52 protein-coding genes (2 of these 52 running past the window's edge) are annotated in these 55,651 nt (G+C 72.5%); 26 read left to right on the top strand and 26 right to left on the bottom strand.

What is annotated here, in order from left to right; genetic code table 11:
• Positions 1-72, top strand: the 3' end of a protein-coding gene (locus tag GTY47_RS15445; protein ID WP_010033689.1) for a GNAT family N-acetyltransferase. 1,158 nt of this gene lie to the left of the window's left edge; the window shows 72 of its 1,230 coding nt (coding positions 1,159-1,230); its start codon lies beyond the left edge, outside the window; the stop codon is at positions 70-72.
• A gap of 94 nt (positions 73-166) precedes the next feature.
• A complete protein-coding gene (locus tag GTY47_RS15440) occupies positions 167-904 on the top strand; it encodes a transporter substrate-binding domain-containing protein (RefSeq protein ID WP_010033687.1) in 738 nt (245 codons plus the stop codon).
• Between the two features lie 84 nt (positions 905-988).
• On the opposite strand, the gene GTY47_RS41625 is transcribed toward GTY47_RS15440, so the two are convergent.
• Together GTY47_RS41625 and GTY47_RS15435 are read right to left on the bottom strand one after the other, a co-directional pair.
• Positions 989-1,117, bottom strand: a complete 129-nt coding sequence (locus GTY47_RS41625) for an SCO3870 family protein (RefSeq protein WP_267880828.1) — start codon at positions 1,115-1,117, stop codon at positions 989-991.
• Between the two features lie 67 nt (positions 1,118-1,184).
• Positions 1,185-1,748, bottom strand: coding sequence for a snapalysin family zinc-dependent metalloprotease (locus GTY47_RS15435; protein ID WP_010033681.1), 564 nt, complete (start codon positions 1,746-1,748; stop codon positions 1,185-1,187).
• A gap of 287 nt (positions 1,749-2,035) precedes the next feature.
• Here GTY47_RS15435 and GTY47_RS15430 point away from each other — a divergent pair, with 287 nt between their 5' ends.
• Complete coding sequence (locus GTY47_RS15430) at positions 2,036-2,914, top strand: hypothetical protein (protein WP_010033678.1); 879 nt, start codon at positions 2,036-2,038, stop codon at positions 2,912-2,914.
• A 27-nt stretch (positions 2,915-2,941) separates the two neighbouring features.
• On the top strand, positions 2,942-3,532 hold the full coding sequence (locus GTY47_RS15425) for a PadR family transcriptional regulator (RefSeq protein ID WP_010033677.1): 591 nt from the start codon (positions 2,942-2,944) through the stop codon (positions 3,530-3,532).
• A gap of 77 nt (positions 3,533-3,609) precedes the next feature.
• On the opposite strand, the gene GTY47_RS15420 is transcribed toward GTY47_RS15425, so the two are convergent.
• The 3 genes from GTY47_RS15420 to GTY47_RS15410 form a co-directional block, all read right to left on the bottom strand.
• On the bottom strand, positions 3,610-4,281 hold the full coding sequence (locus tag GTY47_RS15420) for a hypothetical protein (RefSeq protein ID WP_010033675.1): 672 nt from the start codon (positions 4,279-4,281) through the stop codon (positions 3,610-3,612).
• A 624-nt stretch (positions 4,282-4,905) separates the two neighbouring features.
• Positions 4,906-5,496 (bottom strand): HEAT repeat domain-containing protein, encoded by a 591-nt coding sequence (locus GTY47_RS15415; RefSeq protein WP_010033670.1) that lies wholly within the window; start codon positions 5,494-5,496, stop codon positions 4,906-4,908.
• A gap of 167 nt (positions 5,497-5,663) precedes the next feature.
• Positions 5,664-7,148 carry a cytochrome P450 gene (locus GTY47_RS15410; protein WP_010033667.1) on the bottom strand — a complete coding sequence of 495 codons (1,485 nt, stop codon included), beginning with the start codon at positions 7,146-7,148 and terminating at the stop codon, positions 5,664-5,666.
• 151 nt (positions 7,149-7,299) lie between these two features.
• On the opposite strand from GTY47_RS15410, the gene GTY47_RS15405 reads away from it, so the two are divergent.
• Positions 7,300-8,163: an LLM class flavin-dependent oxidoreductase gene (locus tag GTY47_RS15405; RefSeq protein ID WP_010033664.1), complete on the top strand. Its 864-nt coding sequence runs from the start codon at positions 7,300-7,302 to the stop codon at positions 8,161-8,163.
• Between the two features lie 115 nt (positions 8,164-8,278).
• Here the strand turns inward: GTY47_RS15405 and GTY47_RS15400 are convergent, their stop codons facing one another.
• The 3 genes from GTY47_RS15400 to GTY47_RS15390 all read right to left on the bottom strand — a co-directional run bounded on the left by GTY47_RS15400 (position 8,279) and on the right by GTY47_RS15390 (position 10,830).
• Positions 8,279-9,196: a peptidase gene (locus GTY47_RS15400; protein ID WP_102514955.1), complete on the bottom strand. Its 918-nt coding sequence runs from the start codon at positions 9,194-9,196 to the stop codon at positions 8,279-8,281.
• 376 nt (positions 9,197-9,572) lie between these two features.
• Positions 9,573-10,055 (bottom strand): SRPBCC family protein, encoded by a 483-nt coding sequence (locus GTY47_RS15395; protein ID WP_010033658.1) that lies wholly within the window; start codon positions 10,053-10,055, stop codon positions 9,573-9,575.
• Between the two features lie 145 nt (positions 10,056-10,200).
• Entirely contained in the window at positions 10,201-10,830 is a 630-nt protein-coding gene (locus GTY47_RS15390; RefSeq protein ID WP_029180744.1) for a flavin reductase family protein, read from the bottom strand.
• A gap of 66 nt (positions 10,831-10,896) precedes the next feature.
• Between GTY47_RS15390 and GTY47_RS15385 the strand changes: the two genes are divergently transcribed.
• Positions 10,897-11,616: a winged helix-turn-helix domain-containing protein gene (locus GTY47_RS15385; protein WP_029180743.1), complete on the top strand. Its 720-nt coding sequence runs from the start codon at positions 10,897-10,899 to the stop codon at positions 11,614-11,616.
• A gap of 33 nt (positions 11,617-11,649) precedes the next feature.
• Here the strand turns inward: GTY47_RS15385 and GTY47_RS15380 are convergent, their stop codons facing one another.
• The 3 genes from GTY47_RS15380 to GTY47_RS15370 all read right to left on the bottom strand — a co-directional run bounded on the left by GTY47_RS15380 (position 11,650) and on the right by GTY47_RS15370 (position 14,290).
• Entirely contained in the window at positions 11,650-11,937 is a 288-nt protein-coding gene (locus tag GTY47_RS15380) for a zinc-ribbon domain-containing protein (protein WP_010033654.1), read from the bottom strand.
• Positions 11,938-11,981: 44 nt separating this feature from the next.
• Positions 11,982-13,622: a phosphoglucomutase (alpha-D-glucose-1,6-bisphosphate-dependent) gene (gene pgm, locus GTY47_RS15375; protein WP_010033642.1), complete on the bottom strand. Its 1,641-nt coding sequence runs from the start codon at positions 13,620-13,622 to the stop codon at positions 11,982-11,984.
• 239 nt (positions 13,623-13,861) lie between these two features.
• Positions 13,862-14,290 carry a hypothetical protein gene (locus tag GTY47_RS15370; protein WP_010033637.1) on the bottom strand — a complete coding sequence of 143 codons (429 nt, stop codon included), beginning with the start codon at positions 14,288-14,290 and terminating at the stop codon, positions 13,862-13,864.
• A 138-nt stretch (positions 14,291-14,428) separates the two neighbouring features.
• Between GTY47_RS15370 and GTY47_RS40240 the strand changes: the two genes are divergently transcribed.
• Positions 14,429-14,575 (top strand): hypothetical protein, encoded by a 147-nt coding sequence (locus tag GTY47_RS40240; protein ID WP_010033636.1) that lies wholly within the window; start codon positions 14,429-14,431, stop codon positions 14,573-14,575.
• Positions 14,576-14,769: 194 nt separating this feature from the next.
• Here the strand turns inward: GTY47_RS40240 and GTY47_RS15365 are convergent, their stop codons facing one another.
• Positions 14,770-16,992, bottom strand: a complete 2,223-nt coding sequence (locus GTY47_RS15365) for a glycoside hydrolase family 95 protein (RefSeq protein WP_010033634.1) — start codon at positions 16,990-16,992, stop codon at positions 14,770-14,772.
• Between the two features lie 319 nt (positions 16,993-17,311).
• Here GTY47_RS15365 and GTY47_RS15360 point away from each other — a divergent pair, with 319 nt between their 5' ends.
• A complete protein-coding gene (locus GTY47_RS15360) occupies positions 17,312-18,166 on the top strand; it encodes a hypothetical protein (RefSeq protein WP_010033632.1) in 855 nt (284 codons plus the stop codon).
• A 7-nt stretch (positions 18,167-18,173) separates the two neighbouring features.
• On the opposite strand, the gene GTY47_RS15355 is transcribed toward GTY47_RS15360, so the two are convergent.
• On the bottom strand, positions 18,174-19,124 hold the full coding sequence (locus GTY47_RS15355) for a DUF1731 domain-containing protein (protein WP_010033629.1): 951 nt from the start codon (positions 19,122-19,124) through the stop codon (positions 18,174-18,176).
• A gap of 113 nt (positions 19,125-19,237) precedes the next feature.
• On the opposite strand from GTY47_RS15355, the gene GTY47_RS15350 reads away from it, so the two are divergent.
• Positions 19,238-19,567, top strand: coding sequence for an antibiotic biosynthesis monooxygenase (locus GTY47_RS15350; RefSeq protein ID WP_010033626.1), 330 nt, complete (start codon positions 19,238-19,240; stop codon positions 19,565-19,567).
• Positions 19,568-19,583: 16 nt separating this feature from the next.
• On the opposite strand, the gene GTY47_RS15345 is transcribed toward GTY47_RS15350, so the two are convergent.
• Both GTY47_RS15345 and GTY47_RS15340 read right to left on the bottom strand, forming a co-directional pair.
• Entirely contained in the window at positions 19,584-20,258 is a 675-nt protein-coding gene (locus GTY47_RS15345; protein WP_197709803.1) for a response regulator transcription factor, read from the bottom strand.
• Entirely contained in the window at positions 20,255-21,628 is a 1,374-nt protein-coding gene (locus tag GTY47_RS15340; protein WP_078602726.1) for a histidine kinase, read from the bottom strand. The genes GTY47_RS15345 and GTY47_RS15340 overlap by 4 nt, the downstream gene beginning before the upstream one ends.
• 213 nt (positions 21,629-21,841) lie before the next feature.
• Here GTY47_RS15340 and GTY47_RS15335 point away from each other — a divergent pair, with 213 nt between their 5' ends.
• Positions 21,842-23,068, top strand: coding sequence for a serine hydrolase domain-containing protein (locus tag GTY47_RS15335; RefSeq protein WP_010033617.1), 1,227 nt, complete (start codon positions 21,842-21,844; stop codon positions 23,066-23,068).
• Positions 23,069-23,125: 57 nt separating this feature from the next.
• Here GTY47_RS15335 and GTY47_RS15330 read toward each other — a convergent pair whose 3' ends face one another.
• Positions 23,126-24,478: a diacylglycerol kinase family protein gene (locus GTY47_RS15330; protein ID WP_010033616.1), complete on the bottom strand. Its 1,353-nt coding sequence runs from the start codon at positions 24,476-24,478 to the stop codon at positions 23,126-23,128.
• Between the two features lie 321 nt (positions 24,479-24,799).
• Between GTY47_RS15330 and GTY47_RS15325 the strand changes: the two genes are divergently transcribed.
• From GTY47_RS15325 to GTY47_RS15310, 4 genes are all read left to right on the top strand, one after another.
• Positions 24,800-25,306, top strand: coding sequence for an SRPBCC family protein (locus GTY47_RS15325; RefSeq protein WP_010033614.1), 507 nt, complete (start codon positions 24,800-24,802; stop codon positions 25,304-25,306).
• Complete coding sequence (locus tag GTY47_RS15320) at positions 25,306-26,364, top strand: LLM class flavin-dependent oxidoreductase (RefSeq protein ID WP_029180740.1); 1,059 nt, start codon at positions 25,306-25,308, stop codon at positions 26,362-26,364. Before GTY47_RS15325 ends, GTY47_RS15320 begins: the two co-directional genes overlap by 1 nt.
• A 70-nt stretch (positions 26,365-26,434) precedes the next feature.
• Positions 26,435-27,124, top strand: coding sequence for a hypothetical protein (locus GTY47_RS15315; RefSeq protein ID WP_010033610.1), 690 nt, complete (start codon positions 26,435-26,437; stop codon positions 27,122-27,124).
• A 721-nt stretch (positions 27,125-27,845) separates the two neighbouring features.
• Positions 27,846-28,949, top strand: a complete 1,104-nt coding sequence (locus tag GTY47_RS15310; RefSeq protein WP_010033605.1) for a GNAT family N-acetyltransferase — start codon at positions 27,846-27,848, stop codon at positions 28,947-28,949.
• 49 nt (positions 28,950-28,998) lie between these two features.
• On the opposite strand, the gene GTY47_RS15305 is transcribed toward GTY47_RS15310, so the two are convergent.
• Entirely contained in the window at positions 28,999-29,586 is a 588-nt protein-coding gene (locus GTY47_RS15305) for a hypothetical protein (RefSeq protein ID WP_040902456.1), read from the bottom strand.
• Between the two features lie 148 nt (positions 29,587-29,734).
• On the opposite strand from GTY47_RS15305, the gene GTY47_RS15300 reads away from it, so the two are divergent.
• Positions 29,735-32,302 carry a SpoIIE family protein phosphatase gene (locus GTY47_RS15300; protein ID WP_010033598.1) on the top strand — a complete coding sequence of 856 codons (2,568 nt, stop codon included), beginning with the start codon at positions 29,735-29,737 and terminating at the stop codon, positions 32,300-32,302.
• A 125-nt stretch (positions 32,303-32,427) separates the two neighbouring features.
• Complete coding sequence (locus GTY47_RS15295; protein WP_040902492.1) at positions 32,428-33,120, top strand: GAF and ANTAR domain-containing protein; 693 nt, start codon at positions 32,428-32,430, stop codon at positions 33,118-33,120.
• Between the two features lie 19 nt (positions 33,121-33,139).
• Here GTY47_RS15295 and GTY47_RS15290 read toward each other — a convergent pair whose 3' ends face one another.
• Positions 33,140-35,275 carry a SpoIIE family protein phosphatase gene (locus tag GTY47_RS15290; RefSeq protein ID WP_010033596.1) on the bottom strand — a complete coding sequence of 712 codons (2,136 nt, stop codon included), beginning with the start codon at positions 35,273-35,275 and terminating at the stop codon, positions 33,140-33,142.
• Between the two features lie 158 nt (positions 35,276-35,433).
• Here GTY47_RS15290 and GTY47_RS15285 point away from each other — a divergent pair, with 158 nt between their 5' ends.
• Positions 35,434-36,162 carry an ankyrin repeat domain-containing protein gene (locus GTY47_RS15285; RefSeq protein ID WP_040902454.1) on the top strand — a complete coding sequence of 243 codons (729 nt, stop codon included), beginning with the start codon at positions 35,434-35,436 and terminating at the stop codon, positions 36,160-36,162.
• A gap of 68 nt (positions 36,163-36,230) precedes the next feature.
• Here GTY47_RS15285 and GTY47_RS15280 read toward each other — a convergent pair whose 3' ends face one another.
• Positions 36,231-36,413 carry a hypothetical protein gene (locus tag GTY47_RS15280; protein ID WP_010033593.1) on the bottom strand — a complete coding sequence of 61 codons (183 nt, stop codon included), beginning with the start codon at positions 36,411-36,413 and terminating at the stop codon, positions 36,231-36,233.
• A gap of 218 nt (positions 36,414-36,631) precedes the next feature.
• On the opposite strand from GTY47_RS15280, the gene GTY47_RS15275 reads away from it, so the two are divergent.
• The 3 genes from GTY47_RS15275 to GTY47_RS15265 all read left to right on the top strand — a co-directional run bounded on the left by GTY47_RS15275 (position 36,632) and on the right by GTY47_RS15265 (position 40,827).
• Entirely contained in the window at positions 36,632-37,453 is an 822-nt protein-coding gene (locus GTY47_RS15275) for a chitosanase (protein WP_010033592.1), read from the top strand.
• 88 nt (positions 37,454-37,541) lie between these two features.
• Positions 37,542-38,531, top strand: coding sequence for a DMT family transporter (locus tag GTY47_RS15270; protein ID WP_010033590.1), 990 nt, complete (start codon positions 37,542-37,544; stop codon positions 38,529-38,531).
• Positions 38,532-38,589: 58 nt separating this feature from the next.
• Positions 38,590-40,827, top strand: coding sequence for an MMPL family transporter (locus tag GTY47_RS15265; protein WP_010033589.1), 2,238 nt, complete (start codon positions 38,590-38,592; stop codon positions 40,825-40,827).
• Positions 40,828-40,837: 10 nt separating this feature from the next.
• Here GTY47_RS15265 and GTY47_RS15260 read toward each other — a convergent pair whose 3' ends face one another.
• From GTY47_RS15260 to GTY47_RS15250, 3 genes are all read right to left on the bottom strand, one after another.
• Positions 40,838-41,602 (bottom strand): sulfite exporter TauE/SafE family protein, encoded by a 765-nt coding sequence (locus tag GTY47_RS15260; RefSeq protein WP_010033588.1) that lies wholly within the window; start codon positions 41,600-41,602, stop codon positions 40,838-40,840.
• A 167-nt stretch (positions 41,603-41,769) separates the two neighbouring features.
• Positions 41,770-43,782, bottom strand: a complete 2,013-nt coding sequence (locus tag GTY47_RS15255; protein WP_010033587.1) for a DUF1996 domain-containing protein — start codon at positions 43,780-43,782, stop codon at positions 41,770-41,772.
• Between the two features lie 304 nt (positions 43,783-44,086).
• Entirely contained in the window at positions 44,087-44,719 is a 633-nt protein-coding gene (locus GTY47_RS15250) for a GNAT family N-acetyltransferase (RefSeq protein WP_010033586.1), read from the bottom strand.
• Between the two features lie 97 nt (positions 44,720-44,816).
• Between GTY47_RS15250 and GTY47_RS15245 the strand changes: the two genes are divergently transcribed.
• A complete protein-coding gene (locus GTY47_RS15245) occupies positions 44,817-45,923 on the top strand; it encodes a YihY/virulence factor BrkB family protein (RefSeq protein ID WP_078602725.1) in 1,107 nt (368 codons plus the stop codon).
• Between the two features lie 5 nt (positions 45,924-45,928).
• Here GTY47_RS15245 and GTY47_RS15240 read toward each other — a convergent pair whose 3' ends face one another.
• Positions 45,929-46,381 carry a flavodoxin family protein gene (locus tag GTY47_RS15240; protein WP_010033583.1) on the bottom strand — a complete coding sequence of 151 codons (453 nt, stop codon included), beginning with the start codon at positions 46,379-46,381 and terminating at the stop codon, positions 45,929-45,931.
• A gap of 95 nt (positions 46,382-46,476) precedes the next feature.
• On the opposite strand from GTY47_RS15240, the gene GTY47_RS15235 reads away from it, so the two are divergent.
• On the top strand, positions 46,477-46,926 hold the full coding sequence (locus GTY47_RS15235; protein WP_010033581.1) for an SRPBCC family protein: 450 nt from the start codon (positions 46,477-46,479) through the stop codon (positions 46,924-46,926).
• A gap of 74 nt (positions 46,927-47,000) precedes the next feature.
• Here the strand turns inward: GTY47_RS15235 and GTY47_RS15230 are convergent, their stop codons facing one another.
• The 3 genes from GTY47_RS15230 to GTY47_RS15220 form a co-directional block, all read right to left on the bottom strand.
• Positions 47,001-51,335 (bottom strand): cation-translocating P-type ATPase, encoded by a 4,335-nt coding sequence (locus GTY47_RS15230; protein WP_010033578.1) that lies wholly within the window; start codon positions 51,333-51,335, stop codon positions 47,001-47,003.
• A gap of 16 nt (positions 51,336-51,351) precedes the next feature.
• Positions 51,352-51,924: a hypothetical protein gene (locus GTY47_RS15225; protein WP_040902491.1), complete on the bottom strand. Its 573-nt coding sequence runs from the start codon at positions 51,922-51,924 to the stop codon at positions 51,352-51,354.
• Between the two features lie 107 nt (positions 51,925-52,031).
• On the bottom strand, positions 52,032-52,253 hold the full coding sequence (locus tag GTY47_RS15220; RefSeq protein ID WP_010033573.1) for a hypothetical protein: 222 nt from the start codon (positions 52,251-52,253) through the stop codon (positions 52,032-52,034).
• A gap of 298 nt (positions 52,254-52,551) precedes the next feature.
• Between GTY47_RS15220 and GTY47_RS15215 the strand changes: the two genes are divergently transcribed.
• The 4 genes from GTY47_RS15215 to GTY47_RS15200 all read left to right on the top strand — a co-directional run.
• Positions 52,552-53,229, top strand: coding sequence for a nucleotidyltransferase family protein (locus GTY47_RS15215; protein ID WP_010033570.1), 678 nt, complete (start codon positions 52,552-52,554; stop codon positions 53,227-53,229).
• Between the two features lie 26 nt (positions 53,230-53,255).
• Positions 53,256-53,543, top strand: coding sequence for a BON domain-containing protein (locus tag GTY47_RS15210; RefSeq protein ID WP_010033568.1), 288 nt, complete (start codon positions 53,256-53,258; stop codon positions 53,541-53,543).
• On the top strand, positions 53,540-54,307 hold the full coding sequence (locus GTY47_RS15205; RefSeq protein WP_010033563.1) for a metallophosphoesterase: 768 nt from the start codon (positions 53,540-53,542) through the stop codon (positions 54,305-54,307). Before GTY47_RS15210 ends, GTY47_RS15205 begins: the two co-directional genes overlap by 4 nt.
• Before the next feature lie 159 nt (positions 54,308-54,466).
• Positions 54,467-55,651 carry the 5' portion of an alkaline phosphatase D family protein gene (locus GTY47_RS15200; RefSeq protein ID WP_010033560.1) on the top strand. Its footprint extends 480 nt past the window's final position, so the window shows 1,185 of its 1,665 coding nt (coding positions 1-1,185); it begins with the start codon at positions 54,467-54,469; its stop codon lies beyond the right edge, outside the window.

The raw sequence follows: 55,651 nt of genomic DNA, 5'->3' as shown, positions 1-55,651 counted from the left end.
CCGGGCGCGGCCACTCTCGCTGACGCCCTCTTCCGCGCCGACCGCTCCCCGCACTGCCTGCACTGGTTCTGACCGCGCTCGCAGACCCGAGCCCGGGGTTTCGGCTCGGGCAGGATCTGCGTCTGAACCCGGTCTGGATGCCGGTCCAGGAACCTACACTCGCGGCATGATCCTTCCGTCTCTCGCCGCCGATCTCGCGCCCACCGGTGTCCTGCGCGCCTCCATCAACCTCGGCAATCCCGTCCTTGCCCAAGGCACGCCGCAAGCACCCAGCGGCATCACCGTCGATCTCGCGCGGGAGATCGCGGCCCGGCTCGGTGTGCCCGTGGAGTTCCTCTGCTTCGACGCCGCGCGCGCCTCGTTCGAGGCGATGGCCGGTGGGCGGGCCGACGTCTGCTTCCTCGCGATCGAGCCCGCCCGCGAGACGGAGGTCGCCTTCACCGCCCCGTACGTTCTCATCGAGGGCGTGTACGCCGTGCCCCAGGACTCCGACCTGAACACGCCCGAGGACGTCGACGCGCCGGGCATCCGCATCGGCGTGAAAGCCGGATCGGCCTACGACCTGTACCTCACCCGAACCCTGCGCCACGCCACCCTGGTTCGCGGCAACGACGGTATCGGCGCCTTCACCGAGCAACACCTGGAGGCGGGCGCGGGCATCCGGCAGCCGATGACCGCCTACGCCGCAGCGCACCCCGAAGTGCGGCTGATCGAGAAGGAGTTCATGGAGATCCGCCAAGCCGTCGGCACAACCACCACCCGGCGGCCCGAGACCATACGGTTCCTGCGGGAGCTGGTCGAGGAGCTCAAGGCGGACGGCTTCGTCGCGGCGTCACTGCGCCGCGCGGGCCAGTCCGAAACCCTCGCGGCACCGACCCGGCCGGAACATCATTCAGCCGGATGAGCACCCCCATGCAGGACCTCCGGGGGCGGCGGCGGCTCGGGCGCCAGGGCATCGGCCCGGCGCCCGCGTTCGTCCGCGAGAACGTCAGTGCGAGTTCGAGTGCGGACGACCGTCCCGGACCCATGTCACCACGACCAGAGCCGCGGTGACATACATCAGGGCGCTGAAAGCGGCCACGGACTCCACGTACTGCGCGTAACCGTCCGCGCGCAACTGCAAGACCAGACGACCGATCAGGACCGACCCTGCAAGCGTCGCGACGCCCGAGGCCGGGTGCCGGTCAGTCCATGATCACCTCGGTACGCGCCGCCGGGGCCCGCCCCACGAGGCCGCCGCCGAAGTTCTCCTCGACCTCTGTCTTCTCCGCCGCGTTCGGATACGGGTTCGTGCACGCGGTGCCCGCGCTGGAGCCGGACATCAGGCTCGAGCACGGTCCGGGCTTGCGGTCGGGCAGGCCCAGGATGTGCCCGAGTTCGTGGGCGGAGATTCGGATGGTGTCGTAGCCCTGGTCGACGGCCTGGCGCCCGATGTAGACGGTTCCGTTGCCCAGGGTGGTGGGCAGCGCGCGCGGCCAGCCGTTGTCCGCGAGGACCCGTATGTTCGCGCGTTGCCCGGCTGCGGCCGGCCGCAGCTCGACGGCGTCGACGCTCTCGTTCCAGATCGCCGCGCCCCGGTCGACCGCGCTCCTGAACTCCGCGGAGCCACCGGCGTCGTAGATGAGGACACGAGGGGCCAGGGTCGCATCCTTCGCGCCGGGGGGAGCGGCCACGGCCTGGCCACCGGTCAGGGACAAGGACACCACCAGGGCGGCGGCCAGGCCGCCGGCCAGCGTACGGACGTACATGATCGACCTCCTTGTGGGGGAAGGGCAGTCGTGCTCATGACATTCTCTGGCTCACTGCCCGGCGGGAGTGGAGGTGAATCCGTCAACCCGAGGTGTTCCCGGCTCGATGCGCCGCACCTGGCGTCGACCGCGGTGCCCAAGAGCAGCCGGTCCGCAGGTAGCCCCTAGGGGTTACCCCGCCTCATCCCGGAGTTGCCTGCGTGTGTCTCGTGGTCGGTCACGTGCGTCGTTATGGTCGATGACGACTAGTCGATATCGACTATCCACCTTGATCGGAGGACCCGCCCATGTCGGCCAACTCCCCGGCTCCCATACCGACCAGCGCCCGCAATCTCCTGTGCGTCCACGCCGCGTTCGCCCTGCTCATGACGCAGGTGCCGCCGCTCTTTCCGCCCGTCCTGCCTGAGTGGCGCACTCCCCTCTGGTACGCCATCGCCCTCGTCACCGGCATCCTCACCGTGCTGGTCACCGTGCGCCCCCGTACCCCGCGGGCCGTCCTGCTCGGGATCGGCTGGCTGCAGGTGCTGCTGGCGCTCGTCAACGGCTTCCTTGTCGGCGACATCGCCGCGCTCCTCCTCGCCTCCTGGCTCGCCGTCTCCGCACTCTCCCTGCTCGCCGGGCAGTTGCCCAAGAGGCCGCGCAAGGCGCTCGTCGCCGCGCACGTCGTGAGCTCGGCCGCCTGGGTGGGGATCGGCGTCGTCTTCGTCGCGCTCTCCGTCGTCGCCCTCACCACGACGGATCTCCACACGGCGCACGTCACGTACGAGCTCATGGAGGAGTTCGACCAGACTCTGCTGCCGTGGGCCAACGTCGCCACCACACTCACCGGCATCGCGCTCGGCCTCACCACCAAGTGGGGCCTGATCAGGTACCGCTGGGTGGCCGTCAAGCTGGGGATCTCCGTCGGCATCCTCGTCATGGCGTTCGGCTTCCTGCACGACGCCGTGGTGACCGCCGTCGAGCAGTCGGAGCGGCTCCTGCGTACCGGCGGCACCGTCGCGCAGGTCGGCGCGAACGCGGACGTCGTGCTGTGGGGCTTCGCCACCGCTCTCTTCAGCTTGATCGCCGCGCTGCTGCTCTCCCTCTACAAGCCCGGCGGCAAGACGCGACGCGGCCGCCGGCAGGCCGCTCGCCCCACGCGGCGAGCGACCGCGGTCCGGGCGTAGGCTGAGGGCGGTTCGAGGAGGCAACGCATGGGCAGGCACGTCAGTAACCCGCTGGCCCTCGCCGTGCTCGCATACCTCGTGGAACGTCCCATGCACCCCTACGAGCTGGGCAAGGTCCTCAAGCAGCGCAAGGTGCAGGAGAGCATCAAGTACCGGCACGCCTCGCTCTACATGGTCGTCGACCAGCTCAGCCGCGACGGGTACATCGAGGCGCATCAGACGGCGCGCGAGGGGCAGCGCCCCGAGCGCACCGTCTACCGCCTCACTGATGCGGGCGCCACGGAACTCCGCGACCGCATGCGGGAGTTGGTGGCCGTCCCCGCCAAGGAGTACCCCCGCTTCGAGGCGGCGCTCGCCCTCATCGCGGTGCTGCCGCCGGACGAGGTCACCGACCTGCTCGACCAACGCCGAGGGGCCCTGGAGGAACAGGTCGCGGAGCTGCGAGGCCGTCTCGCGAAGTCGGACATCGACCCGCTGTGGCTCATCGAGCACGAGTACCGCCTCGGCCAGACCGAGGCGGAGCTGCGGTTCCTTCGGCGTTTCCGGCACCTGGTCACAGAGGGTGGTCCCGAGTTCGGTGCGTTCTGGCGAAGGTTGCACGCCGACCGATCAGAGTGACGGGCGGCCGGGTTCCCGATCGGCGATCTCGTAGCGGAGGAAGCCGCGGTTCTCCCGCCCGGGCGAGCTGGGCCGGATCAGCTGCTGCGGGTGAAGAGCTTGTCCTGGGTGGATCCGGTGGAGCACAGCTTCTTTTCCTCGGGCGTCATCTTGCGGGACTTGACCACGACCGCGCTGTGCTTGCCGTCCGTGCCGTTCGGGGCCGGGCCGGTGACCACGTCGGGGACGAACCAGTAGTAGTGGCCCCACTTGGGGTCGTCGTAGTGGGTCTGCCACGTGCCGGATATCTGCTGCATCACCTGGGCGCGGGAAATCCAGCCGACCTCTCCGGGCCGCACGTTCACGGTGAAGGAGCTCGTCTCGGTGTGCGAGCTCTGCCACGTGTAGTTGTACGTCGCGGTCACGCTGGCCGTGATGATGCCTTCGATGCCTCCGCCCACGGTGACCGAGCCGCCCACCGAGTGGGAGGAGCCCACGGTGTCGGCCCAGGACATCGACTGGGAGGCGGCCGAGTCCGTGCAGTTGTAGAGGAGTTCGGAGACCTGGCGGGGCTCGCCGAGGTAAGCCCGGCCGATGTGCGGGGTGTTGAAGGTGCACTTGCCTTCCCCGGACGCGCAGTCGGCCATGATCTGCTGCGCGGTGGGCTGTTCCTCGGCCGCTGCGGGGACGGCCGTCGCGATCACTCCGAGCGCGGTCGCCGTCAACACCAGCGTGCGGCTGCCGTACCGCCGGGTGCGGTTCTTCGTCATTGTTGGTGCCTCTCGTCCTTGCATGGGGGGACGGCGACCGCACCCTCCTGTTACGAGGGTGTTCAGTCACCGCCTGGTGCCCATGAGGCTCACGTAAACCGCAGCCCATCTACACCAAGGAAAAGCAAAGTTGTAATTGATTTCACAAATGATGAGCAGTCATAGACAGGGTCAGCAAGGCAGTTGAAGGACGCAGTGGACCTCGTCTCGCCGGTGCAGGTGAAGGCGCGAACCGGTTGGTCGGCGGCAGTCCCCGTCGAGGGCGTTGCGTGCCCGCCAGGTGTGCTGTCCGCCGGCGGCGAGAACGGCGACCAGGGCCCGCCACAGGACGGCGTTCCCAGAAGCGGAGCCCGTTCCCGACGAGTTCTCCCAGACCGTCGATCACACCGGCGCGCACCTCGTCGTCGGGGTCGTCCAGCAGGGGCAGCAGCAGCCAGACGGCGTCCCATCCGCCGCCGGCCCCGACGGCCGTGGCCGCGGCGGCCCGGGGGCGGGGGTGGACGGTGCGGTCGGCCATGACCGTGCGCAGGTGGGCGGCGGCCGTGGCCGGGGCCGCTTCCGCCAAGGCGCGTGCGGCCGATGCCCCGGCTTCGGGGTCGCGCAGCCACCGCACCGCCGGTCCGGTCACCCGCTCGTCGCCCAGGGTTCCGAGGCGGCGCAGCAGGTATGCGGCCACCTCCGTCCCGTGAGCAGCGAGTCGAGGAGCTGCTCGGTGCAGCGGTCCGGCAGCAGGTCCAGGGCCCGCACGCGGGCGGTGCCCGGTCCCTGGCGGGCGGTGCTGATCACCTCCGCCCGCACAGCTGTGTCGTCCCTGAGCCGGTTCACGGGGCTCCGGGCGCGCCCCCACACGGTGGAGTCCGGGTCACCGAGCAGCGCGGCCAGGGCCGTGACGTCCCCGGGTACGCCCAGCGCGGCCAGGCCGTCCAGGGCGTTGATCCGCAGGTGGCGGTCCGGGTCGGACAGCGGCCGTGCGGAGGCCTCTGTGACAGCGGGGCCTTCGAGTCCCAGCCGCCTGGCGGCGACCGAGGCTCTGCGCCGTACGCGCGGGTCCGCGTCCTCCATCAGCGGGAGCAGCACCTCGGAGCCCGCCGCGGGGTTCCCGAGCCGGCCCAGGGCCAGGGCGGCGGCCGCGCGCACCCGGGGCGCGGGGTCGCCGGCCGCCTCGGTGAGGACGCGGACGTACCCGGCCCCGCCCGTCCTGCCCAGCCCCTTCACCGCCGCCGCGCGCCGCTCCAGTCCGGTGCCGCCGACTCGCGCAGGAAGAAAGCGATCTGACGGTCCGGTCCCATGGCCATCTCCGGGAGGGAGACCTTCGAGCCGGGGGAAGGTTGCCCGGTGACGGCGGGCGGATCCGGTGCGGGTCCTGCTGCCGCTCGGTGGTGTCAACTGCCGGACGGTGTGGGGGTGTCCGGGCCGGGGTCCGGAACGATCACCTCGTGGGACGGGCTGCCGCTCGTGGGCTGCGCGGTTGCCGCCTTCCGGCGGAACTCCATGGTCAGGCGGTCCGGTTTGACCGTGACCACGGCCTGGGGCCGGGGCGCCGGGGAGGTGAGTTCGAAGGACTGCCAGGTCCTCAGGACGGTCGCGAGGATGATCTGGAGTTCGGCCCAGGCGAAGTTCTCCCCGATGCACTTGCGGCGGCCGTCGCCGAAGGCGAGGAACGAGCCGCGCGTGGCCGACACGTTCTCGGGTGTCCAGCGGTCCGGGTCGAAGGCGTCGGGGCCGGCGAACACGTCGGGGTCGTGCTGGTGGAGGTAGGGGCTCCAGACCACGTCGGCGCCCTGGGGCACGAGGTGCCCGCCCAGGTCCATGTCGCGCGTGGCGGTCCGGGTCACCAGCCAGGCCGGCCCGTACTTGCGGATGGCTTCCTGCAACACCTGGCGGGCGTACGGGAGGTGTTCGAGGTCGCCGTAGCGCAGGGGGCGGTCACCACAGACGGTGGCGAGTTCCTCGCGCAGCCGCCGTTCGATCCGCGGATGACGGGAGATCTCGTACAGCGTCCAGGCCAGCGTGGTCCCGGTGGTCTCGATCGCTCCGGTCAGCAGGGTGATGGCCTCGTCCTGGAGCTGCTGGCGGGTCAGCGGGTCCTCGGCGGTCAGCAGAGTGTCGAAGAGGCCGGTCTGCTGCTCGCGGGCCGCCGCGTGCGGGCACCCTGCGGTGTCCGGGACCGTTTGGGCGCCGGAGTAGGTGCCGGTCCCCCGGCTCGCGCGGTGGTCGATGGCCTGGTCGATGAGGGCGCGCAGACGGGCCACGCGCTGCGCGTGCGCCCGGTTGGCGGGCAGCGGCAGCCTGGTGACCCAGGGCGGGAGGATGGTCTGCCGGATCGTTCCCTTCATGATCTCCGGCATCAGCGCGGTGAACTCGCCCTCCAGGTGCTCGGGCAGGTCCGCGCCGAACAGGGCGACGAGGAAGGCCGCGAGCGTGACTTCGTTCATGTCCTCGTACACATCGCGGGGCCGCGCCTCGGGCCATGCGCCGACCATGGCCGTCACCTGCTCGATCATGGCGTCGCCGCGGCCGGCGATGTGCGCCTTGTTGAACATGGGCTGCATCAGACGCCGGTTGCGCAGGTGGGCGTCGCCGTCCGCGATCGTGGCGAGCCCGTCGCCGAAGAAGACCCGCAGGGCGTCGATTATCTTGCCGCCCTTGGCGTAGTGCGCGGCGTCGGTCACCAGGACCTTGCGGGTCAGGGCGGGATCGGTGACGACGTAGGCCGGGGTGGGGCCTATCCGTATGCGCACCACGGGTCCGTGCGCGCGCAGGGAGCTGATGAACGGCAGGGGGCTGCGGGCGAGTTGAAGGCCGTGGCCGACGAGAGGGAGGGCTCCGGGGGCGGTGCGGGTGGGGGACGTCGCGGGAGCGTTCATGGCCGGTTTCACTCCTTGTGGGGGCGACAAACGATCGATGCATGCCCACCGCGCTATCGCGGAATTCCCTCTCTCGGTGATCAGTGCGTCACATCCGGTTCGCCCGGCACCGGGTGGGTAGGTGCTCCCCCTCTCAAGACCGGAGGTGGAGATGGACATCGGTATAGGCCTTCCCAACACGGTTCCCGGAACCGAGGGTTCGGTTCTCGTGGAGTGGGCCCGGCGGGCCGAGGAGGCGGGGTTCAGCACGCTCGGGACGATCGGACGGCTGGTCTACCCGGGGTACGAGGAGCTGGTCGCGCTGAGTGCGGCAGCGGCGGTCACCAGCCGGATCCGGCTGACGACGAGCGTGCTGCTGGGGCCGCTGTACACGAACAGCGCGCTGCTGGCGAAGCAGGCGGCCTCGGTCGACCGGCTCTCCGGTGGGCGGTTCGTGCTCGGTGTGGGTCTGGGCGGGCGTGACGACGACTTCGCGGCGAGCGGTCTGCCGACCGAGGGCAGGGGGCGCCGGCTTGAGGAACAGCTGGCGGAGATGAAACGCGTCTGGTCGGGCGAGGAGCGGGGGGTCGCCGGTGCGATCGGGCCGGAACCCGTGCGTGAGGGTGGTCCCGAGCTCGTCCTGGGCGGGTCGACCCAGGCGAGCTTCCGGCGGGTGGCCCGGCTGGCCGACGGCTGGATCATGGGCGGTGGCACGCCGGAGATGTTCGCCGAGGCGTCGGCCGGTGTCGATGCGGCGTGGAAGGAGGCGGGGCGTAGCGGCGCGCCGCGCAAGCTGGCGCTGGCGTACTTCGCGCTCGGCCCGGACGCCCGGGCCCATGCGGACGACTACCTCCAGCACTACTACGGCTTCCTCGGCGACGCCGCCGCCCAGATCGCGGCGAGTGCCGCGGTGAGTGCGGAGATGGTGACGTCGTACGCCGACTCGTTCGCCGCGGCCGGCTGTGACGAACTCATCTTCGTACCCGCGGCGTCGGGGCTGGAGCAGGTGGGACTGCTCGCCGAGGCGACCGGCTGAACCGCCGGCGCACCCTCACCCACCCCTGGGTGGCCGGTTCCGCCTGCGCGGCGACGCCCGGGAGCCGGGCCTCCCCACCGTCCGGAGGAGGACCCGGCTCCCGGCTGCCCCAGGCTCAGGACGACTGGGCGCTCTGGTACAGGTTCTGCGCGTCCGCGCCGAAGTACGGGCCGTACATGGCGTTGGGCAGGAAGTTGTACTTGAAGCTGTTCACCGAGGACTGCAAGCCGGTCCCGGTGGCCTCGTCGAACTGGGTGAACCACGGGCCGCCGCTGGAGCCGCCGGTCATGTCGCAGGTCAGACCGTGGTCGCTGGACAGCAGGAAGTCCCGGTAGGTCGTGCCGCTGCAGTAGATGAACTTCTCGCCGTCGTAGGGAGCGGCGGCCGGGAAGCCGAAGGCGTACATGGCCTTGTTGTAGCCGGTGTTGAAGGCCAGGCCCTGGCCGCCGACGACGTCGGTCAGCTTCTTTCCGTCCAGAGGGGCGACCACGGCCGCGCCGATGTCGTAGTTGATGTCCTCACTGGCCGTCCACTGCGGTGTGGAGAGGGTCTTGGCCGCCGTCCATTTCCCGTACGGGGTCTGCCCGTCGTGGTAGCCGGGCGCGAACACCCAGTTGGTGTGCCAGGCCCCCTCCAGCTTCACGCAGTGGCCCGCGGTGATCACGGTGCTCTTGTTCGCGCTGGTGACGGCGTTGCCGGAGCAGGAGGCGGTGCGTCCCTGGTAGGTGAAGAACACCCGCCCCGCGGTCTTGGTCACCGCGCCGCCCCCTGTCCAGGGGCCGCCGCCGTTGGGTATCGCCAGGGGACCGGGGTCGGCGGCGGGCGTGCTGGGTGCCACGACGGTCGCCTTGCCCTTGCGGGGTGCCGAGGCCTGCACGTCGGAACGGTCGACGGACAGGACGTCGAGCGGGGTGGCCTCGCGCATCCGCTGCGGGGTCCAGAACGCGAGGGCGCGTTCCCGCGCCGAGGGCGCCACCGCTCCCGGGTCGGGCGCGGCGCTCGCCGGTGTGGCGGCGACGCCGGTCGCCAGCAGTGCGGCGACGCCGGCGAGTGCGCCGAGGGCGGTGCGACGAACACGGGTGCCGCTGCCGGAGGGGCGAAGGCTACGGAGTGTGCCTGTCACGCGGTCTCCTTCTGCTGTGGGGGCCGGGCGGTGGGGGCTCAGCCACCCGGTCAGGCAGGGGTGTCACTGCGAACCAGAGGGCAGCGTGCCACCGGGAGAACGATTTGGACAGGTGCATGCCATCGAGATGACCGAAAACGCCACACATTCCCCGCGTCGGGGACACGGGCGCATCGGGATGCGGGCATGTCGAGGCCCCGGTCGGCGTCGGACCCGGGCACAAAAGAACCCGGCCTCCACCGGGTCTGTGGTGGAGGCCGGGTCCGGGTGAGCGGGGCCCCGGGTGTCAGAGGGGGGTGGGGCCGGTGCCGCCGCCGGGCTGGATACGGCCGCGCCAGGCGCCGGACTCGGCTCCGCGCTCCTCGATGTACTGCTTGAAGCGCTTCATGTCGCCCTTGACCCGCCGGTCGATCGTTCCGAGCATGTCCCCGGCCTTCTCCACGGCTCCGCTGGGCTCGACGTCCAGCACGAGCTCCACGCGGGTGTGGGTGTCGTCGACGCGCTCGAAGCGGACCGAGCCCTTCTGGTTGGTGTCTCCGCTGGTCGTGCGCCATGTGACGCGCTCGTCGGGCAGCTGGTCGACGATCTCGGTGTCGAACTCGCGCCGTACTCCGCCGATCTTGGTGGTCCAGTGGTTGTGACGGTCGTCGAGCTGCCTTACCTCCTCGACGCCCTCCATGAAGTTCGGAAACTCCTCGAACTGGGTCCACTGGTTGTACGCGGTGTGGACGGGAACGTCGACTTCCACGGTTTCCTTGACGGTGCTCATCTGTATGCCTCCGTTTTCCTGATCGACTGCTGGAGGCCCATCGGCCCACACACAGGTCCGGGCCCGTGGCGGACGAGTACCCGGGATCTTCCGGTTGCCACACGGTCGCGTGCCGTCGGGGAAAGGAAGTCACGGCGTGGGAGGGTCAGACGGCGGGGGCGGTCGCCCTGGCCGTCTCCGAGCGGAAGCCGTGGCCGACTTCTGGGGCCAGGCCGTGGTAGTGGCGGAAGTTGTAGATGAGGGGGCTCCAGACGGCCGGGTCGATGTGGTGGGTGCCGGGTACGACGACGCGGTCGGCGGCGTGGACGCGCAACACCTCGCACTCGACGCTGAAGAAGAGACCCGCTCCGCCGGGCGTCAGCGCGGCAGCCCGGGCCTCCAGTTGGAGGGCGCACTCGGCGACGCGCGGCGGCTTCACGAGGTCGGCGGCGACCGGGGTGAGCCCGGCCGCCGCGAACTTGTCCGGCTCGTAGCGGTAGAGCGCCCGCTTGGCCTCCGGTACCGGGTCGGCGCCGGTGAGCGGGGCGAGTCGTTCCACGTGCTCCCACAGCTCGGGCGAAGCGATGTTGATCACGAGTTCCGGGCGCTGGGCGAGGTTGCGCACGGTCCGGCTCTCGCTGCCGATGCCCAGGACGATGTGCTGCCCCAGGGCCCAGGCTGAGGAGATCGGGGCGAGATTGCCGGTGCCGTCGTCGTTCTCGGTGGTCAGCAGCACGACGGGCGTGCCGAAGTAGAGGACGCTCGGCCGGATCACTCGGTGGGTGTGGGTCGTCATGGCCCAGGACGCTACGGGCGGGACGTTTCGATGCGCGTCGAAGTGTCGGCCGGGGACAATCGGTCGGTGACCAGCCTCGACGTCCATGCCGAAGAACCCGATCTCGCCTCGCTGGGCGCGCTCCTGGCCGATCGCACGCGCGCCGCGATCTGCCTCGCCCTGCTCGACGGCCGTGCCTGGACGGCCTCCGAGGTGGCCCGCCTCGCCGGTGTCGCGCCGTCCACGGCCACGAGCCATCTGAACCGGCTGGTGGCCGGTGGTCTGCTGGCCCAGGAGCGCCGGGGCCGGCACCGCCATGTGCGTCTGGCGGACCCCGGCGTCGCGGAGATGATCGAGGCGCTGGCGGCCAGGGCGCCCCGCCGGCTGGTCCCGGTCCGCTCGCTCACCGCTGCCCGCCGGCACCGTGCCGTCGGCTTCGCCCGTGTCTGCTACGACCATCTCGGCGGCTCCCTCGCCGTGGCGATGACCGATGCCATGACCGCTCGGGGGCTGTTGTCCTGGGAGTCCGGCCCGGCACTCACCGCGTCCGGCGCGGTATGGCTGTCGGGTCTCGGGATCGCGGACGCGGGAGCGGCGGCCCGTCCGCATGTGCGTACCTGCCTGGACTGGACGGAGCAGCGCCCGCACCTGGCGGGCGCGGTGGCCGCCGCCGTGTTCCACCGCGCGCTGGAGGCGTCCTGGCTCGTGCCCGGCGACGGGTCCCGGGTCGTGCGACTGACGGAGCGGGGGCGCGACGCCTTCCGACGGCACCTGGGCCTGGCGGACGAGGTGCTCACGACCGGCTGAGCACCTCCCCCGCCCCGAGAGGCCCGGCCGGGCTCAGAACCGGTGCTGCTGCTGCGGCTGCCCGTGCGTCTGGGCGCCGTCGCCGCTCGCGCTCTGGGCCTGCAACTGCTCGGCCTGTTCCTTGGTCACCTTCTGTTCCGCTCCGCAGAAGGTGCACTGCGTGAGGTACTTCGTAGAGATCGGGAACAGCGGCACGAAGAACAGCGTGAACTTCGTGACGCGCTTCCTGAGCGTGTGCGCGGCGGGGTTGCCGCACTGGCCGCAGACCAGCGTCAGTATCGCCAGCTGGTACAGGTACCCCTTGGTGCCGAAGATGATCACGTGACGGTCCTTCCCGGGTCGGATCTTCCTCCAGTGTCCCGTGCTCAGGCAGAAAGTGCCGTCAGTACCACTGTCTTGGCCTCCTCCTGGACCTGGCGGAGGTGGTCCGGGCCGCGGAAGGACTCGGCGTAGATCTTGTACACGTCCTCGGTGCCCGAGGGGCGGGCCGCGAACCAGGCGTTGTCGGTGGCCACCTTGATACCGCCGATGGGTGCGCCGTTGCCGGGGGCCTCGGTGAGCACCGCCGTGACCGCGTCCCCGGCCAGGGTGTCCGCGCTGACCTGGGCCGGGGAGAGCCTGGCGAGCAGGGCCTTCTCCTCGCGGGACGCCGGGGCGTCGATCCGCGCGTACGCCGGTTCGCCGAAGCGGGCGGTCAGTGCGGCGTAGTGCTCCGAGGGGGTCTTCCCGGTCACCGCCGTGATCTCGGAGGCGAGCAGCGCCAGGATGATGCCGTCCTTGTCCGTGGTCCACACCGAGCCGTCCCGGCGCAGGAAGGACGCCCCGGCCGACTCCTCCCCGCCGAAGCCGATGGTGCCGCCGACCAGTCCGTCGACGAACCACTTGAACCCGACGGGCACCTCGGCCAGTTCGCGGCCCAGGTCGGCGGCGACCCGGTCGATCATGGCGGAGGACACCAGGGTCTTGCCGACACCGGCGGCGGCAGGCCAGCGGTCGCGGTGGGCGTACAGATAGGAGATCGCGACGGCGAGGTAGTGGTTGGGGTTCATCAGGCCCGCGTCGGGGGTGACGATGCCGTGCCGGTCGGCGTCGGCGTCGTTGCCGGTGGCGACGTCGAAGCGGTCGCGCTGCTCGATGAGCGAGGCCATCGCGTACGGCGACGAGCAGTCCATGCGGATCTTGCCGTCCCAGTCCAGCGTCATGAACCGCCAGGTGGGATCGGTGTACGGGTTGACCACGGTGAGGTCGAGACCGTGCTGTTCGGCGATCCGGCCCCAGTAGGCGACGGACGCCCCACCCAGCGGGTCCGCCCCGATGCGCACACCGGCCGCGCGGATGGCGTCCAGGTCGAGCACGCCGGGCAGGTCGGTGACGTAGGTGCCCAGGAAGTCGTAGCGGCCGGTGGTGGGCGCGGCGAGGGCCCGGGCGTGGGGGATGCGCCGTACGTCCTTCAGACCGCCGCGGATGATCTCGTTCGCCCGGTCCTGGATCCAGGAGGTCGCGTCGGAGGCGGCGGGGCCGCCGCTGGGCGGGTTGTACTTGAACCCTCCGTCTCCGGGCGGGTTGTGGGACGGGGTGACGACGACGCCGTCCGCGAGGCCGGTGGTGCGGCCCCGGTTGTGGGTGAGGATGGCGTGTGAGACGGCCGGGGTCGGCGTGTAGCCGTCCGCCTCGTCGATCAGCACCGTCACCTCGTTGGCGGCGAACACCTCCAGCGCGGTGACCCGCGCGGGCTCCGACAGGGCGTGGGTGTCGGCGCCCAGGAACAGCGGGCCGTCGGTGCCCTGGGCCGTGCGGTACTCGCAGATGGCCTGGCTGGTCGCGGCGATGTGGTCGTCGTTGAACGCGCCGGCCAGTGAGGTACCGCGGTGTCCGGAGGTCCCGAACGTGACGCGCTGCCCCGGGTCGTCCGGGTCGGGGTGGAGCGCGTAGTACGCGGTGACCAGCCGAGCGACATCGACGAGATCTTCGGGACCGGCCGGACTGCCCGCTCGCTCGTGCTGCATGGGCCCGCTCCTCCACATGGGTGTGATCCTTCGCTTGCGCTCTCATCCTTCCTCGTCACAGCCGTGACGCGCGAGAGGGGCACCGCTGTGAGTGCCGGATGTGCGCCATGCCACGCGGCGAACCGCAGGACCGGGTCAGGCACCACGTGGAGGCGGCGCCGCGTACCCCCGGGACACCCGGTGATGCACCGCGCCGCCGTCCGGCCTGGTGGGCGTCCTGCCGGCGCCCTCGCCTCGGGTCAGATCCGCCCGCCGGTGAACCGGGTGAGCGGGCCGTGCGTGTGGCGTTCGGCGCGGCGCCCCACCGCGTACGACGCGGCGCTCAGGACGGTCAGGCCGGCCCCGACGCCCGCGGCGACGGCCTTGCGGTGAGCGATCGCCGTCCAGGCCGTCTTCGCCGAGGCGGCGACGTGACCCGAGGCCGCGACGACCGCCTGGCGACCCGCCTCGACACTCCTGGCCGCGGTCTGCACGGCCGCCGTCGTCGTCTCGGCGGAGCGCTCGGCGCCGGCCTTGACGGCTGACGCCGCGTCATCGGCCTTGGTGGCCGCGCGCTTCGCGGCCCGGGTCGTCGGCGCGGTCGCCTTGTCCGCCGTGCGACGGGTCTTGGACTCCGTCGCCCGTATGGTGGTCGGCTTCTGATTCGTGCGCTTGTTCTCTTCGGTCATGGACTCCGACTTGCCTCTGACTCCCGCGGCAAACACGTTCGGTCGCGCACCGTCCGGGCGGGCGAAGGGCTGAGCACCTCGTCGGAGGGGTAAGCGAGCTACAGGCAAGACGACGTCGGAACACGAGGGAAGTGCACCATGGCCGGCATCCTGAATCGCATCAAGCAGTTCGCCCGGAGCCCGCAGGGGCGGCGGGCCGTCGAGCAGGCACGGCGGGCCGCCGCCGATCCCCGCAACCGGGCCAAGGCCCAGCGGCTGCTGGGCAAGCTCCGCGGCCACCGCTGACCGGGGCAGCGCGGCCACCCACGCGACTCGGTACCCGGCCGGGTCCAGGCACCGTGCCGGCATCAAACCCGTTGGTCACCGCGCCACTCCCCCACCCGCCCCAGCCGCGAGCGTTCATTCCCGCCGCACGCACCACCCGCACTCGGCCGAGGCCGGGACCGCCACCACGGATCCCGGCCCTCGGCGTTCGGGCGTCACTGCCACGTGTAGCGGTGGCCGGCGACAGCCCTGAACGTGGTCTCACCGTCCTTCAGCAGCCCGCTGCGCACCGTCAGCCGCTGGGTGCGGGTCGCGGTGAGCGCGATGCGCGTGGGCTTCCCGTCGGTCCAGTCGATGTCGACGACCGCGCCGCCACGAGCGCGCAGACCGCGGACCGAGCCGCTCGGCCAGGCGGAGGGCAGGGCGGGGAGGATCTCGATCACGCCGTGCTGGCTCTGCAGGAGCATCTCCACGACTCCGGACGTGGCGCCGAAGTTGCCGTCGATCTGGAAGGGCGGGTGTGTGTCGAAGAGATTGGGCAGCGTCGACGACCTGAGCTGTTCACCGAGCATCTTGTGCGCGTGGTCGCCGTCGTGCAGCCGGGCCCAGAAGTTGATCTTCCAGGCCTTGGACCAGCCGGTGCCGCCGTCGCCGCGGGCGGTCAGGGAGACCTTCGCGGCCTCCGCCCAGCGGCTGTCGGGTTCGATCTGCCGTCCGGGATGCAGGGCGAACAGGTGCGACACGTGCCGGTGGTCGTCGGCCGGGTCGTCCAGGTCCTCCTTCCACTCCTGCAACTGGCCCCAGGAGCCGATGCGCAGGCCCGGGTCGAGGTGGGCCAGGGCCTGTTCGACCCGCTGGCGGAAGTCGCGCGAGTCGCCGAGGACGCGGGCGGCCTCCAGGGTGTTGGTGAACAGGTCGTGCACGATCTGCTGCGACATGGCCGCGCCGGCCGTGAAGTCGCCGTGCTCGGGCGAGTAGCTGGGGGTGACGACGAGCCTGCCGTCGCGCGGGTCGGTGCGCAGGTTGTCCAGCCAGAACTCGGCGGCCTCCTTCATCACCGGGTAGGCCGTGGTGCGCAGGTAGTCGGTGGAACCGCCGAACCGGTAGTGCTCGTACAGCTGCTGGGTGAGCCAGGCCGCGGCCTCCGGGAACCAGAAGGCGGTGGCCCAGTCGTGGACACCGGTGAAGCCGTACGGGTTGGTCTCGTTGTGCACGACCCAGCCGCGTGAGCCGAACATCTGCCGTGCCGTGTGCCGCCCGGGGGCGCGCAGGGCCTGGACGAAGCGGTCGTAGGGGACAGTCGTCTCGGGGAGGTTGGCGGCCTCGGCGAGCCAGTAGTTCATCTGGAGGTTGATGTTGACGTGGTAGTCGGCCGACCAGGGTGGCGAGGTGCTGTGGTTCCAGACGCCCTGGAGGTTGGCGGGCAGCGAACCGGCCCGTGAGGAGGCGATGAGCAGGTAGCGGCCGTACTGGAAGAACAGGGCTTCCAGGGCGCGGTCCGCGGCGCTCGTTCCGCCCGTGTACGAGGCGAGCAGCCGGTCGGTGGGGACCTCCGCCGGGGCCGACTGGCCGATGTCGAGGGTGACGCGGGCGAACAGGGTGCGGTGGTCGGCGATGTGCCGGGCCCGCAGGGAGTCGTATCCGCGGCTGCTCGCCCGGTCGACGGCGCGGGTGACGGCCGGGTGCGGGTCCGCGCCCCGGTAGTCGGGGTGGGTGTCGGCGTAGTCCGTGCCCGCGGCCAGCACGAACCAGGCGCTGTCGGCTCCGGTGACGGTGATCGTGCCGTCGGCGCCGGACGTCACGGCCCCGCCGTCACTGCGGACCTGGACCTGCGCTTCGAAGCGCAGCCCGTTGTCCTTCAGCGCGCCGCGTACGGTCAGACGTCCGCCGGTCGCGGTGGTGGTGAAGTCGCCACGCGGGGAGGTGTAGCGCAGGGTGAAGGTGATGCCGGCGGGCCGGTCGGCGCCGATCCGGCCCACGATCACCCCGTCCGGGAAGGAGGCGAAGAACTCTCTTCGGTGTCGGGTCTGTCGGTGGGTGTAGGCGACCGACGCGACACCGGTGTCGAGAGCCAGCTCCCGGCGGTACGCCTCAGGAGTGGGCGTGCCCGGGAAGTCCAGGTACAGGTCGCCGAACGTCTGATACGCGCCGAAGCCGACGCGCGGCTGTCCCAGCCGGCCGGCGACGTCCTCCGGGGCGAGCCGTCGCCGGGTGTCGAGGTCGTCCTGCACGGCGTCGATGGCCGTGGGGCGGGGCTCACGCCAGTCGCCGTGGTCGTAGCCCTGGACCGAACCCGGGCCGCCGGTCCACAGCGTCTTCTCGTTGAACTGGACGCGCTCGGAGGCGATCGAGCCGAACACCATGGCCCCGAGCGCGCCGTTGCCGACGGGCAGTGCCTGGCGTTCCCAGTCGTCGGCCGGCGCCGTGTACCAGAGCACCAGAGGAGCTCTCGATACATCGGATGCTTGTCCAGAGGCAGCTTGAGCGGTACCGGTCGGCAAACCACCCACGGCAAGTCCACCTGCTCCAACTGCCGCGGCTTTGAGGGTGGTTCTGCGTGAGAGGTCCTGCGACTCATGAGACATGCCGAGGACCATAGAGGTCCGATGAATCGGATGACAAGGCTCATGACAAGGGTGCAGTGCGGCACCAACTTTCGCCGAAATCAGGTGTGTTCATGCCCAACAGGGGCACTTGGGGCAGCGGACCGGTACCGGACCCGGACCGGTCACCCCCCACCTGAGAGGAGCTGGTCCGATGGGCAGGGCAGGCAACGGCAGGAAGGTCTGTGCGTTAGGCGTCGCCGGCGTCCTGGCGGGAACGGTACTGGTCGGCTGCGGCGACGGTGCACGGGATTCCGCGGCCGGGGGAAGCACCCGGGAGGACGGCACCCGGGCGGTGCGCTCGGCCTACGACAGGACGGCCGAGGAGGACACCGCGAAGGTGAGGCTGCAGGTGCGGACCTCGGCCCAGGGCGCCTCGGAGACCGCGAACGGACAGGGCGCCGTGGATCTGGACGACGGCGACAGCGTCATGACCCTCACGGTACAGGGGCAGCGGATCGAGCAGCGCGTGGTCGATCAGGTGCTGTACCAGAAGATGCCGAACGGGCAGGCTCCGGGCGGCAAGCCCTGGATCAGGATCGACTTGGGGAAGATCTCCGCAGAGCAGGGCGCGGGCGACCGGTCCATGAGCGATCCGGCGCAGTCCGCGGCGTACGCGAAAGCGATCACCGACAAAGATGTGACCAAGAAGGGCACGGCCGCGATCGACGGCGTCGAGACCACACACTACGGCGTCTCCGTCGACGTCGCGAAGTTGCCGGGCGGGGACGCGCTGCGCCGGCAGGTCGGCCCGACCCTCCCGATGGACGTGTGGCTCGACGAGGAGGGCCGCATGCGCCGTCAGCAGATCGACATGACGCTCAAGGCCGCGCCGGGGTCGACGGAACGGTCCTCCACCGACTCCTCGTCCTCGCCGCAACGGGTCACGGTGCGCACGGTCATGGACTTCACCGACTTCGGCACCGAGGTGGAGGCGGACGCGCCCCCGGCCGGACAGGTCACCGACATGACCGGCAAGGCCCTGGAACAGGGCAAGCGTCGGAGCTGACCCCGGCTCACCTCACAGCACGGCCACGGAGCCGCCGTACGAGGTCCTCCGCGGCCGCCGGCCAGTCGGGGCGGCCGAAGGTGAAGCCCGCGTCCAGGAGGCGGCCGGGGACGACGCGGCGGCTCTTCAGCAGCAGTTCGGTGTCCGAGCGCAGGACGAAGGCGCCGGCCTCGGCCATCCAGCGTGTCGCGGGCAGGCCCACCGGGACACCCCACGCGGTCCGCAGGGCGCGCATGAAGTCGCGGTGCGGCAGGGGCCCGGGAGCGGCGAGATTGACCGGCCCCGTGATGTCGTCCCGGGCGACGAGGAACTCAACCGCCCGGACGAAGTCCTGGTCGTGGATCCACGACACGTACTGCGCGCCGCCGGCGACAGGGCCGCCGAGGCCCAGCCGGGCTAGCCGCAGCAGGACGTCGAAGACACCGCCGCGGTCCGGGCTCATCACCATGGCGGCGCGCAGAGCCACCTTCCGGGTGTGCGGGGTGCCGGCCGTCTCCTGCTCCCGCTCCCAGGCCCTGGCGATGTCGACGCTGTAGGACCAGTAGCCGGGGACGTCGGGTTCGGTGCCGCCGATCACGCCGGTGGCCTCGTCGTTGGGCGCGTCGTAGCGGTGGGCGTAGACGGTCGCGGTGCTCATCTGGAGCCAGACCCGGGGCGGCTCGGCGGCTGCGGCGATCGCCTCGCCCACGACCCGGGCGGAGTGGACCCGCGAGTCCATCATCTCCCGGAGGTTGGCGGGGGTGTAGCGGCAGTTCACGCTCCGGCCGGCCAGGTTGACCACGACGTCGCTGCCGTCGATCTCCCCCGCCCACGGTCCCAGGGTCGCACCGTCCCAGTGCACCTCGTCCCGCCGTCGTGGGTGCCTGCTGATCACCACGACGTCATGTCCGGCCGCGCTCAGCGCGCGCTTGAGGACTGTGCCGACCTGCCCGGTCCCGCCGGGTATCACGATCTTCATGCCACTCCCCCTCGACGTGTGGGAGTGACCCTAGCCCATATTTGAACGCGTTCAAAACCCTGATGGCGTGGGACTCGGCCTGCGCGGATGTGCCATCGGGCAAGATGGGGCACATGAGCGTAGTCAAGATCAATGTGCTGACCGTGCCCGCCGAGCAGCGGGAGACGCTGGAGAAGCGGTTCGCCTCCCGCGCGCACACCGTGGAGAGCTCCGACGGGTTCGAGTGGTTCGAGCTCCTCCGCCCCGTGGAGGGCACCGACACCTACCTCGTCTACACCCGGTGGCGTGACGAGGCGTCGTTCCAGGCCTGGATGGAAGGACCGATGAAGGCCGCGCACCAGGGCGGCGGCGAGGGAGGCGAGCGTCCCAAGCCCGCGGCGAGCGACTCGACGCTCTGGTCGTTCGAGGTCGTGCAGCAGGCGGCCCCCAAGGGCGCCTCCTGATCCGAAGGGAAACGCCCTAACCGTCGCCCTTCTCGGCCGCGAGGACGAGGATCGCGATCTGTACGCGGTTCTCCAGTCCGAGCCTGGTCAGGATGCGGTTGACGGTGCTCTTCACGCCGGCTTCGGTGAGGCCGAGCGACCCGGCGATCCGCGCGTTCGGGAGTCCGCGGGCGACCAGTTCCGCGACATCCCGTTCGCGCCGGGTGAGCACGTCGAGCGGGTCGCCCAGGCCGCCGGACACCAGTGGCGGCGGCAGGTCGGAGAACGCCCGGATCAGTCGCCGCGTGACGGTCGGCGCGAGCATCGCCTCGCCCGCCGCGACGACTCCGATCGCCTCGACCAGCAGCTCCGGCGTGGTGTTCTTCAGCAGGAACCCGCTGGCCCCGGCGCGCAGCGCGGCGTGCACGTACTCGTCCAGGTCGAACGTCGTCAGCACCAGCACGCGCGGACGGGGCCCCGGGTGCGGCCAGCCCTGGAGGATCCGCGCGGTCGCCTCCACCCCGGTCATGCCGGGCATCCGTACGTCCATCAGCACCACGTCCGGGCACAGCTCGTACGCCGCCTCGACGGCCCGTGCGCCGTCCGCCGCCTCCCCGACCACCTCGACGTCCGTACGCCGCAGCATCGCCCGTAGCGCCGTTCTGACCAGCTCCTGGTCGTCCACGGTCAGCACCCGCACCGGAGGTGTCACCGGCCGTCCTCCGGCCGGAACGTGGCCACGACCCGCCAGCCGCCGTCCGGGACCGGTTCCGCGCGGAGCGTGCCGCCGAACAGCGCGGCGCGCTCGCGCATGCCGATCAGCCCGAGCCCGGAGCCGGGCATCGGGCGGCGGTCAGCGGCGGGTGCGTCGTTCTCCACCGTGACGGTCAACCGGCCCTCCCGGCAGGCCACTCCGACGCGTACGGGGACGGCACCGGCGTGCTTGCGCACGTTGGACAGCGCCTCCTGTACGACGCGGTACGCCGAGACCTGCACGGCGGGCGGCAGCTCCGCGACCGGCCCGGTCACCGTCAGCGTCACCGGGCAGCCCGCCGCCTCGGACTCCCCGGTCAGCCGTTCCAGATGGCGCAGCGACGGCTGCGGGAGCGGCGCCGCCGCTGCCGGACCCGTGCCCCCGGCCCCCTCGGCGCCACTCTCCGGCGGCGGGTCCGCGAGCAGCTGGACCAGGCCGCGCATCTCGTCCAATGCGGTGTCAGCCGCCTCGCTGATCGCCGCCACCCCCTGGCCGGCGGCACGCGTGTCGTCCGGCAGTACGACGGTGACCGCGTGCGCCTGCAAGGCGATCGCGCTGACGTGGTGGGCCACCAGGTCGTGCAGATCGCGGGCGATCCGGGCGCGTTCGGCGGCCACCGCGCGCCGGGCGCTGACCCGCTGCTCGGCGCGGAGCCGCTCGGCCAGGTCACGCAGGCGCGCGGCGTCCGCGTACAGCCGGCGCCGTGACGCGCCCAGCAGCCATACAGCGGCGGCCATCGCGGCGGCCACCAGGCAGTCGGCGAGGCCGAGCGGTACGGCGGTGTCGGCCGAGGAGAGCACGTTCAGCCGCCCGTCGGCCACCTCCGGGACGAGCAGCACCGTGGTGAGCGCGACGGGGGCGAGGAGGCTGCGCGGCGCGGAAGTGTGTCGTGCCACCGAGTAGCACGCCAGGAACACGGTCTGGGCGTTGTCACCGACGGGGTCGAGCAGTTCACCCGTCACATAGCAGGCCGCCGTGGCGGCCAGCACCAGGCCCGGACGCGAACGCCGCCACACCAACGGCAGGCACGCCCCGACGAGCAGTGCGACGGCGGCGGCGGACGGGCCGACACCGTCGGGCCACGGCTGGTCCAGCCGGAGCAGCACCGCGACGCCCGCCAGGAGGGCGGCGGCGAGCACGTCCGCGGGGCGCCCGGCGAGCCTGCGGCGCAGCGCGACGGCAGAGGCCCGTAAGGAACCGGCCCACGCCCGTACGGAACCGGCCGACACCCGTGAGGAACGGAGCGACGCCCGTGAGGAACGGGGCGGCTCCCCGACGGACCGTACGGCCCCGTCCGTTCCGTGCCGCCACCACGATCCCTCCGTCATGCCCGCTCCAACCCCCGTCCAAGTCCCCGCTCGCCGCGCGGTGTTCGCCCCCGCAGCCCGGCCGTCATCGTAGGACCGGCGCTCCCGGGAGACGCAGGACGCGAAACGAAAGTTGCCCCGCCGGTCCCTCCCGGCGGACGACGCCCGCCCATGGGCCCCGCTCCTAGCGTCGGTGGTGCTTCCGCACACGACGTCGTACCTCTGGAGGATCCCGTGTCACCGAACCCTTCCCGGCGACCCGCCCAGCCGCGCCGCCGCGTCACGCCGGGGGTCGCCGCAGCCCTCGCCCTGGCGGTCGCCGTGCCGCCGGCCGTCACCCACGCCGTCACGGGGACGAGCGGGGACGGTGGTTCCGCCTCCGCCGCCCCGCGGCACACGCAGTTCCAGCGCGAGGCAGACGCCGTGCGCGACACCGGCGCCGTCGGCGTCCAGGCCCGGGTGAGCGGCGGCCGGCACGGCCCCGGCACCGTGACGAGCGGCACCGCCGACCTCCGGACGGGCCGGCCCGTGCCCGACGGCGGCTACTTCCGGATCGCCAGCAACACCAAGACCTTCGTGGCCGCCGTCGTGCTCCAGCTCGTCGGCGAGCGGAAGGTGGCGCTGGAGGACACCGTCGAGAAGTGGCTGCCGGGCGTGGTGCGCGGCAACGGCAACGACGGCCGGAAGATCACCCTCCGCCAGCTGCTCCAGCACACCAGCGGCATCCACGACGACTACCCCGGCATCGACGCCGCGAAGGACTACTACGAGGTCCGCTTCCGCCCGTTCACCCCCGAGCAACTGGTCGAACGGGCGATGCGGCACCACCCGGACTTCCGGCCCGGCAAGGGCTGGGGCTACTCGAACGTCGGCTACGTCCTGCTCGGCATGGTCATCGAGAAAGCCACCGGGCACACCTGGCACGACCAGGTACGGGACCGGCTGCTGAAGCCGCTCGGGCTGCGGCACACGTACTACCCGGGCGAGTCACCCGCCGTACGGAAGCCGCACGCGCGCGGCTACCAGCGGTTCAGCACGAAGCCGAAGCTCGTGGACGTGACCCTGTACGAGGACCCCAACGCGTCCGGCGGCCTCATCGGCACCACGGCCGACCTGAACCGCTTCTTCCGCGACCTCCTCGGCGGCAAGGTCCTGAAGCCCGCGCAGCTCAAGGAGATGAAGCGTACAGTCCCGTTGAACGACGAGTTCCAGGTGCCGTACCCCGGCGCGCGGTACGGGCTCGGGCTGATGAAGAACAGACTGCCGTGCGGCGGCTGGTCCTGGGGCCACGGCGGGGACGAGGTCGGCTACATGAGTCGGAACGCGGTGAGCGACGACGGCCGGGTCGCCGTCACCGCCTCGATGTCCACCGGGTGGGCCACCTCCGTCGAGGACACGCTGCGGCAGCACCGGGCGGGCATGCGGCTGGTCGCGAACGCGTTGTGCCGCAACGGCGGATGAACCGTACGGCGTGACGGCAGGGGTCGGTGAGGCCCCCCCGGGGGGGCGGGCCCGTACTCAGGTGCGCAGGGAGCGCGAGGGCGCGGCGGTACGGCCGACCGCCGCCGCCAGCTTGCGGAGCCGGCGCCAGTCCAGGCGCGGTGGTGCCTCGGGGACCCCGGGACGGTCGCGGGGCACCCGGACGCGCAGGGCCCGGCGGGCGATGCGGCAGTGGACGGGGGCGGGCAGGGTGAGCGCCTCGCCGTCGAGGCCGACCTCCAGGTGCGAGGCGTCGGCCTCGACGACGACGTGCTGGGCGGTGAGCACCGTGAGCCCCTCCGGGCGCGGGGCCAGCAGGAGTTCGGCCGCTTCCACGGCGCTGTCGACACGGACGGCGAGCACGCCCAGCTTCCCTGAGTCGAGCCGCTCGCGCCGGCCGAAGCCGAACGGATCGTCCATGCGGTACGGGTTGTTGCTCACCAGCACGGCCTGCGGGTCGGCGATGGTGGTGCCGTCGGCGCCGGCCGTCAGCCGCGGGCCGCTCTGCCGGGTCAGTAGCTCGGGCAGCCGGTCCAGGGCCGCGCCCACCTTGTCCTCGCGGTAGCCAGGGCTCTGGACGACGGCCCCGTACACACCGAACGACGCGTTGTTGACGAAGGGGCGACCGCCGGCGAAGCCCAGGTCGACGCGGAGTTCGACCCCGTCGGTGAGGGCGTCGAGGCACGTGGACGGATCGTCGCGGTCCAGGCCCAGATCCATGGCGAAGTGGTTGCGCGTGCCGGCCGAGATGACGAGGAACGGCAGGCCGTGTTCCGCCGCGACGGCGGCGACCAGGGCCTGCGTGCCGTCACCGCCCGCGACTCCGAGCAGATCGGCTCCGTCCGCCACGGCGGCCCTGGCCAGGGCGGTGACGTCCTGGTGCTGGTCCGCGTCGAGGAGGACGACCTGGGCGCCCAGCGCCTCGGCCTTCTCCCTGAGGCCGAACCTCTCGACCTTGCCGCCGCCGGAGCGGGGGTTGAGCAGGAGGAAGGGGCGCTTCGGCGGTGGCGTGCGGTACTCCTTGACCCGCACTGGCCGCAGGCCCGTGCTGCGCAGGGCGTAGCGTCCGCTCCAGACCGCGACGCACCACAGCAGCAGGGACGCGAAGACCACCCAGAGCAGATTGGCGGTCGCGAAGAGGGTGATGACGGCGACGGGGGTGACGACGGCCAGGGCGGCCGCCCCCGTGCGGGCCGGTCCCCGGCGGGACAGGACCCACCAGAGCGCGGCCGCGGTCAGGGCGAGTCCCGCGAGGCCGGCCGCGAGCAGCAGCAGTCCCTTCAGACCGCCGGACACGAGGGGCAGCAGCGCCGCCAGCGCGACCGCGGCAAGGGCTCCCCGGGCCGCCCATCTCTGCCGGCGGTGGTACCGCTCGCTCATCGCCGATCCCATGTGGTTCCTCCGCTCGAGGGCGCGGGCGGGCCTTCCGGACCGCGCCCGGCCGTGAAACATGGTGCCCGCCGACGGATCGGCACGGCCACTGCCATCCCTGATGGCTCCCCCGCCGTGGGGCACGTCAGACGTGACGATCTTCCGGGGCGGAGCCATCGGTAGCGTACGCGGCCCCCCGAGCGCGGGTCCGCGCACCGGGGCACATCGGCGACCTCCCACGCCGCCGCGGTCGGCACGGGATCCGCTCCCCCTCTTGACCTGGTGAGTCTTATTACGCAACTCTGCTGCCACAGTTCCTGTCGACGAGGAGGCCGGCACGCGATGGAGTGGACGGGCGCGCGGTACGCGGACGGACCGACGGTCGAGGTGACGACGTGGATCGCCGCCCCGCCGGGGCCGGTGTGGGCGCTGGTGTCGGACGTGACGCGGATGCCCGAGACGAGCGAGGAGCTCCAGTCGGTGCGATGGATCGACGGGGCCACCGGTCCGGCGGTCGGGGCCAGGTTCGTCGGGCGGAACAGGCATGAGGCGTACGGCGAGTGGGAGACGACCTCCACGGTCGTCGCGTGCGAGCCCGGCCGGGTGTTCTCCTGGGCGGTCGGTGATCCGGAGGAGCCCAGCGCCGTCTGGCGGTTCGGCCTCGCGCCCGAGAACGGCGGGACCGAGCTGTCGCAGTGGATGCGGATGGGGCCCGGCCGCTCCGGGCTCTCCCTCGCGATCGACGCCATGCCGGAGAAGGAGCAGAAGATCGTGTTCGTGAGGTTGCGGGAGTTCGAGCGCGGCATGACCGCCACGCTGGAGCGCGTCCGGCAGTGGGCCGAGGCGTGATGCGGACGGCGACGACCGTCGAAGCGGCGGGCCTCGGCCCCTGGTCCCGGCAGGCCGACTTCGTCGTCGAGGCCGAGAAGCTCGGGCTCGACATCTGCTGGGTGGCCGAGGCGTGGGGTTCCGACGCCCCGTCCGCCCTGGGCTTCTACGCGGCCCGGACGGAACGGATGCTGCTCGGTTCCGCGGTCATGCAGGTCGGGACGCGCACGCCGGTGGCTCTCGCCCAGACGGCGATCACCCTGTCCAACCTGTCCGGCGGCCGCTTCGTGCTCGGCCTCGGCCCGTCCGGTCCGCAGGTGATGGAGGGCCTGCACGGGGTGCCGTTCGCCCGTCCCCTGGTGCGCATGCGCGAGACGGTGGAGATCGTGCGGCAGGTGTTCGCGGGCGGCAGGATCTCCTACTCGGGCTCCGAGTTCAGGATTCCGCTGCCCGGCGGGGAGGCGGTGCCGATGCGCCTGTCCATGCGCGCCGAGCACGCCGTGCCCGTCTACCTGGCCGCGCTGTCGCCCGCCATGCTGCGGCTGACCGGCCAGGTCGCGGACGGCTGGCTCGGCACCAGTTTCGTACCGGAGGGCGCGTCGGACGCCTACTTCGCCCCGCTGGACGAGGGGCTGGCCGCCGCCGGACGCGACCGCGCCGGCTTCGACGTCTGCCAGGGCGCCGAGGTCGCGTTCGCCCCGGACGAGGAGGCACTGGGCGCCATGGTCGCGGGCCGGAAGAAGGAACTCGCCTTCAGCCTGGGCGGCATGGGCTCCGCGTCGGCCAACTACTACAACCGGGCCTACAGCCGGCAGGGCTGGGCCGAGGTCGCGGCGGAGGTGCGGGAGCGCTGGCAGGCGGGCGACCGGGACGGTGCGGCCGGTCGGGTCACCGACGAGATGGTGCTGGCCACCACGCTGATCGGCACGGAGGAGATGGTGCGGCGGCGGCTGCGCGTCTGGCGGGACGCCGGAGTGGACACGGTCCGTCTCTACCCGGCCGGGGAGAATCTGGAGGACCGGCTCGACACCCTCGGCAGGGCGATCGAGTTGGTCCGCGAGGTCGGCGACGCGGCCTGAACACGGGGGCGGGTAGGCTCCGTTGCCGATCACCGGGCGGCACGAACAACAGGGGGGCTCCGTGCGGGCCATGGCTACCGTGACGACGACCGCGCTCGCATGCCTGCTGGCGGGTGCCGCACTGACCGGGTGCGGGGCCGGCGGTACCGGCGAGGAGAAGTCCGCCGGCGACATCCTCGACGAGGCCAACGCGACGATGCGGAAGCTGAAGTCGGTCACCGTGGACATCACCAACCGCACGACGAGCGGCGGTTCGGTCACCAACCGCCTCGTGACCGACCTCGACAGCCGGTGCAGATCCAGGACGACGTGGTCCGGCGGCGGCACTCTGGAGCAGATCCGCCTCGGCGAGACCGACTACGTCCGGCCGAACCGGGCGTACTTGCAGAAGTGGAAGAACTATCCGGGCCTCACCGGCGAGCAGAAGCTGTGGGTGAGGACGCCGGTGGACCCGGCCGGCAGGGGCCGCGACGGTCTCGCCTCCTGCGAACGGCCCTTCGACTCCTTCGGCACGGCACGGAAAGGCGGCTCCACCCGCGTCGAGGGCACGAAGGCCGTCGAGCTGATCGTGACCGACAAGGCGGACAAGGCGGGGACGTACACCTTCTACGTCGCGACCGAAGGCAAGCCGTACCTGCTCAGGACGGTCTACAAGAGCGCCGCGCAGCACACCACCACCTCCTTCGGCGACTTCGACGAACCGCTCGACATCCGGGCGCCGAAGGCGGGCGAGGTGCTGAGCGTGCCGGGCGGCGGCTGATCCGGCGGCGCAGGAGAGCGGGCGATCACCGACAGCGCTTTCCGTTGGAATTCGGCAGCAATTGGCCGAGCGGGGCGAATCGGCTCACAAGGGCTTGACGGGGCGGGATGTGCTCGGCCTACTGGAAGGCGCAGCCGGCCGTGTCGGGGGTCTGGTCCGGCGCGGGCCCCTTGGGGGCGAATGGCTCCGTCCTCCCCCGCCGAGACGCAGGTCAGGGGTCTGATGGTGCGGCGACGATGGGCAACGGCGGTGGGCCTCGTGGCATGCCTGCTGTTGCTGCATCTCGTCGTCCCGGGGCTCGCGCAGGGCGGGCGCACGGCTGAGGCAGCGGTCACGGTGGCGGTGGACGCGGTGGAGCCGGGGGCGGTTTCGGGCGCCGCATCCGAAAGCGCCGGGGGCGAAGGGGCCGGGGAGCCCTGTCCTTGCGAGGAGGAGCCGTCGGTCCGGCAGCCGGCGGCACGGACTCAGAGGGCGGCGGGAGCGGGCCGGCCGGGCGCCGTGGTGACCGGCGCGTCCCTGGTGGACCGGGGTGGTACGGACGTCCGAGCGGCGGCAACGGGCCGGCGTCCCGGGGCGGTCGCGTCCGCCCCGAACGCCGTCGAGCTACAGACGTTTCGCTGCTGAGTGACGGCGGTACCGACAAGGGCCTGCGCCGTGCGGCCCGAGTACTGCCTGGTGCCGGTACGCGGTTGATGTGCAGGCCTTCGTGTGTCCCCATGCGATGACACAGGAGGCGGAGTTGCCCGGAAAGCGTGTTCTGATTCTCAAACCGGACGAACTGAGCCCGACCGACCAGAAGATGTGGCGCGAGATACGGACGGAGTCCGGTGCCCCGGCGAATCCCTTTCTCGACCCGGCGTTCACCGCGGCGGTGGGGCAGGTCAGGCCGGCGGCCAGGGTGGCGGTGTTGCAGGACGACGGCTACCCGGTCGGATTCTTCCCGTACGAGCGGGGCCCCTTGGGGCAGGGCAGGGCCATCGGGCTCGGCGTGTCCGACAGTCAGGGAGCCGTGCTGCGCCCCGGGATCCGGCTCGACGCCCGCAGGCTACTGAGAGCCTGCGCGCTTGCCTCCTGGGAGTTCGACAACCTCGAGGCCGGCCAGGGGGTGTTCGCGCCGCACGCGGTCGAGGAACTCGCGTCCCCGGTCGTCGACATCGGAGAGGGGTTCGAGCGGTACACGGAGCGGCTGCGCGCGAAGTCGCCGGGCTTCCTCAGACAGACCCTGGCCAAGGAGCGCAGGCTGGCCCGGCAGATCGGCGAGGTGCGGTTCGCGTACGACGCGCGGGACCCGGACGCCTTGCGGGCGCTGATGGGGTGGAAGTCGGCGCAGTACCGGCGCACCGGCCGGCGTGACCGGTTCGCGCAGGAGTGGATCACCCGGCTGGTGGGGCTGCTCGGGGAGAGCGAGGACCCGGAGTGCCGGGGCGTGCTGTCCGTGCTGTACGCGGCGGACCGGCCCGTGGCCGCGCACTTCGGTCTGCGCTCGCGCACGGTGCTGTCCTGGTGGTTCCCGGCGTACGACCGCGCCTACGCCAAGTACTCCCCAGGCCTCGTGCTCCAGCTGAGGATGCTGGAGGCCGCGGCGGCCGACGGCGTCGAGACGGTCGACCTGGGGAGCGGTCCGGCCCGCTACAAGGAGTCGCTCAAGACCCGTGACCTACGGGTGTACGAGGGGGTGGTGGTACGGCCGGTGCCGGGCGGTGCCGCCCACTGGGTGGGCCGGGAGCCCGCGCGGGCCGCCCGTCGCTTCGTCCGCAACCGGCCCCGCCTGGCCGGTGCGGCCGCGCGGACGCTGGAGGGAGTGGGGCGGCTGCGCGGTCGCTGAGGCCGGCCCGGCCGGGCGCCCGGCTCCGGGGGAACCGGGCGCACCACGGTCAGCTGGTGCCGGTCCAGCTGTGGGCGACGTCCACGATGACGCGGCCGTCCAGCTGCAGCACCCGGAAGGGCAGCCGGGCGCGGACGCCGAGCCCGATCTGGGTCTCGCCCTCGAAGCTGCCGGCGAACCGGGTGTCCCGGAAGGTGCGGTAGCCGGTGAGGTCCACGCCCGGCAGCGGGCGCGCCACCCGGCCGGGATACGTGGCGGCGCCGGTCTCCGGGTCGTAGGCGGGCGCGGCCACCCGCACCTCGAGGACGGCTCCGCCGGCCACGGGGATGAGCCGGCCCGAGCCGTCCTGGTGGAGCTCGTCGACGTAGCGGACCGAGTAGCCGACGTCGCTGCCCGCGCCGGGCAGGTCGATGACCATCCGGTCGAAGCAGTCGTGACGGCCGGTCCGGATGTCCCTCACCGGCGAGAGCGTGCCACTGGTGTCCGTCTTGGGCAGGCTCCCCCAGCCGGTCGGGCAGGCCGTGGCCTGGGCGGCGGCCCGGGTGGCGGCCGGTGCGGCACCGGCCGGGACGGCTGCCACGCCCACCGTGGCACCCACGAGCGCGAGTGTCGCGCATGCTGTTCTGATTCGTACCATTACCGCCCCCGAGGCTCGCATGTTGCTGGTATGGGGTGAGACGGCCGGCCGGACCGAAAGGTTGCACCCACCGCGCCGGACCGCCGACCATGGCACATCCTGGTGGGGAGCGATGGGGTCCGGTGCGTCCGTACCGGGAGGACGCGAGATGGATGAGGCAACCGCCGTACCGGACGGGCCGCGGTCACCCGAAGGCCCGGGCCGGGGCGGTGGTGACGGCCGGGTCCGGGCCGGGGACACCGGCTGGATCGAGGATGCCCTGACCGCTCCGCTGATCGAGGCCGTACGGGACCTCGGGGGCTACGGCGGACTGGTCTACCTGCGCTCCCGCGACCGGCGTTCGCTCGTGCTCTCGATGGTGACCGGGGTGCCCCGGTCGCTGCTCAGGTCCTGGTGGCGGGTGCCGGTGGGCGGTGCGCTGCCCATGGCGGAGGCCTACCGGCGGAGCGAGACCCTCTGGCTGCCGGACGAGCGCGCCACCATGGTGCGCTTCCCGCACTTCACCGCCGGTCTGCCGTACTCCTTCGGCTCGGCCTACCAGCCGGTGCGGGCCGGTGACGAGGCCGTGGGTGTCCTGGTCGTGCTGCGTTCGACCGCGCGGTCGCCGATGGACGCGGAGGCGGTGGAGCGGGCGTTGCGCCCCGCCGGGCAGGCCATGGAGGAGCGACTCACCCGCCTCGCCGCCGGCCGGCCGGGTACGGGCTCCGCCGCCCACCGGGTCGAGTACGACGGCGAACCGGTCGGCGTGCGGCTGCCCACGCCCGCCGTGCATCCCGTACGGGTCGGGCTCATCGACTGGGACCTGGACAGCGACCGGTGCACGGCGGACGACGAGGCCCTCGCTCTCCTCGGCATCAGCCGGACGGAGTTCGGGGGCACGATGGCGGACATCGAGGCCCGGGTCAGCCCCGACGACCTGCACGAGCTGCGGGCGAGCCGCCGTGACGCGCTCACCCTCGGCCGGGTCAGATCCCGGCGCTTCCGGGTGCGGGACGACTCCCGGGGCGACACGGAGGTCGGCTACCGGCCCGTCGAACTGTGGGGGCGTCTCGTGCGCGACGGCACCGGTGCCGCCCGGATCATGGTGGGGGCCCTCGTCGACGCGGTCAGCGGGCTCACGGCGGCCGAGGCCGCCGAGCGGCTCCCCGACGGCCTCTTCTCCCTGGACCAGGACGGCCGCGTGACGTACGCCAACCGCCGCTGCGAGGAAATGCTGGGCGGCGGCCGGGAGGCGCTCCTGGGCCGCTACCCCTGGGAGGTGATCACCTGGCTCCGGGATCCCGCCTACGAGGACCGCTACCGGGCGGCGATGCTGTCGCAGGAGCAGGTGTCGTTCCTCGTGCGGCATCCCGCGGGGAACTGGCTGAGCTTCGTGCTGTACCCGGACGTGCACGGGCTGACGGGCCGGGTCCGTCCGGCCGGACCGCCCACCGAGGCGGAGGCGGCGCGCGAGGCCGAATCCACCACCGGTCCCGTACCGGGGGCCGTGGCGCCGCCGCCCGGGCCGGTCGCCGCGGCGCGTGCCGGGGCTCTCTACCACGTGGTGCAGATGGCGAGCGTGCTCACCCAGGCGGTCACCGTCGAGGACGTGTGCCGGGCCGTGTCCGAGCAGCTGCTGCCCGCGTTCGGCGTCCGGGAGCTCGCCCTGTACACGGTCCGCGACGGCCGGATGTACCTGTTGTGGGAGTCGGGCTATCCGGAGGGCTTCCTCGCCCCGTTCGAGGGTGTCACCCTCGACGCGCAGCTGCCCGGCGTGCACGCGCTGACCACGCGGCTGCCGCTCTTCTTCGAGTCGCCCGAGGACCTCTCCGTCGCCTACCCCGGCATCACCCTCGACCGCATGAACGCCTGGTCGTTCCTGCCGCTGATCGCCTCCGGGCACCCCGTCGGCTCGTGCATCCTCGGCTGGGACGCCCCGCACCGCTTCACCGCCGACGAGCGTTCCGCGCTCATCGCGCTGAGCGGCCTGGCCGCGCAGGCACTGGAACGGGCGCGGCTGTACGACGCCGAGTCCGCCGTCGCCCGCGGTCTTCAGGAGGGGCTGCTGCCGCACCGGCTGCCCGCCGTCGCGGGGCTGCGCACCACCGGCCGCTATCTGCCCGGTACCCAGGGCATGGCCATCGGCGGTGACTGGTACGACGTGATCACCACGGGACGCGGGGTGGCCCTGGTCATCGGGGACGTCGAGGGGCACAGTGTCGGCGCCGCCGCGGTGATGGGGCAGCTGCGCAGTGCCGTGCACGCCTTCGCCGCGAGCGAGCGGCCGCCGCAGGAGGTCATCACGCACACCAACCGGCACCTGGCCGAGCTGGACGCGGACGTCTTCGCCACCTGCTGCTACATCGAGCTGCACCCGCGTACGGGGCGCGCGTTCGCCGTGCGGGCCGGGCACCCCCCGCCGCTGCTGCGCCACCCCGACGGGCACGCGGAGACGCTGGATCTCATGGGCGGCGTCATGCTGGGCGTGCAGCCCGACGCTGTCTATCCCGTCACGGAGCTCACGCTGGCACCCGGCAGCGTCCTCGCCCTGTACACCGACGGGCTCGTGGAGCAGCCCGGCAGCGACATCGAGACGGGCATCGAAGAGGTCCGCCGCTGCCTCGCCGACACCCCCGCGGACTCGGTGGACCATCTCGCCGACCGGCTGGTGCGGACGGCCCGCCGCGCCCGGGAGCGGCCCGACGACGTGGCGCTGCTGCTGACGGCGTACCGCTGAGCGACCGGGCTGCCGGTGCGCGCGAGGACCCTGGTCTCTCGGGAGTCCCGCATCTCGCGCGACCGGCGTCGACGGCGCGTTGGGGGGTACGGTGGGCTGGACGGGTGAGCGAGGCGGTGGTGGCAGTGGAGTGGCAGCGGTACGCCGAGCAGATGGCGATGCTCGCCCGTGATCTGGTGGCGCAGGATTCGGTGCAGGCGACGCTGGACGAGATCGCGGCAGCCGCTGTGAAGCTGGTCGAGGGCTGTGACGCGGCCGGGATCCTGGCGGTGTCCAAGGGCCGGGCCGTGACGCTCTCCGTCTGCGGCGACATGGTCGAGGAGTCCGACCGGTTGCAGGGCGAGCTGGGCGAGGGGCCGTGTTTCGACGCGGCCCGGCGCGTGGACGGTGAGCGGCTGTTCCGCATCGCCGACATGACGCAACCGCAGCCGTCCTGGCCACGGTTCTCCCAGGCGGCCCGCGACCTCGGTATCGGCAGCATGACCGGTGTGCTGCTCTACACCGCCGAGGACGACTTCGGCGCGCTCAACCTGTACTCGCGCCGGCCGGGGGCCTTCGGCAAGGACATCGAGGCCGCGGGCTGGCTGCTCGCCTCCCATGCCGCCGTCGCGCTGGAGACCGCCCGCACCGTCGACCAGCTCGAGCACGCCCTGGAGACCCGGCATGCCATCGGGGAGGCCATGGGGATCCTCATGGAACGCCACCGGATGAGCGAGGACGAGGCCTTCGACGTGCTGCGGCGCATTTCCCAGAACCACAACATCAAGCTGCGCGACGTCGCCCGGCACGTCCGCGTCGACACTCCCGGCCAGGCCTGACCGGAGCGGTACGGCGGCCTCACACCGGGCCGCCGTCGGGGTGGGCGGCGCGCAGCAGGAGCACCGTGATGTCGTCGGCGTGCTGTCCGGTGGGCGTCGTGTGGTGGACGAGCCTGTCGATGAGCCCTTCCAGGTCGTGGCCGTCGCCGGCGTCCAGGTGCCCGGCCAGGCCGGAGGTGGTCCGGGTCGTGTCGGTGCCGGGGAGCTCGACCAGGCCGTCGGTGTACAGGGCGAGGGTGGTGCCGGGAAGCAGGGGCGTGGTGGTGACCGGGTAGGCGGCGCCGGTGTCGATGCCCAGCAGTGGGCCGGGTTCGACGTCGAGGACGCCGGCGGTGGCGGGGGCGTGGCGCAGCAGCGGGGGCACGTGGCCCGCACTGGCGAAGGCCGCCTGGTGGTGTGCCAGGTCGAGGTGGGCGTAGAGGCAGGAGACGAGCAGTTCGGAGTCGAGGTCGGCCAGCAGCCGGTTGGTGCGGGCGAGGACCTGGCCGGGTGCGGCACCGGCGGTGGCGTGGGCGTGGATGGCGGTGCGGACCTGGCCCATGAGGGCGGCGGCGGCGATGCTGTGGCCTTCGACGTCGCCGATGACGGCGGCCGCGGTCGTGTCGTCCAGGCGCAGGACGTCGAAGAAGTCGCCGCCGACCTCGATGCCGTGGCCGGCGGGCAGGTAGCGGGCGGCGACGTCGAGGCCGGGCAGGTGCGGCAAGGCCCGGGGCAGCAGGGCGCGTTGCAGTTCGTGGACGAGTCGCTGCTTGGCGTCGTAGAGGCGGGCGCGGTCGAGGGCCTGGGCGATCAGCCCGGACAGCGAGGTGAGGACGGCACGTTCGTCGGCGGTGAAGGTGTGCGGGTGGTCGTAGGACAGGATGCAGCAGCCCACCGGCCGGCCGGAGATGATCAGCGGGAGGAACGCCCAGGCCTGTTTGCCGCTGATCTGGGGTGCCCTGGGGAAGGTGCCGGCCAATTCGGCCGGGTCGGCGAAGAAGGCGGGGGCGCCGCTGGCGAGGACCTGGCCGGCGGGGGTGAGGTCGGTGTCCAGCGGCAGGGCGTCCAGACGTTCCAGGACGTCGGCCGGGTAGCCGTGGTGGCCGGTGATCTTCAGACGGCCGGCCTCGGCGGCGGACAGCACGAGGCCCTGGGCGCCGAAGGCGGGCAGGATCTGGTGGGCGATCAGCGACACGAGGTCGCGCACGGTCACCGCCTCGGTGAGCGCGGCGGCGAGGTGCACGAGTTGGTAGAGGCGTCCCGTCGGTGCGGCCGCGGGTGGCCGTGCGGCGGCGGGCGATGGAGGGGCCTCGGGCTGCTCTCGCCCCGGGACGACGCGGACGCTGATGCCGCTGGTGTCGGGGTACAGCTGGAAGGTCAGCCACCGGTCCGGCGGGCGGAGGGCGGTGAAGGACACGGGGGCGCGGCTGACGACCGCGGTGCGGTAGTGGTCCTCGTGGACGGGGTCGTCCAGCCACGACAGGGAGTGCCAGGGCCGGGTGCCCAGCAGCCGGTCGGCGCGGCGGCCGAGCAGGCGGGCGGCGGTGGCGGTGGCGAAGGTGACGCGGCCCTCCAGGTCGAGGGCGAGGGCGCCCTCGGGGAGGCGTTCGAGGTAGTCGGCGGCGGCCAGGCCGGTCTGCACGGGGTGGTGCGCGGCGTCGACGGGGACGACGCGCGGCTGGTCCGGCAGGGTGGGCGGCCCGGAGGCGTCCTCCAGGAGGCGGGCCATGCGGTGGGCACCGGCGGTGATGTCGCCGCGTTCGCGGGGCGTGATCCTGCGTGGACGCACGGCGGGCCACATCAGCACGATGCCGCCCCAGCAGCGCCGTACGCCGCTCAGCGGGACCGCGGCCAGGGCGAACGGGTAGGGCAGGACGGCGGCGGTCCGCGGGTAGCGGCGGGCCATCTCGTCCTGGCTGCCGATGCTGACCAGGACGTCGTCGTGGATCGCGTCGGCGACCGGGACGGGTGCGGTCAGCGGCAGGCGCTGCCAGGTGACGGTGAACGCGACCGGCAGACCGCACAGCGCCACCAGGCGCAGCACCGGCTCCGCCTCCTCGATCAGGTAGAGGCCGCCGATCGAGGCGCCGGTCCCGCGCACGGTGTCGGCCAGGGCCACCCCCAGGGCGTCGTCGAGTGATCCGGCGCCCCTGGGCGGCTCGTCGCTCCCGGGCATGGTGTCCTCCCGCTCTTACCCGGACGCTACGCCTCGGGAGGCGTGAGGGCACGTCATCGAGCCGGGCCGCGAACGGCGGAGGGTGCCGCGGGGCATGGCCGGGGGTGGTGCGGTGCTGGCAGAATCGGAGGCCCTCGACGGTGACCCGGAGGCCGGCCGTGCAGACGCTGACATCGCAGGAACCACTGGCCGTCGCCGTCACCGAAGCGATCCGGGGTGGCGATCTGCCCGGGCTCCGGCAGCTGCTCGCCGGGCATCCCGGTCTGGCCACCGTCCGCATCACCGAGCACGGGGAGGACGGCAAGGGCACGCGCAGTCTGCTGCACATCGCGACCGACTGGCCGGGTCACTGTCCCCGCGGTCCGGAGGTGATCGCCGCCCTGGTCGCCGCCGGGGCCGACCCCAACGCCCGCTTCGGCGGTGCGCACGCGGAGACGCCGCTGCACTGGGCGGCCAGCAACAACGACGTGCCGGTGCTGGACGCGCTCATCGCCGCCGGGGCCGACATCGAGGCGCCCGGAGCGGTGATCGCCGGCGGCACACCGCTCGCCGACGCACGTGCCTTCGGCCAGTGGCGTGCCGCGCACCGGCTCGTCGAGCACGGTGCCCGCACCACTCTCCAGGACGCCGCCACGCTCGGGCTGCTGGACCGGGTCCGGGCCTACGTCGAGGCCGACGAGCGGCCTGCGCCCGAGGAGATCACCAGCGCCTTCTGGGGCGCCTGTCACGGCGGTCACCTGTCCACCGCGCAGTACCTCCACCGGCACGGCGCCGACATCGACTGGTGCGGCTACGACGACCGGACCCCGCTCGACATCGCCCGGGCACAGGACGCCGACGACGTCGTGCGGTGGCTTCGCGGCCTGGGTGCGCGCAGCCGCTCATAGCGGCCCGGACACCGGCGGCGGAGGCCCGGGGCGTGCCCGTCGGCGGTCCGCACTCCGCCCGGGGCGTCTCACAAGCAGTAGCGCACGAGCCACTCGTCCTGGTTGTACGCGGTGCGCGCCGGGTCGGGCGTGCTGGCGGCCCGCTCCTCGACCATGTCCTCCAGGCGCACCGGCTCCGGCAGCGTCCCGAACCGGGCCTGGCGTGCTGCGGCCTCCGCCTCGCTGCTCCGCTGCGACGTCGCGTCGTCCACGGCGATTCCCCTCTCCGGCCGCTCTCTTACGACCGATCGGCCTCCCTGGGCAAAGAGTTGACGCGCGAGCCGGGCTCATGGTTCCCGCGGGGGCGCTTGTTCGACCCTACGAACTTTCCGCCCGGCTGTTCCCCTTGCGCTCCTGCCAATGATAGGAAACCTTCCTATCAGTTCTGCACGGCCAGCTCTTCCAACCCCCCACCCTGCTTGGAGGCCCCGTGAGACACCCCTCGACCCCGACGGCGCGCCGCACCGTTCTGGCGCTGTTCGGCGCGACCCTCGCCGCCACCCCGTTCCTGAGGCCGCCGCACGCCACGGCGTCCGTCCGTGCGGTGGGGCTCGACGACCCGGCGAAGAAGGAGATCGCCATGCAGCTCGTGTCGAGCGCGGAGAACTCCTCGCTCGACTGGAAGGCGCAGTACCCGTACATCGAGGACATCGGCGACGGCCGCGGCTACACCGCCGGCATCATCGGGTTCTGCTCGGGCACCGGCGACATGCTCGACCTCGTCGAGCTGTACACCGACCGCGTACCCGGCAACGTCCTGGCGAAGTACCTGCCGGCGTTGCGCAGGGTCGACGGTTCCGACTCGCACGACGGGCTCGACCCCGGCTTCCCCGGCGACTGGCGCAGGGCGGCCCGCGACGCCGGGTTCCGGCGGGCCCAGGACGACGAGCGCGACCGGGTGTACTTCGGCCCGGCCGTCCGGCAGGGCAAGGCGGACGGGCTGCGGGCGCTGGGCCAGTTCGCGTACTACGACGCCGTCGTCATGCACGGCGACGGCAGCGACCCCCTGAGCTTCCGCAGCATCCGCCGGCGGGCGCTGCGCACGGCGAACCCGCCGGCGTGGGGCGGTGACGAGGTGACATACCTCGACGCCTTCCTGGACGCGCGGGTGTGGGCCATGAAGCAGGAGGAGGCGCACAGCGACACCAGCAGGGTCGACACGGCGCAGCGTGTCTTCCTGCGCAAGCGCAACCTCGACCTCGATCCGCCGCTGGACTGGAAGGTCTACGGCGACCGCTACCACATCGGCTGAGCGCCCCGGCCCCGGGCAGGATTGGTCCACCAAGCAGGCATGGAAGTGGACTCCTTCCCGGGCCGCCCGGCTGCCTAGCGTCGCCCGTATGAACGCCACCACCACGCGCGGCGCCCTGCTCGCCGCGCTCGCCTGCGTCCTCGTCGGAGGGTCCTTCACGGCCAACAGCGTCCTGGGCGACTACCCGTACGCGGGCGGCCAGTTCCTGCGCTACGGGCTGGCGTGTCTGCTGCTCGTGCCGCTGGCCGGGAAGGGCGCGGCCGTACGGCTACGGGCGCTGACACCGCGTCAATGGGCCCGGCTCGGCCTGCTGGCCGCGGTCGGCATGGTCGGTTTCAACCTGGCCGTCATCGCCGCGGAGCGCACGGCGGAGCCGGCAGTTCCGGGCGTGTTCGTGGGCTGTGCGCCGGTGGTGGTCGCCGTACTCGTGCCCCTCCTGGACGGACGTCGGCCCCAACGGGCGGTGCTGTACGGGGCGTTGCTCGTGGCCGTCGGCGCCTTCACCGTCCAGGGCTGGGGGCGCACCGACGGCGCGGGCATCGCCTTCTCCGGGTGCGCCCTGGCCGGCGAGGTCGGGTTCGCCGTGCTCGCCGTACCCGTTCTGCGGCCCCTCGGTCCCCGGCTGCTGTCCGCCACGGTGTGCGCGGTCGCCGCGCTGGAGTCGGCGGCGGTCGGGCTGACGGCCGACGGCGCCGGGTGGCTGCGGCGTCCGGACGCCGTCGAGGCCTCCGCGCTGCTGTGGCAGGCGGTGGTGGTCACGGTGGTCGGCTTCGTGTGCTGGTACATGGGCATGCAACGGATCGGCGCGGAACGCGCCACCCTGTTCTCCGGCCTCATCCCGGTCGCGGCGGCCTGCACCGCACCGCTCGTCGGCACGGGCTCCTACGGTCTCGCGCAGGCCGCAGGCAGCGCACTGGTCGGCCTCGGCGTCGCCCTGGGGTCCGGGGCGCTGAGGCGGCCGGGCAGCGGCAGGCCGTCCGTGATCCGGGCGGACCGCCGCACTCCCCCGGCGGCCACCTTCCGGGGGAACGGCCGCCCCGAGGGGCGTGGCGACGCCGTGTCCGGCATGCCGGAGTGAACTCTCACGCATCTAATGGACGGCATCGAACGCCCGGCCCACACAGGAGTCCAGGTCCATGCCGCACACGCGCACCGGTGAAGGGGACGAGAAGGTCGCGCGTGCGGGTCTTCTGCGGAGGCTGGGCGAGTGGTGCGCGCGCCACTTCGTGATCGTCGTCGTCGCCTGGCTCGTGGCACTGGTGGCGCTCCAGGTCGTCAGCCGCTCGGTCGGAGGCACGTACTCCGACAACTTCACCCTCCCCCAGGCGCAGTCGCAGAAGGGTCTGGACGTGCTCGAGAAGCACGATCCGCAGGCCGGCGGCTACAGCAGCCAGATCGTGCTGCACGACGACGGGCAGTCGCTGACCTCTCTGAGCTCCCAGATGTCCACCACGGTCGCCGACCTGGAGAAGCTGCCGCACGTCCTGTCGGCCCAGAACCCGCTCTCCGCCTCGGGCTCGTCCTCCGGTCAGTCGCAGCAGAACGTGGGGCCGTTGTCGGACGACGGGAAGACGGCCTACATCACCGTCCGCTTCGACGTGCAGCCGTCGACTCTCGGTGACGACTATCTGCACGGGGTCGACGACGCCGTACAGCCGTTGCGTTCGGCCGGAGCGGAGGTGGAGTACGGCGGGCCGCTCGGTGAGCTCGCCCGGCCGGCCGCCGACGACCGGGTGAGCGAGCTGATCGGTTTCGGCGTGGCCGTCGTCGTGCTGCTGGTCGGGTTCGGGAGCGTGATCGCCGCCGGCGTCCCGCTGCTGACCGCGCTGATCAGCGTCGTCGGCGGTCTCGCGATCCTCGGGCTGCTGGCCGCCGCGTTCACCTTCGCGACCGTCTCACCGACCCTGGCCACGATGATCGGCCTCGGGGTCGGGATCGACTACGCCCTGTTCCTGATCACCCGTCACCGGCAGAACCTCCTCGACGGAGCGGACCCGGTACGGGCCGCCGGGCAGGCCGCCGCCACCAGCGGCCACGCCGTCCTGGTCTCCGGCTGCACGGTGATCATCGCGCTGGCGGGCCTGTCCGCGTCCGGGGTCTCGTTCATCGCCAAGCTCGGGCTCGCCGCCGCCGTCACCGTCGTCTCGGCCGTCGCCGGCGCGCTCACCCTGGTCCCGGCCCTGCTCGGGCTCCTCGGCCGGCACATCGACCGCTACCGGGTGCGCCGCCCCGTCGCCGAGACCGACGCGGAGGCGGGTGACGCACCGCAGGGCACCTGGCACCGGTACGCGCAGCGGGTGGAGCGCAGGCCGCTGTGGTTCCTGGCGGCGGGTCTCGCCGTGATCGTCGTCCTGGCGATCCCGGTGCTGTCCATCCGGCTCGGCCACATCGGTGACGGCGCCGACCCGACGTCCTTCACCGACCGGCGGGCCTACGACCTGATGACCGACGCGTTCGGGCCCGGGTCCAACGGTCCGCTCACCGTCGTCATCGACCAGACGGACGTACCGGACTCCCAGCGCTCCGACCTGGCCTCGAAGGCCCAGAAAACGCTCGACTCGGTCGAAGGCGCCTCGGTCGTCACTCCCCTGACACCCACGCAGGACGGGGACGTCCTGATCGGCACGGTCTACTCGACCCGGTCCCCGCAGAGCGCCACCACCACGGACCTGACCAACCGTCTGGTCGACGACACGCTGCCGGACGCCGTCCAGGGCACGGACGCCAAGGGCTATGTCACCGGCACGACGGCGGCGCAGGTCGACTTCCGCGACATCGTCGCCTCCAGGCTGCCGGTGATCATCGCCGTCGTGGTGGCCCTGGCGTTCGTGATCATCCTGACCGTGTTCCGGGGGCTGGTCGTCGCCGTGAAGGCGGCCGTCCTCAACGTGCTGTCGATCACCGCCTCGTACGGCGTGGTCGTCGCGGTGTTCCAGTGGGGCTGGGGCGGTCCCGCCCTCGGCGTCAACGGCACGGTGCCCATCGAGAGTTACGTGCCCATGATGATGTTCGCCATCATCTTCGGCCTCAGCATGGACTACGAGATCTTCCTGCTGTCCCGGGTCCACGAGGCGTGGCTGCGCACCGGGGACGCCAAGGCCTCGGTCGCGCACGCCCTGGAGATCACAGCCCGGGTCATCACCTGCGCCGCACTGATCATGGTGAGCGTGTTCGCGGCGTTCATCGTCAGCGACAGCATCGTGGTCAAGATGCTCGGGCTGGGGCTGGCCGTCAGCGTGCTCGTCGACGCCACCGTCGTACGCCTGCTCATGGTGCCGGCCGTGATGACGTTGCTGGGGCGGCACGCCTGGTGGTCTCCGCGGTGGCTGGAGCGGGTGCTGCCGCACATCGACGCCGAGGGGGGACGGGCGTAGCCGGCGGGTGTCAGTGGAGCACCAGGTGCACGAGGGCGACGGTGCCGACCGACACGATCAGGGTGCGCAGGACGGCGGGGCTGAAGCGGCGGCCCGTCCTGGCCCCGATCAGACCGCCCAGTGCCGAACCCACGGCGATGAGCAGGACGGCCGTCCAGTCGAACTCCGCGAAGAAGAGGAAGAGCACCGCGGCGACGGTGTTGACGACGGCGGCCAGGACGTTCTTGACGGCGTTGAGCCGCTGGAGGGTGTCGTCGAGCAGCATGCCCATCAGGGAGACGTAGATGATGCCCTGCGCGGCGGAGAAGTAGCCGCCGTAGACGCTGGCGAGCGTCAGGCCGGTGAACAGCAGCGGGCCGCCGTCCCGACGGGTGGGACCGCCTGCCGGGCGACGGCGGCGCACCCTGCGGGAGATCAGCGGCTGGCAGGCGACCAGGACGAGGGCGAGGCTCACGAGGACCGGCACGATCCGCTCGAAGGCCGATTCCGGCAGGGTCAGCAGGAGGACGGCGCCCGCGAGGCCGCCCAGTGCGGCACCGATGGCGAGCAGCAGGACGCGGCGTCGCTGCCCGCGGAGTTCCTCGCGGTAGCCGATGGCCGCGCTGATGGAGCCGGGGACGAGACCGAGCCCGTTGGACACCGTGGCGGTGACCGGGGGCAGGCCGGTGGCGAGCAGGACCGGGAAGGTGATCAGCGTTCCCGAGCCGACGACGGCGTTGACGGCGCCCGCGCCCGTACCGGCGGCGAACACGGCCGCCATCTCGCCCGGCGTCACCGCACCGCTCCGCGTCCGGCGTTCCTGGTGAGGTTCATGGGATCACGCTAGAGGGTGGGCAGTTCGGCGGCCGTCGAAGGGTGGCGGATGACCGGGCACGGGGAACGGCGGCGGGACCCGGGCCGGATCCCGCCGCCGTTCACCCGTCGTCGTGCCGCGTGAGTCTCTCAGCCTCGCCTGACGCGGCGGAGGACGACGAAGCCCGCGATGACCAGGACGGCGCCCGCCGCGGCCGGCCAGAGCTGGGCGCCGGTGTCGGCGAGGCCGCCGCTGCCGACAGCCTGGGGCTCGGTCCGGGACGGGAGCGACGGGGTGGGGGCGGCGCTGGTCGCCGTTCCGACGGCCTGGGACTGGCCGAGGCCGTCCGTGTCCTCACCGGTGTCGTCCTTGGAGCCGCCCTGCTCACCGGCGTTCGCCGTGCCGCCTTCGGGCGTGGGCGTCGCGAACACCTCCGGTTCGTCGGTGCCCGGCGCGGCAGTGGGCGAGCCGCCCTGCTCCGGCTGCTCCGGCTCGGGGGCCGGCTCGTTCGTCGCCGGCGGCTTGGCGGCCTCGCCCTTCCCGCCGCCGTCGCCCTTCCCGCCATCGCCGTCACCCGTGTCGCCGGGCTTTCCGCCGGCGTTGCCGCCCTGCGGGGCGTCCGGGGTGCGGGTGGGCTGCTCCTGCGGGGCCTCGGGAGTCTTCGTCGGCTGCTCCTGCGGCTCCTCCTCCGGGTTGTCACCCGGCTCGGCTCCCACTCCGGCGCCGCACTCGCGGCCGTCGTTGATGCAATCGGCCATCTCCCGCATCAGGTCCTCGTCGAAGACGTTGATGAAGTCGCCGTGGTCCGTGACCGGCTTGTGCAGTTGCTCCGGGAAGGAGTCGACCGCGAACAGCGGTGTCGTACGTCCGCCGTCCTCCAGGCTCGGCGCGTCGACGTCGTAGACGATGCGCTGGACCAGCTGCGGAATGGGCCGGAAGCCGGCCGGGCAGTTGCCGGCGGCGTCCGTGAACGCCACGTGCGTTCGGTGGTTGGCGCTGTCGATGTTGCGGCCGTCCCAGCAGCTCTGGAACTTGAACGTGCGCACCACGTCGCTGCCCTGCGGGCACAGCGGGTACTTGTCCTTCAGCTGCCGGTCCTCGAAGCCCGTACAGCTCCAGGAGGCGTTGGCGTTGGCCGGGCCGTTGACGAACGACTTGGCATCACCGGTGATGATGCGCAGCAGCCGCGGCATGACGGTGACCTTGCCACGCGGGTTGCCCACGAAGGTCAGCGTGACCTGCTTCGGCGTGATGATCTCGCCGGCGTTGCCCTCGATACCGCCGCCGGGCGAGTTGGCGTCCTGTTCCCGGGAGCCGTTCTGGAGGCGCAGCACGGGCCAGTAGTAGGAGGACTTGTCGCCCTGGTCGACGCAGCTCGTCTCGGCGTTCGCGAGATCCTGGTCGCTGGCGAAGGCGTTGTTGGCCTGGTTCCCGACGTAGTCGTGGAAGTGGTGGGCGCCGTTGGTGACGCCGGGGGCGGCGATGATGTTGTCGGAGTTGAACAGGCCGTTCTCGTTCACGCCGCAGTCGGTGGCGAAGGAGCCCCGGGAGGCTTTCGTCCCCTGGCGGGGGCCGTCGGCGCTGGGCTGGACGCTGGTGATGGGCGCGAAGTCGGCGGCGACGGGGCCGTTGCCCGCCTGTCCGCCGTTGCCGCCCTGACCGCCCTGCCCTTGGCCGTCGCCCTGGCCCTGGCCGCCCTGCCCCTGCTCCTGGCCGGGCTGCTGGCCGCCGTCGCCGCCCTGGCTTCCGCCCGGCGCGGGGGCCTGGTTGCCGGAGTCCCGTACGGTGCAGGCGGCGAGGGCCTCGAGCCCTTCGGGGCGGTCCCCCACCCGGTCGATGGCGATCGCGATGCGTTCGAGGGTCGCGGCCCGCTTGTCCTTCAGCGGGTCCATGATCGCGTTGTCGGCGAAGCCGGAGTCCTGCCGCAGCTGCTGCGCGGACTCGCTCAGCCGCTGGTAGGCCTTGGCGATCTGCTCGTCCAGGAGGGCGAGTTCCTTGTCGACCTCCCCCCGGGCCTGCTCGGGAACGGACGTCAGCTTGCTCCCGACGTCCGGGCAGTCGATCGTGGAGCCCGCGGTCCGGACCCCCGTGCCGGACCGCGTCTGGGCGGAGTCACCGCTCGAACCGCCGTCGGTCGCGGAGGCGTAGACGTTCGCGGCCATCAGGCCGCCTCCGCCGAGGATCAGTGCGAATGCGGCGAAGGTCGCGCGTCGTGGGCCGGTAGGGCGTCTTCGCGTGTTGCGTCCCAAGGGTGCTCTCCTGCGCTTGTGGCGTACCGGGCATGAAAATCCCCTCGCCCCATACGTACCGGAGCACCGGCCCGTTCACGTGTCTCGAAAATTTTCGGAGAACTCTCATGAAGCCGCGAAACACCCGAACGTCAGCGGCTGGGTGGCGGGGCGCAACGTGCGATTGCGCCGCTTCCGCTGCCCCCTGGCGGATTCGATGCGTTCGACGAAAGGTTCCTCAGAGCCGGTGGAGTTCCTTCGTGGTGCGGCCGAGGTAGGTGGCCGAGCCGGGCTCGGGGACGTCGAGCTCGTGGAAGCCCATGCGGTCGTAGAAGGTCCTGGCCCGGGTGTTGGCGGTCGCCATGGACAGGTGGACGGCCGGCACTCCCCTGCCCTGGAGGGCCGCCAGGAACGTCCGCATCAGGCGGCGGCCGTGGCCGCGCCCCTGCCAGTCGGGCAGGAGGTCGATGTGCAGGTGCGCGGGGTAGGCGGCGAGTTCGGGCAGCACCATCCGCTCGGGGTCGTGCAGCAGTCCCGCCATCGCCTCGTCCGCAGTGCGCGGCGGCTGCGGCGGCTTCGGGTAGCGGTCGGCGACCAGCGGCAGCCAGGTGGCGCGGAACGCCTCGGCGAAGCGCGCGGTGTCCGCCGTGCCGAGGATGTAGCCGACGGCCCGTCCCCGCCCGTCGTCCAGCACGAAGGCCAGGTCCGGCTCCAGATGGACGTACGGGGCCGCGAAGGTGACCGGGAAGATGCCCGGGTCCGTGTAGTGGGGGCGGCTGTCCTGGCCGCTGTGCGCGGTGCGGACGCAGATGTCGTCGAGGGCCGGACGGTCCTCGGGGCGGTACGGGCGGATGGCGGGGAGCTTGGTCATGGCCGCATCCTGCACGCGCTGGGAGCGCTCCCTCAACCCGATTCGCGGAGCTTGCCGAGGGCGGCTTAACAGCGCGGCTCGGGGTTACCCGGCCCCCATGGTGAAGCTGCATATACCGGGACGAAAAGAACATCACGCGAGCGAGGCTCCGCCTCAGGACCACGCCACCGGCCGGGCTCCCGATCCGGCCGCGGAACGGCCCGGTCCACGGCCGGAGCAGGAGCCCGGTCCGGGGCCCGAAGTGGAGCGGGCCGCGCCCGACAGCCCGAGTGAACTCCCCAGGAAGTCGTGGGGCGCGGTGCTGAAGGGGAGCCTGCGGGAGTTCAAGGACGACGAGCTGACCGACCGGGCCGCCGCGCTCACGTACTACGGGGTGCTGGCGCTGTTCCCGGCGCTGCTGGTGCTGGTCTCGCTGCTCGGCATCACCGGCAGGTCGACCACGGACAAGGTGCTCGACAACGTCCAGAAGTTCGCCCCCGGCCCGGCCCGCGACATCATCACCCGGGCCGTCGAGCAGTTGCAGGGCAACGCCGGCATCGGCTCGCTGATGGCGATCGTCGGTCTCGTCCTCGCGGTGTGGTCGGCCTCCGGCTACGTGGGGGCGTTCATCCGCTCCGCCAACGCCGTCTACGACATGCCCGAGGGCCGGCCGGTGTGGAAGCTGCTGCCGGTGCGGGTGGCCGTGACGGTCGTGCTGATGGTGCTGGCCGTGATCAGCGCGCTGATCGTGGTCTTCACGGGCGGGCTGGCCCGGCAGGCCGGAACCACGCTCGGGATCGGGGACACCGCGCTGACGGTGTGGTCGATCGCGAAGTGGCCCGCCCTCGTGGTGCTCGTCACGATCATGATCGCGATCCTGTACTGGGCGACCCCGAACGCCAAGGTGAAGGGGTTCCGCTGGATCACGCCGGGCAGTCTGCTGGCCCTGCTGATCTGGCTGGTCGCGTCGGCCGGCTTCGCGGTCTACGTGGCCAACTTCGCCTCGTACAACAAGACCTACGGCACGATGGCCGGCGTCATCGTCTTCCTGGTGTGGCTGTGGATCACCAACCTGGCGATCCTGCTGGGCCTGGAGTTCGACGCGGAGACGGTCCGGCAGCGGGCCATCGCCGGTGGTCATCCACCCGAGGCCGAGCCGTACACGCAGCCGCGTGACACCCGTGCGTGGGACGAACAGGACCGGCGCCGCATGGAAGAGACCTGATCCGTTCAGCCCATGAGCCCGGCGGCGACCGTCGCACCCAGTTCCCAGCACTTCCCGATGTCGTCCTTGCCGGGCTCACCGGTCACGGTCACGGCCGCGGCGGCTCGGCGCCAGCCGAGGCCCGTCGTGATCGACTCGATGCCCCGCACGGCTCCGGTGACGTCGTTCCCGCCGTGGACGTAGTACCCGAAGGACCGGCCGCGGGTCGCGTCGAGGCAGGGGTAGTAGACCTGGTCGAAGAAGTGCTTGAGGGCCCCGGACATGTAGCCGAGGTTCGCGGGGGTGCCGAGGAGGTAGCCGTCGGCGGCGAGGACGTCGGAGACGGTGGCGGACAGCGCGGGCACGCGGACGACCCGGACATCCTCGATCTCGGGGTCCGTCGCCCCGGAGACGACGGCTTCGAACATCGCCTGGCAGTTGGGCGAGGGCGTGTGATGGACGATCAGCAAGGTGGCCACGTCCCCCGACCTTACAAGTCGTGACGACCATGAGTGTCCGGCGCGAGAACTGGTACCCGTCCCTCGCTCTCCGTACGAGAAAGGGAGGTACCGCCTTGTCACAGGTAGAGGAATCCATCGAGGTCCGCGTCCCGGTGCACACCGCGTACAACCAGTGGACGCAGTTCGAGGACTTCCCCCAGTTCATGGACGGCGTGGAGCGCATCGAGCAGCGCACCGACACCCTGACGCACTGGGTGACGAAGGTCGGCGGCCAGGAGCGGGAGTTCGACGCGGAGATCACCGAACAGATCCCCGACGAGCGCGTCGCCTGGACCACCGTGAACGGCGAGGCCAGGCAGGCCGGTGTCGTCACCTTCCACCGCATCCAGGACGACACGACCAAGGTCATGCTCCAGATGGACTTCGACCCCAGCGGCGTGGCCGAGACCGTGGGCGACAAGCTCGGGTTCGTGAAGCGGCAGGTCTCCGGTGATCTGCGGCGGTTCAAGCAGTTCATGGAGGCCCGTGGGACGGAGACCGGGGCCTGGCGCGGCGAGGTCTGATCCGGCGGAAAAGGGCGGCCGCCACCACATCACATGTGGTGGCGGCCGTCCCTTGTCGTCCACTACGTCGTCCACTACGCCGGCGCCGGCCGGGCCGTCCCGCTCTGAAGCCGTTCCCGGGCCTGCCGGCTCAGGTCGTTGAGGCGCAGGGCGAGTCGTGCCGCGGCGTCGTAGAGGGCGTGGACCGCCGGGAGGTGTTCCAGGCGCGGGGCCAGGGCCGAGAGGGCGATGGCCAGGGCCACGCCGGCCCAGCCCACGGGGCCCAGCGGGGTGCAGCCGAAGAAGTGGCTGACGCCGGGCGTCTGGACGAGGGCGGCGAGTACGGCGGCGGAGCCGAGGGCCGTGACCCATACCAGCGGGCTGTGGCGCCGGCCGGAGAGGGTCTGCACGAGCTGGGCGCCGACCACACCGCACAGGGCCATGGTGGTGGACCGTCGTTCGGTGCCGGGGGTGAGGCGGCCGATGAGGTACGCCGTGACCGCGCCGAGGCAGGTGGTGACGCCCCGGCGCCGGATGGAGCGCAGCAGCGGCGTGCCGAGTACGTCGAGGCCCATCGGGCCGGTCGCGGCGTGCTCCGCCGTCGAGGGGTCGTCGCTCGGCGTGACCGCCACCGCCATGGCCGGGAACATGTCGGTGAGCAGGTTGACCAGCAGCAGCTGACGCGTCGACAGGGGCGAGGCGCCGGCCAGCAGGGTGCCCAGGACACTGAAGCCGACCTCGCCGGCGTTGCCGCCGATGAGGATGCTCACCGCGTCGGCGACGCTGCGCCACAGGGCACGGCCCTCGGCGACCGCGTCCACCAGGACGGACAGGTCGCCGGAGGTGAGCACGAGGTCGGCGGCGTTGCGCGCGGCGGCGGAGCCGCGGGCCTCGACGCCGACTCCGACGTCGGCGGCCCGGATGGCGGCGGCGTCGTTGGCGCCGTCGCCGGCCATCGCCACGACCCGTCCGGCCTGCTGCAGGGCCTCCACGACGTGCAGCTTCTGCTCGGGTGCGACCCGGGCGATGACGCCCGCTCCGCGCAGCACCCGGACGCGTTCGCGGCGTTCCATGGCGACGAGTTCGTCGCCGGTCACGACTTCGGTCTCCTCCGGCCAGCCCAGTTGCAGGGCGATGGCGCGGGCGGTCTCCGGGTGGTCGCCGGTGAGCATGACGGGCAGGATGCCGGAGCGGCGCAGTGACGCGAGCAGGGCGTGCGAGGTGTCGCGGGGGACGTCGGCGAGGGCCACGAACCCGCTGAACTCCAGGTCCGCGAGCGGCGCGTCGAGTTCGGCGTCGGCGTCGCCGGCCCGGCAAGGGCGCCGGGCGACGGCGAGGACGCGCAGGCCCTGTCCCGCCAGTTCGTGGGCCGTGTCGGTCGTGCCGTCGGGGAGGTCCCGGCAGGCGGGCAGGATCGTCTCCGGGGCGCCCTTGACGACGAGGAGTTCGCCGAAGTCCGGGTCGCCGTCGCGGCCGACCGCCGCGGCGTAGCCCCGCCGTGCCTCGAAGGGCAGCTCGCCGGTCGGTGTCCAGCCCTGGTCGGGCGGCGCGACGTCGAGGACGGCCTCGTCGGTGGCGTGGGCGACGCGGCGGCCCTGTCCCGTCTCCTCCTGCGGGCAGGCGCGGGCGGCCAGGCGCAGGATCGGTACGGCCTGTTCGGACTCCACGGGCAGGACGGTGCCGTCGGCGGTGGCGACGCGGACCAGACGCAGTTTGTTCTCGGTGAGGGTGCCGGTCTTGTCGAAGCAGACGGTGTCGACCCGCCCGAGCGCCTCCAGGGTGCGCGGGGTGCGGACCAGGACGCCGCGCCGGGACAGCCGGCGGGCGGCGGCCATCTGCGCGACCGTCGCGACGAGCGGGAGTCCCTCCGGTACGGCGGCGACCGCGACCGCGACACCGCCGCTGACGGCGCGTCGTACGGGGCTGCCGCGCAGCAGGGACAGCCCGGTCACGGCGGCGCCACCGGTGAAGGTCACCGGCAGTGCCTTGCGGGTCAGTTCCTGGAGCCGCGCCTGTACGCCGGCGGGCGGCGGGGTGCGGGCGGCGAGCGTGACGGCCCGGCCGGCCTCGGTCTGGTCGCCGGTGTCGACGACCAGCGCGGTGGCGCGTCCGGCCACGACGGTGGTGCCCTCGAACACCATGCAGGTGCGCTGGGCCACCGGCAGGCCGGGGGTGGCCTCGACGGCCTTGGTGACCGGCAGGGACTCGCCGGTGAGCGCCGACTCGTCGACCTCGAGACCGTCGACGTCGAGCAGCCGGGCGTCGGCGGGCACGACGTCGCCGGCGCCGAGGGTGATCTCGTCGCCGGGTCGCAGCCGGGCGGCGTCGACGGTGACGGTGTCCCTGCGGCCGTCCCGCTTGCGGGCCTTGGGCTGCTGCCGGGCGGCCAGCCGGGCCAGTGCCTGTTCGGCACGCAGCCGCTGGAGTCCGCCGGTCACGGCGTTGAGGTCCATGGCGCCGACGACCAGCAGCGCGTCGACGAGCGAGCCGAGCAGCGCCGAGGCGACGGCGCCCGTGGCGAGGACGGGAGTGAGCGGATCGTCGAGTTCTCGGCGTACGGCGCCGGCGGCCTGCCATGTCCAGCGGACGGGGGCCATGGCCGGGTGGCGGCCGACGCGAGCGGCGTGTTGCCGCGAGCGGTCGGCGAGGAGGGCGAGTCCGGTGGGCTCGCCGTCGCCGTCGGTGCGCCCCAGCCGGGCACGGGCCTCGTGGGGTTCCAGGGCGTGCCAGGGGATGTGCAGCCGGGGCGGGGGCGGGGTGGCCCGGGCCACCCGGGTGGCTTCGATCCAGCCCGCGAGCAGGGCGTTCGCGGCGGCGATGTTGACGGGGGCGTGCCGGGTGAGGGGCCACAGCAGCCGGCGGCCCGGGGGCTGTCCGCCTCGTGCCACCAGGAGCCCCGAGAGGGCCGCCCCCGCGCGGGCCAGGGTCTGCGAGCGGCGTCCGACGCGCCTGGCCGCGGGAATCGCCGTCAGCAGCCGCCAGACGTCGGCTAGTCCGCCCGGGGCCAGCGCGTCGGCGCCCCAGGAGACGGCCGCGCGGCCGTCGGTGAGGGCGATGGCCACGTCGCCGGCGGGCAGTCCGGCCGCCACGTGCCCGTCGCCGGACTCCGCCAGGCGGGCGACGGTCACCACGACGTGCCCGTCGTCCTGGAGGGCCCGTACGACGTCGCCGAACGGCTTGGCGCTCGGGGCGACCTCGTCGGCGAGCCGGGTGATGTCCCTCAGGTCGGAGCCGCCGGCGATCACGACGTGCAGCCCTGCCCGGCGGGCGGCGTCGAGGACGGCCTCCGCGAAGGGGTGGACCGGGTCGTCGGGCAGCCCGTCGGAGTCGCGTCCGTCCTGCCGCCGGCTGCGCAGGGCGTCGGCGTGCAGGACGAGGGCGTCGGCGATCTCCAGCTGGCGCAGGCGCTCCCCGCTGCGCACGAGGATCCCGGCCCTGGCGAGGAAGGTGCCGAGGGTCGCGCCGAAGGCGGCCGGTCCGTACCGGGCCGCCTTCGGGGATCCGGCGAGGACGGCTTCGGCCGCTTCCCTCGCGGAGTGTGTGACGAGGAGGGTGGCGGCGGCGCCGGCGAGGCTGCCGGTGCTGGCGTGGGAGGCGTACTCCTGGGCGGGCGTCACCTTGAGCGGCGGCCGGGTGTCCGAGGGGTAGGGCAGACTGGTGCGCTGTTCGTGGCAGATGTCGTCGTGCAGTGCCTCGAAGGCCGCGGCCCTGGCCACCGCCTCGGTCAGCTGGGTGCCGCGCAGCACACCGTCGAGCACGAGCGCCAGCGGGGTCTGGCCGACGCCGTGTGCGGCGGCGTTGGCGGCGGCGAGGACGAGTTCCATGCCGTGGGTGCCGAACCGCTTCCGGAGCAGGGCCCGGAAGCGGGGGTTCTCCCGCAGCAGTGTGACGGTGGCGGTGACGATGCGTGAGGTGGGCGGCAGGCGCAGGGACCGGCCGGCGAGGGCACCGGCGGCGCCGGCGGCGTCCAGCAGGATCGCCGCCGCGGTCGCGCGCACCTCGCCGGGATCGCCGGGGTGGGTGGCCTCCTCGGCCTCCGGGTCGGCGCCCTCGGTCAGGCCGAGGCGGGTGGCGAGCGCGGTGGCCCGCTCGCTGACGCGGTCGGTGACGGCGTCCTCGGCCACGGTGATCACCAGGCGGGACAGTCCCTCGTCCCAGTACGCCGCGATGACGTCCGGGTGGTCGAGCAGTTCCCCGGCGACCTTGCGGGCGATGCCGCCGATCTCCCCGTCGGACCGCCGCAGGGCGATGTGGACGCGCTGCCCCGCCGTCCAGTGCTGCCCGCCGGACAGAGCGTTGCGCGCGACGTTGCGCACGCGCCGCGTGGTGTCGTAGACGGACGTCACGCCCTGGGCGGTGCTGCGGGCGGCGCCTGCCGCCGCCCCGGCCATGGCCCCGACGAGCGGGGCGACGTCGAAGCGTGTGAGCATCTCCTGCTGTCCCGACTCAGCCGGTGGGCCGGCTGTCGTGTCCGTGCCGGTGGGCCTGCTCCCGGTCCGGCTCCTCGCCGTGCGGGCCGTGCGCGGTGGCCTCGGCGACCTGCTTCAGCGCCGAGGCCGTGGCGGTGTCGCCCACCTTCGCGGGCTGTTCGTGGACGTGGTGTTCCGGCCGGTCGTGCCGGTAGTGGGACGAGGCCAGCTTGTCACCGGGGCCGTACGAGGACGTGCCCTGGTCGTCCGGCCTGTCCTGGACACCGGTGCGGCCTTCACGGGCCCCGGCGACCTGCGTGCCGCCGTTCCCCGACGTGCCGTCGGGTCGCTGTCCGGGCTTCGGCTGGGTCAACCAGGCGACGGCCGCGCCGGTCAGCGCCACCGGCCACTCCACCACTCCGGCCACGCCGAGCACTCCGGCACCGGCGTAGACGGCCATGCGGCGGCCGCGCGGCGACACCGCGCCGATCCGGTCCAGGGCGTCCCCGGCCACCTTGCCCACCTGGTCCGCACCCGGCAGATGCCTCAGTCCGGAGGCGACGGCCCGCAACGGCTGCGGAAGATCGGAACGTGATGTCTCCTGGTTCATGGCGACCTCCACAAGCGCGTTGTCCAGCGGCTTCAACCGGTTTCCCAGCTCTGTGACCCATATTCCGCCTTTGCGGGAGCGAGCGCTTGTCTTGTTCGGCCGGGGTCTCAGCCGAGGTTGCGCAGGACGGTCTCGCCGTCGTGGACGCCGCCCACGCAGCGCTTGGTGTACGACTGGGATCCGTCACCCACGGCGGTGATGACGATCACGCCGCCACCGGCGATGCACTGGCTCGCGGTGACGTCCGTCGGGCGGGCCGCGGCGTGCGCGGGCGCGGCGAGCGCCACCGCGGCCAGGGCGGTGAGGAGGGTGTACGGCGGCTTCTTCATGGCGGGTGCTCCTTCGTGCGGGGAGGGGGTGCCGGTGCCATGCCAGCGTCACCAGGGCGGACACGGCGTGCCACCGGAGCGTGGTCCGCCCGGGCCGCCCCAGGCGTGCACGGGGTGGGGACCTTCGCCTGGTCGCACCTGGCCGGCGGAGAGGTGCACTGCGCGACGAACACGCTGCGCCTCGCCGAGGGCCTCCCGTGTCGGCGTGACGGCTCCGGGTACTCAGAGCAGGCACGCAGGCCGTCACGGGTCCGGGCACGCGCGACGGCGGGTGCCCGGTTCGGCGAATGGAGTGGTCATGACGCAGAACGGTGATGACGCGACGCTCGTCCGGCGACCGGGAATCCCCGATTTCCGGCTGTCCCCGGACCAGCCCGAGCCCGCGCCACCACAGGACCCGCAGGCCGACGAGCCGCCGCAGGAGCTGCCCCTGGACCGCAACCAGGCGATCCTGGAGGCGGCCAAGCAGGTCGGTGCCGTGCTGAAACGCAAGGGGCACCTGTTCGCGCTGGCCGGGAGCGTGGCCGCCTACGCCCACGGCGGTGAGAAGAACCTCCAGCACGACGTCGACTTCGCCATCCGCCCCGAGGACGCGGACGCGGTGGCGGCCACACTCCGCGAGGCCGGGCTGACGGTCTACAGCCCGCCGGAGGACTGGCTGATCAAGGCCACGTGCTTCGGCCAGCCGGTGGACATCATCTTCGAGCTGGCGCACCAGCCGGTCGGCGCGGACATGCTGGAGCGGGCGGAGGAGGTCTCGGTCGACTCGGTGCGCATGCCCGTGCTGGCCCCGACCGACCTGCTGTGGAGCCTGATCGCCGCGTTCTCCGAGCACCACTGCGACTTCGGCGCGGCCCTGCCCATCGCGCGTGCCCTGCGCGAGAAGGTCGACTGGGAGCGGGTGCGGCGCGAGTGCGGGGACGCGCCCATGCCCGCCGCCTTCTTCTTCCTGCTGGAGCGCCTGAACGTCATCTGATCGCATCCGATGCGGAAGGAACATCCATGAGTACCCACGGCTCACAGCACACGGGCGGCGGGGAGCCGGCGCAGAACCTGGACTACCGGATCGCCCACCTCCAGGACCGCCTCGCCTCCGGTGAGCTCGGTGAACTGGGCGTCCGGGTCGAGGCCCGCGGCCAGACGGTGCTGCTCACCGGCACCGTGCCCTCGGCGCCCTGCCGCGAGGAGATTCTGCGCACCGTCCACGAGGAACTCGCCGGGGTCCCGGTGCACAGCGACCTCGTGGTCACCGAGACGTCCTCCCCCGACCACGCGGAGGAACTCGCATGATCCGCATCGCAGCCGTCGGAGACATCCACCTGGGGCCCGACGATCAGGGCCTGCTCCGTCCCGCCTTCGAGACCCTGCCCGAGTGCGCCGATCTGCTGCTGCTGGCCGGGGACCTGACCCGGCACGGCACTCCCGAGGAGGCCCGGGTGGTGGCCCGGGAGATCGAGGACCTCGGGGTGCCGGTGGTCGCCGTGCTGGGCAACCACGACCATCACGACGACCGGCCCGACGAGGTCACGGCCGTCCTCCGGGACGCCGGCGCCCATGTCCTGGAGGGGCAGGGGACGGTCGTGACGAGCGGCGGGGCACGGATCGGCGTGGCCGGAACCAAGGGGTTCGGCGGCGGCTTCGTCGGCCGCTGCGCCGGGGAGTTCGGCGAGCCGGTCATGAAGGAGTTCGTCAGGTACTCGCGCCGGTGCGCCGACGGCCTGCGGACGTCCCTGGAGCAGTTGGGCGAGGAGGGCTGTGACGCGCGGATCGCCCTGACGCACTTCTCCCCCGTCCCGGACACGCTGGCGGGCGAGCCGCTGGAGATCTATCCGTTCCTGGGCAGCTATCTGCTGGCCGAGGCGATCGACACCGCCGGTGCCGACCTCGCGGTGCACGGGCATGCGCACGCCGGCACGGAACACGGCATGACGAGCGGCGGTGTGCGGGTGCGCAACGTCGCCCAGCCGGTCATCGGGCGGGCCTTCCACATCTACCATCTGCCCGTCCGCGACCATGCGGCCACCAAGGCCGCCGCCGCACACGCCGCCCGCTAGACAGCCGAGTCCCCCACCGCCGCCGGCCGACGCCGGCGGCGGTCTGACGTCACGAGCCGCTCCCCGTACCGCCTCTGGTGTGAACGCCCCGCAAGTCGTGCCCTTTTCAGGCATTTTGTCTGCTTAGCATGCTTGCTCCGCCGTTCGAGAGGACACCAGATGGCGCTGACGGGCCGTCAAAGACCACCGTCCGAGCATGCTTTCTCCCCGCACGACGCCGTACTGCGCACCGCGGCACCGCACGTCGCCCGCCGCCGTTTCCTGACCGTCACCACGGCGGCCGCGCTGCTCGCCTTCTCCACCAACCGGCCGGCCCGCGGCGCCACGGCCGCCCCCGAGCTCGACGCGGCACGGATCACGGACGACCCGTTCACCCTGGGCGTGGCATCCGGGGACCCGCTGCCCGACTCGGTGCTGATCTGGACCCGGCTCGCTCCCGAGCCGTTCGCGGAGGACGGCGGCCTGGGCCAGCAGCGGGTCGTCGTCCAGTGGGAGGTGGCCTTGGACGAGTGGTTCGCCCTCGTCGTGCACCAGGGGGCCGCCACGGCCCACCCCGAGTACGCCCACAGCGTCCACGTCGACGTCAAGGGCATGATGCCGGACAGCCACTACTACTACCGGTTCCGGGCGGGCACCTGGATCAGCCCCGTCGGCCGCACCCGGACGGCGCCGGCCGAGGGCAGCGACGCGGACAGCCTGCGCCTGGCCGCCGTCGCCTGCCAGGCCTACCAGGACGGCTACTACACCGCCCACCGTCATCTGGCGCAGGAGGACGTCGACATGGTCTTCCACCTCGGCGACTACCTGTACGAGTACCCGGTGGACTCGGCCGGCGGGGACCGCCGCTACACCGACCGCAAGCTGCCCGACGTGTTCAACCGCGAGACCACCACACTGGCGGACTACCGGCTGCGCTACGCGCTCTACAAGAGCGACCCGGACCTGCAGGCCGCGCACGCCCGGCACCCGTTCGTCGTCACCTGGGACGACCACGAGACCGAGAACAACTACGCGGGCGCCGTCGACGAGAAGGGCGGTCCTCCCGAGCAGTTCCTGGTGCGGCGTGCCGCCGCCTACCGGGCGTACTGGGAGCACCAGCCGCTGCGTGCCGGGCAGCTTCCGCAGGGGCCCGACGCCCGGTTGTACCGCAGGCTGACCTGGGGCTCGCTCGCCCAGTTCGACATCCTCGACACCCGCCAGTACCGCTCCGACCAGGCCTACGCCGACCGGCCGCACGCGCCGGGCCCCGAGTCCGACGATCCGGCCCGCACCCTGACCGGCGCCGCGCAGGAACGCTGGCTGCTGGACGGCTGGCGGAACTCCACCGCGCTGTGGCACGTGATG

Source organism: Streptomyces sp. SID5464 (assembly GCF_009862985.1).
In the GTDB taxonomy this organism is placed as follows: Bacteria; Actinomycetota; Actinomycetes; order Streptomycetales; family Streptomycetaceae; genus Streptomyces; species Streptomyces chartreusis_D.
The sequence above is the reverse complement of the archived record's forward strand: the minus strand, read 5'-3'. Positions and strand labels throughout refer to the sequence as shown.

What these genes read in the sequence shown, in the direction of transcription:
- GTY47_RS15210 (WP_010033568.1), top strand. Translation starts at nt 53,256, where the DNA reads ATGAGTACCCACGGCTCACAGCACACGGGCGGCGGGGAGCCGGCGCAG.
- GTY47_RS15390 (WP_029180744.1), bottom strand. Translation starts at nt 10,830, where the DNA reads ATGACGACCCACACCCACCGAGTGATCCGGCCGAGCGTCCTCTACTTC.
- GTY47_RS15440 (WP_010033687.1), top strand. Translation starts at nt 167, where the DNA reads ATGATCCTTCCGTCTCTCGCCGCCGATCTCGCGCCCACCGGTGTCCTG.
- GTY47_RS15300 (WP_010033598.1), top strand. Translation starts at nt 29,735, where the DNA reads ATGGATGAGGCAACCGCCGTACCGGACGGGCCGCGGTCACCCGAAGGC.
- GTY47_RS15425 (WP_010033677.1), top strand. Translation starts at nt 2,942, where the DNA reads ATGGGCAGGCACGTCAGTAACCCGCTGGCCCTCGCCGTGCTCGCATAC.
- GTY47_RS15430 (WP_010033678.1), top strand. Translation starts at nt 2,036, where the DNA reads ATGTCGGCCAACTCCCCGGCTCCCATACCGACCAGCGCCCGCAATCTC.
- GTY47_RS15410 (WP_010033667.1), bottom strand. Translation starts at nt 7,148, where the DNA reads ATGAACGCTCCCGCGACGTCCCCCACCCGCACCGCCCCCGGAGCCCTC.
- GTY47_RS15330 (WP_010033616.1), bottom strand. Translation starts at nt 24,478, where the DNA reads ATGGGATCGGCGATGAGCGAGCGGTACCACCGCCGGCAGAGATGGGCG.
- GTY47_RS15215 (WP_010033570.1), top strand. Translation starts at nt 52,552, where the DNA reads ATGACGCAGAACGGTGATGACGCGACGCTCGTCCGGCGACCGGGAATC.
- GTY47_RS15250 (WP_010033586.1), bottom strand. Translation starts at nt 44,719, where the DNA reads ATGACCAAGCTCCCCGCCATCCGCCCGTACCGCCCCGAGGACCGTCCG.
- GTY47_RS15220 (WP_010033573.1), bottom strand. Translation starts at nt 52,253, where the DNA reads ATGAAGAAGCCGCCGTACACCCTCCTCACCGCCCTGGCCGCGGTGGCG.
- GTY47_RS15350 (WP_010033626.1), top strand. Translation starts at nt 19,238, where the DNA reads ATGAGCGTAGTCAAGATCAATGTGCTGACCGTGCCCGCCGAGCAGCGG.
- GTY47_RS15305 (WP_040902456.1), bottom strand. Translation starts at nt 29,586, where the DNA reads ATGGTACGAATCAGAACAGCATGCGCGACACTCGCGCTCGTGGGTGCC.
- GTY47_RS15230 (WP_010033578.1), bottom strand. Translation starts at nt 51,335, where the DNA reads ATGCTCACACGCTTCGACGTCGCCCCGCTCGTCGGGGCCATGGCCGGG.
- GTY47_RS15325 (WP_010033614.1), top strand. Translation starts at nt 24,800, where the DNA reads ATGGAGTGGACGGGCGCGCGGTACGCGGACGGACCGACGGTCGAGGTG.
- GTY47_RS15265 (WP_010033589.1), top strand. Translation starts at nt 38,590, where the DNA reads ATGCCGCACACGCGCACCGGTGAAGGGGACGAGAAGGTCGCGCGTGCG.
- GTY47_RS15225 (WP_040902491.1), bottom strand. Translation starts at nt 51,924, where the DNA reads ATGAACCAGGAGACATCACGTTCCGATCTTCCGCAGCCGTTGCGGGCC.
- GTY47_RS40240 (WP_010033636.1), top strand. Translation starts at nt 14,429, where the DNA reads ATGGCCGGCATCCTGAATCGCATCAAGCAGTTCGCCCGGAGCCCGCAG.
- pgm (WP_010033642.1), bottom strand. Translation starts at nt 13,622, where the DNA reads ATGCAGCACGAGCGAGCGGGCAGTCCGGCCGGTCCCGAAGATCTCGTC.
- GTY47_RS15255 (WP_010033587.1), bottom strand. Translation starts at nt 43,782, where the DNA reads ATGGCCGCGAACGTCTACGCCTCCGCGACCGACGGCGGTTCGAGCGGT.
- GTY47_RS15315 (WP_010033610.1), top strand. Translation starts at nt 26,435, where the DNA reads ATGGCTACCGTGACGACGACCGCGCTCGCATGCCTGCTGGCGGGTGCC.
- GTY47_RS15310 (WP_010033605.1), top strand. Translation starts at nt 27,846, where the DNA reads ATGACACAGGAGGCGGAGTTGCCCGGAAAGCGTGTTCTGATTCTCAAA.
- GTY47_RS15360 (WP_010033632.1), top strand. Translation starts at nt 17,312, where the DNA reads ATGGGCAGGGCAGGCAACGGCAGGAAGGTCTGTGCGTTAGGCGTCGCC.
- GTY47_RS15340 (WP_078602726.1), bottom strand. Translation starts at nt 21,628, where the DNA reads ATGACGGAGGGATCGTGGTGGCGGCACGGAACGGACGGGGCCGTACGG.
- GTY47_RS15270 (WP_010033590.1), top strand. Translation starts at nt 37,542, where the DNA reads ATGAACGCCACCACCACGCGCGGCGCCCTGCTCGCCGCGCTCGCCTGC.
- GTY47_RS15320 (WP_029180740.1), top strand. Translation starts at nt 25,306, where the DNA reads ATGCGGACGGCGACGACCGTCGAAGCGGCGGGCCTCGGCCCCTGGTCC.
- GTY47_RS15370 (WP_010033637.1), bottom strand. Translation starts at nt 14,290, where the DNA reads ATGACCGAAGAGAACAAGCGCACGAATCAGAAGCCGACCACCATACGG.
- GTY47_RS15435 (WP_010033681.1), bottom strand. Translation starts at nt 1,748, where the DNA reads ATGTACGTCCGTACGCTGGCCGGCGGCCTGGCCGCCGCCCTGGTGGTG.
- GTY47_RS15290 (WP_010033596.1), bottom strand. Translation starts at nt 35,275, where the DNA reads ATGCCCGGGAGCGACGAGCCGCCCAGGGGCGCCGGATCACTCGACGAC.
- GTY47_RS15245 (WP_078602725.1), top strand. Translation starts at nt 44,817, where the DNA reads ATGGTGAAGCTGCATATACCGGGACGAAAAGAACATCACGCGAGCGAG.
- GTY47_RS15420 (WP_010033675.1), bottom strand. Translation starts at nt 4,281, where the DNA reads ATGACGAAGAACCGCACCCGGCGGTACGGCAGCCGCACGCTGGTGTTG.
- GTY47_RS15395 (WP_010033658.1), bottom strand. Translation starts at nt 10,055, where the DNA reads ATGAGCACCGTCAAGGAAACCGTGGAAGTCGACGTTCCCGTCCACACC.
- GTY47_RS15205 (WP_010033563.1), top strand. Translation starts at nt 53,540, where the DNA reads ATGATCCGCATCGCAGCCGTCGGAGACATCCACCTGGGGCCCGACGAT.
- GTY47_RS15355 (WP_010033629.1), bottom strand. Translation starts at nt 19,124, where the DNA reads ATGAAGATCGTGATACCCGGCGGGACCGGGCAGGTCGGCACAGTCCTC.
- GTY47_RS15405 (WP_010033664.1), top strand. Translation starts at nt 7,300, where the DNA reads ATGGACATCGGTATAGGCCTTCCCAACACGGTTCCCGGAACCGAGGGT.